This window comes from Kitasatospora sp. NPDC051914, assembly GCF_040680995.1.
Taxonomy (GTDB): Bacteria; Actinomycetota; Actinomycetes; order Streptomycetales; family Streptomycetaceae; genus Kitasatospora.
Genome location: NZ_JBFAXX010000040.1, coordinates 1 through 57671, shown reverse-complemented (window position 1 = coordinate 57671; position 57671 = coordinate 1). Strand labels below are relative to the sequence as shown.

At 73.2% G+C, this 57671-nt stretch carries 41 protein-coding genes and 1 tRNA gene (1 of these 42 running past the window's edge); 15 read left to right on the top strand and 27 right to left on the bottom strand.

The features are described 5' to 3' along the window. The 3 genes from AB0M03_RS25190 to AB0M03_RS25180 form a co-directional block, all read right to left on the bottom strand. Nucleotides 1-185, bottom strand: the 5' end (the start) of a protein-coding gene (locus AB0M03_RS25190) for an enoyl-CoA hydratase/isomerase family protein (protein ID WP_363494542.1). The gene continues 598 nt to the left of window position 1, outside the view; 185 of the gene's 783 nt are visible here — the first part of the coding sequence; its start codon is at nt 183-185; its stop codon lies beyond the left edge, outside the window. Nucleotides 186-216: 31 nt separating this feature from the next. Next, on the bottom strand, nt 217-636 hold the full coding sequence (locus AB0M03_RS25185) for a RidA family protein (RefSeq protein ID WP_363494540.1): 420 nt from the start codon (nt 634-636) through the stop codon (nt 217-219). A 97-nt stretch (nt 637-733) separates the two neighbouring features. Then, a complete protein-coding gene (locus AB0M03_RS25180; RefSeq protein WP_363494584.1) occupies nt 734-1342 on the bottom strand; it encodes a GNAT family protein in 609 nt (202 codons plus the stop codon). A gap of 114 nt (nt 1343-1456) precedes the next feature. Here AB0M03_RS25180 and AB0M03_RS25175 point away from each other — a divergent pair, with 114 nt between their 5' ends. Beyond that, a complete protein-coding gene (locus AB0M03_RS25175) occupies nt 1457-2062 on the top strand; it encodes a TetR/AcrR family transcriptional regulator (protein WP_363494538.1) in 606 nt (201 codons plus the stop codon). A gap of 93 nt (nt 2063-2155) precedes the next feature. Here AB0M03_RS25175 and AB0M03_RS25170 read toward each other — a convergent pair. After that, nucleotides 2156-2231, bottom strand: a tRNA-Arg gene (locus tag AB0M03_RS25170). A gap of 641 nt (nt 2232-2872) precedes the next feature. Here AB0M03_RS25170 and ssb point away from each other — a divergent pair. The 5 genes from ssb to AB0M03_RS25145 all read left to right on the top strand — a co-directional run bounded on the left by ssb (nt 2873) and on the right by AB0M03_RS25145 (nt 8378). Further along, nucleotides 2873-3475 carry a single-stranded DNA-binding protein gene (ssb, locus tag AB0M03_RS25165; RefSeq protein ID WP_363494536.1) on the top strand — a complete coding sequence of 201 codons (603 nt, stop codon included), beginning with the start codon at nt 2873-2875 and terminating at the stop codon, nt 3473-3475. A gap of 320 nt (nt 3476-3795) precedes the next feature. After that, a complete protein-coding gene (locus tag AB0M03_RS25160) occupies nt 3796-5190 on the top strand; it encodes a Cys-Gln thioester bond-forming surface protein (RefSeq protein WP_363494534.1) in 1395 nt (464 codons plus the stop codon). A 214-nt stretch (nt 5191-5404) separates the two neighbouring features. Continuing rightward, a complete protein-coding gene (gene ettA / locus AB0M03_RS25155) occupies nt 5405-7069 on the top strand; it encodes an energy-dependent translational throttle protein EttA (RefSeq protein ID WP_363494532.1) in 1665 nt (554 codons plus the stop codon). A 131-nt stretch (nt 7070-7200) separates the two neighbouring features. Continuing rightward, the gene (locus AB0M03_RS25150) at nt 7201-7647 is read left to right on the top strand and encodes a thioesterase family protein (protein WP_363494530.1); all 447 of its coding nucleotides are present in this window, start codon (nt 7201-7203) and stop codon (nt 7645-7647) included. Nucleotides 7648-7667: 20 nt separating this feature from the next. Continuing rightward, nucleotides 7668-8378, top strand: a complete 711-nt coding sequence (locus AB0M03_RS25145) for a hypothetical protein (protein WP_363494528.1) — start codon at nt 7668-7670, stop codon at nt 8376-8378. A 206-nt stretch (nt 8379-8584) separates the two neighbouring features. Here AB0M03_RS25145 and AB0M03_RS25140 read toward each other — a convergent pair whose 3' ends face one another. The 10 genes from AB0M03_RS25140 to AB0M03_RS25095 all read right to left on the bottom strand — a co-directional run bounded on the left by AB0M03_RS25140 (nt 8585) and on the right by AB0M03_RS25095 (nt 21667). Further along, on the bottom strand, nt 8585-8989 hold the full coding sequence (locus tag AB0M03_RS25140) for a globin (protein WP_363494526.1): 405 nt from the start codon (nt 8987-8989) through the stop codon (nt 8585-8587). Between the two features lie 90 nt (nt 8990-9079). Continuing rightward, nucleotides 9080-10216, bottom strand: coding sequence for an ABC transporter permease (locus tag AB0M03_RS25135; RefSeq protein WP_363494524.1), 1137 nt, complete (start codon nt 10214-10216; stop codon nt 9080-9082). Beyond that, on the bottom strand, nt 10213-11130 hold the full coding sequence (locus AB0M03_RS25130; RefSeq protein ID WP_363494522.1) for an ABC transporter ATP-binding protein: 918 nt from the start codon (nt 11128-11130) through the stop codon (nt 10213-10215). The genes AB0M03_RS25135 and AB0M03_RS25130 overlap by 4 nt, the downstream gene beginning before the upstream one ends. A gap of 112 nt (nt 11131-11242) precedes the next feature. Beyond that, nucleotides 11243-12532 carry an FHA domain-containing protein gene (locus AB0M03_RS25125; protein WP_363494520.1) on the bottom strand — a complete coding sequence of 430 codons (1290 nt, stop codon included), beginning with the start codon at nt 12530-12532 and terminating at the stop codon, nt 11243-11245. A gap of 43 nt (nt 12533-12575) precedes the next feature. Further along, on the bottom strand, nt 12576-13907 hold the full coding sequence (locus tag AB0M03_RS25120; protein WP_363494518.1) for a VWA domain-containing protein: 1332 nt from the start codon (nt 13905-13907) through the stop codon (nt 12576-12578). A 125-nt stretch (nt 13908-14032) separates the two neighbouring features. Continuing rightward, nucleotides 14033-15301: a PP2C family serine/threonine-protein phosphatase gene (locus AB0M03_RS25115; RefSeq protein ID WP_363494516.1), complete on the bottom strand. Its 1269-nt coding sequence runs from the start codon at nt 15299-15301 to the stop codon at nt 14033-14035. A gap of 3 nt (nt 15302-15304) precedes the next feature. Continuing rightward, a complete protein-coding gene (locus AB0M03_RS25110; RefSeq protein WP_363494514.1) occupies nt 15305-17770 on the bottom strand; it encodes a tetratricopeptide repeat protein in 2466 nt (821 codons plus the stop codon). Beyond that, nucleotides 17763-19154 carry a hypothetical protein gene (locus AB0M03_RS25105; protein ID WP_363494582.1) on the bottom strand — a complete coding sequence of 464 codons (1392 nt, stop codon included), beginning with the start codon at nt 19152-19154 and terminating at the stop codon, nt 17763-17765. Before AB0M03_RS25105 ends, AB0M03_RS25110 begins: the two co-directional genes overlap by 8 nt. A 141-nt stretch (nt 19155-19295) precedes the next feature. After that, the gene (locus AB0M03_RS25100) at nt 19296-20234 is read right to left on the bottom strand and encodes a glutamate ABC transporter substrate-binding protein (RefSeq protein WP_363494512.1); all 939 of its coding nucleotides are present in this window, start codon (nt 20232-20234) and stop codon (nt 19296-19298) included. A 26-nt stretch (nt 20235-20260) separates the two neighbouring features. Further along, a complete protein-coding gene (locus tag AB0M03_RS25095; protein ID WP_363494510.1) occupies nt 20261-21667 on the bottom strand; it encodes a hypothetical protein in 1407 nt (468 codons plus the stop codon). Nucleotides 21668-21911: 244 nt separating this feature from the next. On the opposite strand from AB0M03_RS25095, the gene AB0M03_RS25090 reads away from it, so the two are divergent. Continuing rightward, nucleotides 21912-22496: a nucleosidase gene (locus AB0M03_RS25090; protein ID WP_363494508.1), complete on the top strand. Its 585-nt coding sequence runs from the start codon at nt 21912-21914 to the stop codon at nt 22494-22496. 77 nt (nt 22497-22573) lie between these two features. Here AB0M03_RS25090 and AB0M03_RS25085 read toward each other — a convergent pair whose 3' ends face one another. From AB0M03_RS25085 to AB0M03_RS25050, 8 genes are all read right to left on the bottom strand, one after another. After that, a complete protein-coding gene (locus AB0M03_RS25085; protein WP_363494506.1) occupies nt 22574-22996 on the bottom strand; it encodes a hypothetical protein in 423 nt (140 codons plus the stop codon). Between the two features lie 459 nt (nt 22997-23455). Beyond that, nucleotides 23456-24472: a BadF/BadG/BcrA/BcrD ATPase family protein gene (locus AB0M03_RS25080; RefSeq protein ID WP_363494504.1), complete on the bottom strand. Its 1017-nt coding sequence runs from the start codon at nt 24470-24472 to the stop codon at nt 23456-23458. Nucleotides 24473-24526: 54 nt separating this feature from the next. After that, nucleotides 24527-25807 (bottom strand): 6-phospho-beta-glucosidase, encoded by a 1281-nt coding sequence (locus AB0M03_RS25075; protein WP_363494580.1) that lies wholly within the window; start codon nt 25805-25807, stop codon nt 24527-24529. A gap of 8 nt (nt 25808-25815) precedes the next feature. Beyond that, nucleotides 25816-26706 (bottom strand): carbohydrate ABC transporter permease, encoded by an 891-nt coding sequence (locus AB0M03_RS25070; RefSeq protein WP_363494502.1) that lies wholly within the window; start codon nt 26704-26706, stop codon nt 25816-25818. A gap of 3 nt (nt 26707-26709) precedes the next feature. Next, nucleotides 26710-27663, bottom strand: coding sequence for a sugar ABC transporter permease (locus AB0M03_RS25065; protein ID WP_363494500.1), 954 nt, complete (start codon nt 27661-27663; stop codon nt 26710-26712). A 10-nt stretch (nt 27664-27673) separates the two neighbouring features. Next, on the bottom strand, nt 27674-28957 hold the full coding sequence (locus AB0M03_RS25060) for an extracellular solute-binding protein (RefSeq protein WP_363494578.1): 1284 nt from the start codon (nt 28955-28957) through the stop codon (nt 27674-27676). 178 nt (nt 28958-29135) lie between these two features. Continuing rightward, on the bottom strand, nt 29136-30323 hold the full coding sequence (locus tag AB0M03_RS25055; RefSeq protein ID WP_363494498.1) for an ROK family transcriptional regulator: 1188 nt from the start codon (nt 30321-30323) through the stop codon (nt 29136-29138). Nucleotides 30324-30572: 249 nt separating this feature from the next. Then, complete coding sequence (locus tag AB0M03_RS25050) at nt 30573-31616, bottom strand: mechanosensitive ion channel family protein (RefSeq protein WP_363494576.1); 1044 nt, start codon at nt 31614-31616, stop codon at nt 30573-30575. 407 nt (nt 31617-32023) lie between these two features. On the opposite strand from AB0M03_RS25050, the gene AB0M03_RS25045 reads away from it, so the two are divergent. Next, on the top strand, nt 32024-32641 hold the full coding sequence (locus AB0M03_RS25045; RefSeq protein ID WP_363494496.1) for an HNH endonuclease: 618 nt from the start codon (nt 32024-32026) through the stop codon (nt 32639-32641). A gap of 107 nt (nt 32642-32748) precedes the next feature. Beyond that, a complete protein-coding gene (locus tag AB0M03_RS25040) occupies nt 32749-33462 on the top strand; it encodes an HAD family hydrolase (protein ID WP_363494494.1) in 714 nt (237 codons plus the stop codon). Here the strand turns inward: AB0M03_RS25040 and AB0M03_RS25035 are convergent. Together AB0M03_RS25035 and AB0M03_RS25030 are read right to left on the bottom strand one after the other, a co-directional pair. Then, nucleotides 33452-37246 (bottom strand): beta-N-acetylglucosaminidase domain-containing protein, encoded by a 3795-nt coding sequence (locus AB0M03_RS25035; RefSeq protein WP_363494492.1) that lies wholly within the window; start codon nt 37244-37246, stop codon nt 33452-33454. The genes AB0M03_RS25040 and AB0M03_RS25035 overlap by 11 nt on opposite strands. A 200-nt stretch (nt 37247-37446) precedes the next feature. Beyond that, nucleotides 37447-41670, bottom strand: coding sequence for a ricin-type beta-trefoil lectin domain protein (locus AB0M03_RS25030; RefSeq protein WP_363494490.1), 4224 nt, complete (start codon nt 41668-41670; stop codon nt 37447-37449). Nucleotides 41671-42136: 466 nt separating this feature from the next. Here AB0M03_RS25030 and AB0M03_RS25025 point away from each other — a divergent pair, with 466 nt between their 5' ends. The 4 genes from AB0M03_RS25025 (at nt 42137) to AB0M03_RS25010 (ending at nt 52381) form a co-directional block, all read left to right on the top strand. After that, entirely contained in the window at nt 42137-49258 is a 7122-nt protein-coding gene (locus AB0M03_RS25025) for a polymorphic toxin-type HINT domain-containing protein (RefSeq protein WP_363494488.1), read from the top strand. Between the two features lies 1 nt (nt 49259). Then, nucleotides 49260-49718, top strand: a complete 459-nt coding sequence (locus tag AB0M03_RS25020) for an SUKH-3 domain-containing protein (RefSeq protein WP_363494486.1) — start codon at nt 49260-49262, stop codon at nt 49716-49718. Nucleotides 49719-50074: 356 nt separating this feature from the next. Then, entirely contained in the window at nt 50075-52126 is a 2052-nt protein-coding gene (gene malQ, locus AB0M03_RS25015) for a 4-alpha-glucanotransferase (RefSeq protein ID WP_363494574.1), read from the top strand. A 12-nt stretch (nt 52127-52138) separates the two neighbouring features. Continuing rightward, a complete protein-coding gene (locus tag AB0M03_RS25010; protein WP_363494484.1) occupies nt 52139-52381 on the top strand; it encodes a hypothetical protein in 243 nt (80 codons plus the stop codon). Between the two features lie 91 nt (nt 52382-52472). On the opposite strand, the gene AB0M03_RS25005 is transcribed toward AB0M03_RS25010, so the two are convergent. The 3 genes from AB0M03_RS25005 to AB0M03_RS24995 are packed head-to-tail and all read right to left on the bottom strand — an operon-like array spanning nt 52473 to nt 55121. Beyond that, nucleotides 52473-53258, bottom strand: coding sequence for an FAD:protein FMN transferase (locus tag AB0M03_RS25005; RefSeq protein WP_363494482.1), 786 nt, complete (start codon nt 53256-53258; stop codon nt 52473-52475). Nucleotides 53259-53265: 7 nt separating this feature from the next. Beyond that, entirely contained in the window at nt 53266-53739 is a 474-nt protein-coding gene (locus tag AB0M03_RS25000; RefSeq protein WP_363494480.1) for an FMN-binding protein, read from the bottom strand. 26 nt (nt 53740-53765) lie between these two features. Next, a complete protein-coding gene (locus tag AB0M03_RS24995) occupies nt 53766-55121 on the bottom strand; it encodes a ferredoxin reductase family protein (protein ID WP_363494478.1) in 1356 nt (451 codons plus the stop codon). A gap of 225 nt (nt 55122-55346) precedes the next feature. Here AB0M03_RS24995 and AB0M03_RS24990 point away from each other — a divergent pair, with 225 nt between their 5' ends. Both AB0M03_RS24990 and AB0M03_RS24985 read left to right on the top strand, forming a co-directional pair. After that, nucleotides 55347-56063 (top strand): response regulator transcription factor, encoded by a 717-nt coding sequence (locus tag AB0M03_RS24990; protein ID WP_363494476.1) that lies wholly within the window; start codon nt 55347-55349, stop codon nt 56061-56063. Beyond that, on the top strand, nt 56060-57556 hold the full coding sequence (locus tag AB0M03_RS24985) for a HAMP domain-containing sensor histidine kinase (protein WP_363494474.1): 1497 nt from the start codon (nt 56060-56062) through the stop codon (nt 57554-57556). Before AB0M03_RS24990 ends, AB0M03_RS24985 begins: the two co-directional genes overlap by 4 nt. The last annotated feature ends 115 nt before the right edge of the window (nt 57557-57671 follow it).

The following is a 57671-nucleotide window of genomic DNA, read 5'->3' as shown; positions in this document are numbered from 1 at the left end:
CCCGTCACCAGCAGCGCCCGGACACCCGGCTGCGCGGCGATCCGGTCCAGTACGCCCGGCAGGCCGCGCCACATCGCCAGCGTCATGGCGTTGCGCCGCTCCGGCCGGTCCAGGACGAGCGTGGCCACCGGACCGTCGAGCTCCGCGCGCAGCCCGGCCACGCCGGTCTCGAACACTTCGGCCATCACTGCCTCCGGGATGGGTGAGGGGTGCACCTCACCCTTCCACAGCGGCGTCCTCCCGGACCACGGCGGTGACTGTGATCTCCACCAACTGCCCGGTGTAGCCGAGGCAGGCCACCCCCAGCAGCGTCGAGGTGTGCGGCCCCTCCGCCAGGCCGGAGGCGTTGACGACGTCCCACACCTCGGAGAGCGGGCCGGGCTCGCCGGAGACCACGTACACCGTGCTGGCCACCACGTCCGCCAGGGTGCTGCCGACGTGCCGCAGCGCCTCCTCCAGATTGGCCAGGACCCGGCGGGTCTGCGCGACCCGGTCGCCCGGGCCCACCAGGGTGCCGTCCTTGTCCAGCGGCACGCCGCCGGCGAGGAACACCAGCCGGGTGCCCGGCTCCACCACCGCGGTGTGCGCGTAGCCGGGCGGCGGGAACAGGCTCGGGACGGTGCTGCGCTGGACCATGCGGAGGTCCTCCTCGGGAGGCTGCATCGGGGCGGCGTGGGGCGGCCCGCGGGCGTCCGGGGCCGACGTCCGATCATCCGTCGTGCGGCGGTGGGTGTCACCCGGATTTCGTACCGGCGGCCCCGCCCGTGCCCCCGTCCCCGCTGTCGGTGCTCCCGCCGGTCCGGGCCCGCCACTCGTGCGCGAGGACGGACCACACCTCGTAGTCCAGCCGGACGCCGTTGTACAGCTGGTGCTCGCGCATGGTGCCGTCCAGGTGCATGCCCATCCGCTGCGCCACCGCGCGGCTGCGGGCGTTGCCGGTGCTGTTCCACCACTCGACCCGGTGCAGGCCGCGCTCGAGGACCGCATAGTCGATCAGGTGCCGGACGGCGATGCTGACGAGGCCCCGTCCTTCACCGTTCTTTTCGGTCCACACACCGATTTCACACATCCCGGCCGCGGTGTCGAAGTGCACGAACATCACGCCGCCGACCAGTGTCCCGTCGAGCCAGATTCCGAAGATCCGCCCGCTGTCGGCGGCCTGCCGGTCGGCAAATCCCTGCAGCGTCGCACGGGCCGATTCGAGATCGGTGGATCGGGTGGCCCACGGTATCCACGGGTCGGTGTTGGCGCGGGCGCGCTCGATGTGCTCGAAGAATTCGGCGGCCTGCCAGGGCTCCAGCGGGCGGAGCTCGGCGTCCTCGGCGAGCGGTACGGCGTACACGGCGGGCGTCCCTCCGGTCGGTGCGGCGGCCGTCGGGCCGCCGCGGCGGTGCGTGCCGGGGTGCGGCACGCGGCCTGGGTACATAACAAACGTTTGGCAGGTACCCTAGCGCGCATGACCCCCGCCCGTGGAGACCACGACGCCCGCCGCCGAGACGTCTCCGAGGCGGTGTGGCGGGTCCTCGCGGCCCGCGGCTTCGGCGGCCTGACGCTGCGCGCCGTCGCCGCCGAGATGGGGGCCACCACCGGCCTGCTCACCCACTACTTCCCGAACAAGCGCGCCCTGGTGGCGCACGCGCTGGAGGTGCTGGACCGGCGGGCGGCCGAACGGCCCCGCCCGGCCGCCGAGCGCGCCGCCCCCGCCGGGGGGCTGGCCATGGTGCGGGCGCTGCTGCTGGACGTGCTGCCGCTGGACGCCGCGGGCGCCGCCGACAACCGGATCTGGGTTGGCTCCTGGGACGCCGCGCTCGCCGACGGGGAGCTCGCGGCCGATCACGCCGGGCGCTACCGGCGGTCGCGGGAGCGGCTCACGGAGTTCGTGGCGCAGGCGCAGCGGGCCGGCGAACTGCCCGCCGGGCGCGGGCCGGAGGAGGTCGCGGCGGCGCTGCAGGCGTTCGTCCTGGGGCTGGTGGTGCAGGCGCTGTTCGCGCCGGACGAGTTCCCGGCGGAGCGCCAGATCGCCCTGCTGGACGGTGCTCTCGCGGGGATCGCCGCGGACTGACGCCGGCGGGCGCGGGGCGGCGGCATCTGCGCCCGTGCGGTTCGTCGCCGGGGCCGGCGGCGGACCGGTCGGCCGACGGCGGCCGTGCCGTGGTGGCGCCCCCAGCAGGATTCGAACCTGCGACCTACCGCTTAGAAGGCGGGTGCTCTATCCGCTGAGCTATGGGGGCATGGCTGGGTCGGCCCGGAGGGCGCCGGCCTGGGTGGTGGCGGACCTGCGGGCGTTCGGACGGTGCCCGGGCCCGGGCTCCAGGGGTACGGCTGGTGGGCGGCACCCTGCCCCGTCCGGCACGGGATGCCCGGGACAGGATAAGGGTGTCCGCATCCTCCGTCGGACCTTCCGGCACCGCGTCGGGTGTGTCGGCCTTGGCGGAGCGGTCCGATAATCGCAGGTGGCGGCCGGACGTGCAGCGGTCTGACGGGATCTGGACCCGGACGTTGTGCAGTCGTTACGGGGCTGCCTCCCCACCTGTTATGGATTCGGCGTGTGAATCGGCCCGAAGTCCGCGCGGTGGGGGTCGGATTTGGGTTACTTCGGTTGGATGACCTGGACGGAAGCGGACTCCGGCCACCCGTTCGGGGCCCGACGGTGGGTGCGGACCGGCCGCAGCATTGTCATGACCTCGCGGTACGGCAGGTTCCCGGAGGCTCGAATTCCCATTGTGATTCACACTCCCGAGTGAGCGGAGTTCTCCACACCCCCCGGTTTTCCACAGGATTTGCATGTCCTCTTCCGGGCATTCCGGCGGTTCGGAACCATCGCGGTGCGAGCGATTCGGCTCGGCCATTTCCGCCCGGAGGGAGATTTTCCGTGAATGAGACCCTGGTGACGATCGTCGGCAATGTCGCCTCGACGGTCACCTATGCGCAGACGCCGGCCGGTGTCCCGGTCGCCAACTTCCGGATGGCCACGACCGAGCGGCGCTTCGACCGCGGCAGCGGCGACTGGGTCGACGGCGAGACGACCTGGGTGACGGTCGTCGCCTGGCGCTGGCTGGCGACGAACGTGGTGAGTTCGGTGAACAAGGGCGACCCGGTCGTGGTCAGCGGCCGGCTGCGGGTCAGGGAGTGGGGCGAGGAGGGTGCGCGCCGTACGGCGGTGGAGATCGACGCCCGCTCGGTGGGCCACGACCTGACCCGCGGCACCTCGGCGTTCCGATGGGCCGTCCGCGGACGGTCCGATCAGGAGAAGGGCGGTTCGGATGCGCCCGGTCCCGTCGGCCTCGGGCGGGCGGGCGATCCGGCCCCGGTCGGCGAGGCCGTACCGGACTGGATCGTCGCCGCGGTCGAGGCGCGGCGCGCTGCCGAGCGCGTGACTGCGGCCGGTGCGGGCGGAGTTGGCGCCGCGTCGGTGGGTGGCGACGGAGCGCCGGCCGCGGCCGCGGCCGGCCGACGGTCCGGGCCGGCCGGGTGACCCGACCGCCGCACGGCCGCCGGGCGCGGGCGCAGCACCGTTCCGGCGGTGGTGCGATGACGATCCGTGAGATCTGGTGAAACGTCAACCAAAACGATCCGTCTGCTCCTTGATAACGAAACGGCAACGGAACTGTCCTGGTTCCGTACAACTGCGGGAAGCGTCTCAACCCTCAATATGATGCGTCGGGTCCACACATGTGCAGCGGTGTCACAGGGGACACCGCTTTGCAGGGCGGGCTGCCATCGGCAGAGCCCGGCCCGGAGGGATCACTCATGTTCCACAGCCAGAAGCGGGCTGTCTCCCGCATAGGTACTGTCATGCTCGCGTCCGGCATTGCCGTGGCGAGCGGCCTGATCGCCGCCGGTGCGGCCTCCGCCGACAGCGGCGCGGGCATCATCGCGACGATTCAGCCGACCATGGTCAGCGGGTCCGTCGACACCGGCGGTGGCCACGTGATCCAGGGCGGTCTGTTCACGCTGAAGACGGATGACGGCAAGCTCATCCAGACGTACTGCATCGACATCGACCACGGTGTCAAGATCAAGGACGCGGTCAAGTACCAGGAGTCCAACTGGGCGTCCAGCTCGCTCGGCGCCCCGGGCAAGGCCGAGGCCGCCGGCAAGATCCGCTGGATCCTCGAGCACTCCTACCCGAAGCTCTCCCTCGACGCGGTGAAGGCCGCGGTCGGCATCAAGGGCGAGTTCACCAAGGAGGACGCGGCCGCCGGCACCCAGGCCGCGATCTGGCGCTACTCGGACAACAAGACCGCCGCCACGCCGCTCGACGCCGAGGCCAAGCAGCTCACCGAGTACCTCGCGGGCAGCAAGAACACCGGCCTCCCCGCCGAGCCGGCGCCCTCGCTGGACCTCGACCCGTCCGCCGTGAGCGGCAAGTCGGGCAGCAAGCTCGGCCCGTTCACCCTCAACAGCAGCGCCGAGTCGGTCAAGCTCGCGCTCACCGGCGACTCCTCCGGCGGCAAGGTCAAGCTGGTCGACAAGGACGGCAAGGCCGTCTCCGACCTGAAGGGCCCGATCGCCAAGGACACCAAGCTGTTCCTGGACGTCCCCGCGGGCACCGCGGCCGGCTCGGCCACCGTGAAGGCCTCGGCCACCACCACCGTGCCCACCGGCCGTGTCTTCCTGAGCGTCGGCTACACCCCCGAGAAGCACAGCCAGACGATGATCCTGGCCGGCTCCGAGGAGCTCAGCGTCAACAAGACCGCCAAGGCCACCTGGACGCAGGCCAAGGGCCCGCTGCTGGAGGCCACGGCCAAGGTCGACTGCACCAAGAACGGTGTCCAGGTCACCGTCACCAACAGCGGTGACGAGCAGGCCACCGTGACCGTCACCCCGGGCAAGAGCATCACCGTCGGGGCCGGCAAGACCGAGACCGTGCTCGTCCCGGTCGCCGAGGACGCCACCTACGACATCAAGGTGACCGGCCCGAACCTCAAGGAAGAGTTCAAGGGCATCCTCGACTGCAAGACCACCAGCACCACCGGTGGCACGACCGGCGGTACCACGGGCGGCACCACCACCGGCGGGACGACCGGTGGCAGCACCGGCTCGACCACCGGCGGCAGCCTGGCCAGCACCGGTGGCGGCAGCCACACCGGCATGATCGCGGGCATCGCGGGCCTGCTCGTCGCCGCCGGCGGCGCCGCCGTCTTCGCCCTGCGCCGCCGCGGCCGCCACGGCCGCAGCGCCGCCTGAGCGACCGCACCGCGGGTGTGAGCCGTTCCCACGGCTGAGGCACCCGGGCCCGGCCCCGTCCTCCCACCCCGGAGGGCGGGGCCGGCGCGTTCCCCGGGGCGCTCGTCGGCCCGGCCGACCGGTGTGACCGGCGGGAGTTCGGGAGGGCCTGCCCGGTGCGGCACAATGGAAGGCTGCAAGCCGAATACACCCGACGACGCCGGAGCGATCTCACGTGGCGGAATACATCTACACCATGCGCAAGGTGCGCAAGGCACACGGCGACAAGGTCATCCTTGACGACGTGACGCTGTCCTTCCTCCCCGGGGCGAAGATCGGCGTCGTCGGCCCCAACGGTGCCGGTAAGTCCACGGTGCTGAAGATGATGGCCGGTCTGGAGCAGCCCTCCAACGGCGACGCCTTCCTCTCGCCGGGCTTCACCGTCGGCATGCTCCTCCAGGAGCCCCCGCTCGACGAGTCCAAGACCGTCCTGGAGAACGTCGAGGACGGCGTCAAGGAGATCAAGGGCAAGCTCGACCGGTTCAACGAGATCGCCGAGCTGATGGCGACCGACTACTCGGACGAGCTGCTCGAGGAGATGGGCCGCCTCCAGGAGGACCTGGACCACGCCAACGCCTGGGACCTCGACGCCCAGCTGGAGCAGGCCATGGACGCCCTGGGCTGCCCGCCCGGCGACTGGCCGGTCACCAAGCTCTCCGGTGGTGAGAAGCGTCGCGTCGCCCTCTGCAAGCTGCTGCTGGAGGCGCCCGACCTGCTGCTCCTCGACGAGCCCACCAACCACCTCGACGCCGAGTCGGTGAACTGGCTGGAGCAGCACCTCGCCAAGTACCCCGGCACCGTCGTCGCGGTCACCCACGACCGCTACTTCCTCGACAACGTCGCCCAGTGGATTCTGGAGCTCGACCGCGGCCGGGCGTTCCCCTACGAGGGCAACTACTCCACCTACCTGGAGACCAAGCAGACCCGTCTCAAGGTCGAGGGCCAGAAGGACGCCAAGCGCGCCAAGCGGCTCAAGGAAGAGCTGGAGTGGGTCCGCTCCAACGCCAAGGGCCGCCAGGCCAAGTCCAAGGCGCGCCTCGCCCGCTACGAGGAGATGGCGGCCGAGGCCGACAAGATGCGGAAGCTGGACTTCGAGGAGATCCAGATCCCGCCGGGCCCGCGCCTGGGCAGCGTCGTCGTCGAGGTGGACAACCTGTCCAAGGGCTTCGGCGAGAAGCTGCTGATCGACGACCTGAGCTTCACCCTGCCGCGCAACGGCATCGTCGGCGTGATCGGCCCGAACGGCGCCGGCAAGACCACGCTCTTCAAGATGCTCCAGGGCCTGGAGACCCCGGACGACGGCAAGGTCAAGGTCGGCGAGACCGTCAAGATCAGCTACGTCGACCAGAACCGCGCCAACATCGACCCGAAGAAGACCCTGTGGGAGGTCGTCTCCGACGGCCTCGACTGGATCAACGTCGGCCAGGTCGAGATGCCGTCCCGCGCCTACGTCTCCGCGTTCGGCTTCAAGGGCCCGGACCAGCAGAAGCCGGCCGGCGTGCTCTCCGGCGGTGAGCGCAACCGCCTCAACCTGGCGCTCACCCTCAAGCAGGGCGGCAACCTGCTGCTCCTCGACGAGCCCACCAACGACCTGGACGTCGAGACGCTCTCCTCCCTGGAGAACGCCCTGCTCGACTTCCCGGGCTGCGCCGTGGTCATCTCCCATGACCGCTGGTTCCTGGACCGCGTCGCCACCCACATCCTCGCCTACGAGGGCGACAGCAAGTGGTTCTGGTTCGAGGGCAACTTCGAGTCCTACGAGAAGAACAAGATCGAGCGGCTCGGCCCGGACGCCGCCCGCCCGCACCGCGCCACCTACAAGAAGCTGACCCGCGGCTGACCGTCCCCGCGACGACAGCCGCCGGCAACGCCGGCGCAACAACGGCCGGGCAGGCTGCCCCCTGGGGGTGCCCTGCCCGGCCACCCGCCCGTGTTCCGTCCACGGGCGACCGAAGTCTGAGGAGATCCTTCGTGGCACGCCACATCTACGCCTGCCCCCTGCGGTGGTCCGACATGGACGCCTTCGGCCATGTCAACAACGTGGTCTTCCTGCGCTACCTGGAGGAGGCCCGGATCGACTTCATGTTCACCCAGGCCGCCGAGGCCGGTGCCGGGGAGTTCGCGGGCGGCTCGGTGGTGGCGCGCCACGAGATCGAGTACAAGCGGCCGCTGGTCCACCGCCCGGCCCCGGTGACGATCGAGACCTGGGTCACCAAGATCGGCGGCGCCTCGCTCACCGTCTCCTACGAGATCAAGGACACCGCGGAGGACGGCAAGGTGACGGTCTACGTCAAGGCCTCCACCGTGGTCGTCCCCTACGACCTGGTCGAGGGCCGGCCGCGCCGGATCAGCCCCGTCGAGCGAGAGTTCCTCTCCCGCTTCATGGACGAGGCCCCGGCCGCCGCGGCCGTCGCCTGAGCCGGACGGTACGCACGATCGTGAGCAGCATCCCCGTCACCGGCCGACCCGCCGGCCTCGTCCTCGCCGAACACGGCGGGGCGGCCGACCTCGCCGCCTTCCTGGCCCGCCTGCTGCGCTTCGACCGCGCCGCCGCGGTCCGCCTCCAGGCGGTGCCCGGCCCGGAGGACAGCGGGGTGCTCGCGGTCTTCGGACGGCTCCCGCTCGGCACCTCCGGGGCGATCGCCGTCCGCACCGCCCGGCTGACCGGCGCGCCCGCCGGGACGGACGCCACCGTCTCCGCCGGGCAGCTGCTGGACGCCGTGGACACGGAGAACGGCACCGTCACCGTCCCCGCCCCGGTCACCGGCCCCGCCTGGGCCGGCCTGCTGCCGCCCCGCACCGGCTGGGAGCTGATCGCCGAGCCGTCGGCCTTCGAAGTCCTCCCCGAGGTCACGGCCGCCGTCGGCGAGTTCCGCCGGCGCAGCGAGGCCGTGCCCGAGCACCACCGTTCGCGGCAGGTCCTCGACGCGCTCGCCGACGAGATCTGGTCCCGCCCGCTGGGTGCCGTCCCCGGTCTTCCGCTGCGGGCCGCGCACGCCGCCCATGTGATCGGCTTCCTGCGGCCCGCCGTCCCGCTCACCGTGCACCGCGCGGGCGGCTGGCTGCGGCTGAGCGCCCCGGCCGGCTCGATCGCCGTCCGCAGCACCGCCGCCCCCGGCGCCGGACTGGGGCTCAGCCCGCTGCGGTAGGCCGTGTCCGGCCGGAAGCCCCCTGCCGGGTCCGGCGCGGCTGTCGGTGACGGTCGATAGGGTCCCCCACACCGCCGTCGAGGGGCACCTCGGCCCCTCGGGCCCGTCCGAGAGTTGATCCCGGGCCGGGCCGAGGTGGGCCGGCGGATACGGCACGGGCGCGGACGGAGCCCTGGATCCCTGCCGGGGCGGGTCCCGGTGCGGCCTCAGCCGGCCGTGTTGATCATGGAGGCGGCGGCGTACGTCAGGTAGTCCCAGAGCTGACGCTCGGCGTCCTCCGGCAGCTCCAGCTCGTCGAGGGCGGTGCGCATGTGCCGCAGCCACGCGTCGTGCGCGGCGCGGTCCACCTTGAACGGCGAGTGGCGCATCCGCAGCCGCGGGTGGCCGCGCTCCTCGCTGTAGGTCCGGGGCCCGCCCCAGTACTGCATGAGGAAGAGCGCGAAGCGCTCCTCGGCGGGGCCGAGGTCCTCCTCCGGGTACATCGGCCGCAGCAGCTCGTCCTCGGCGACGCCCTGGTAGAAGCGGTGCACCAGTCGGCGGAAGGTGGCCTCGCCGCCGATCGCGTCGAAAAAGGTCTCCTCGGGAAGCGTGCTCTGCGGGATCTCGTTCACCCGACCATGGTCGCAGACGGCCACAGGGGCCGTACACCGGTCTTCCGGCCTACGCCCCCTGCGGTTCCGTCCTCGCGACCGTGCCGCCGGCTACACGTCGTCCCAGTTGAAGAAGCGCCAGGCGATCAGGCAGAGCACGGCCGAGAAGGCCAGCAGTCCGCCCATCGCGGGCAGTGCGTCCATCACGCCGCCGCCGCGGCTGAGCACCGACTGCGAGGCGGTGACCAGGTAGCGCAGCGGGAAGACCTTGGAGACGGTCTGCAGCCAGCCCGGGCTGCCGTCGAGCGGGATGAACGCGCCGCCGAGGAAGGACATCGGCAGGATGATCAGCTGGTTGATGCCGTTCGCCGCCTCCTCGGTCTTCGCGAGTCCGCCGGTGAGCAGGCCGATCGACATGAAGGCGATGGTGGCGCAGAGCACCAGCGGCACGATCAGCCACCAGTTGCCGGTGAGCTTCAGCCCGAAGAACGGCGTGGTGGCGATCAGCAGGAAGATCGCCGTCTGGGCGAGGGCGATCACGCAGTTCACCGCGACCCGGGCGCCGATCACCGCGGGGATGGAGACCGGGGCGAGCCGCAGCCTGCGCAGCACCCGCTTGGTGCGCCAGTTGATCAGGGTGAAGGAGGCGCCGTAGACCGCGCCGGAGGCGATGGCCCAGCCGAGCAGGCCCGGGGTGAGGTACTGGATCGGCTTCAGCGACTCGTCCTCGACCTGGCTCGCGGCGAGTGTGAACGCCGGCGGCTTGCCGGTCGCGGCCTGGTTGGCGGCCTTGACCAGGTTGTCGACGATCGCCCGGACGCTGCCGGCCTTGACGGTGTCGGAGGCGCTGAAGCGCAGCACCACCTGGCCGCCCCGGCCCTGCTCGACGAGCGCGTCCAGCTCGCCCTTGCGGACCTTCTCCAGGGCGGCGGCCTCGTCCTCGAACTTCGTGACGGTGAGGATCTTCTCCAGCTCGGTGCGGTCCTCGCCCTGCACGGAGTCCAGCAGCTGCACCGAGCCGACCTGGGCGATCTCCACGTGCGGGGCGCCCGCGCTCTTGAAGAGCGTGCCGAACATCAGCAGGAAGATCAGCGGCATCAGCAGGGTGAAGAACAGCGCGCCGCGGTCGCGCACGAAGCCCAGCAGCATGACCCTGGCGAGACCGGCGAAGGCGCTGGCGCGCTCCGGCGCCTCGGGGGCCGGGGCGGCGGGCTCGCGGTCGGTCGCGGTGGGGGCGGTGGCGGTCATGCCCGGTACTCCCGTCCGGTCAGGCGGAGGAAGACGTCCTCCAGGGTGGCTCCGCGGACCTCCAGGCCGCGCAGGGCGTTCTGCTCGGCGAGCACCGAGAGCACCGGGGCGGGGATGCGGGTGGAGACGGACAGCGAGACGCCGTCGTCCTCCAGCCCGACGAGCTCGGCGCCGGCCGCGGTGAACAGCTCCCGGGCGGTGTCGACGGCGAGCAGACCGGACTCGACGCTGATCCGGACGGTGTCGTCGATCTCGCGCACCAGCGCGGCCGGGGCGCCGGTCTTCAGCACCTTGCCGTGGTCCATCACGGAGACCCGGTCGCAGAGCACCTCGGCCTCGTCCAGGTAGTGCGTGGTGAGGACGACGGTGCGGCCCTCGGCGTTGATGTCGCGCAGCAGGTCCCACAGGTTGCGGCGGGCCTGCGGGTCGAGGCCGGTGGTGGGCTCGTCCAGGAAGACGAGCTCCGGGTCGTGGACGAGCGCGCAGGCGATGGAGAGCCGCTGCGCCTGGCCGCCGGACATCTTCTCGGTCTGCACCGCGGCGGACTCCGACAGGCCGACCTTCTCGAGCATCGCGTCGGCGCGCTTCGGCCCGACGCCGTAGAAGGAGGCGAAGGTGCGGATCGTCTCGCGGGCGGTCAGCCGGTTGAAGAAGGACGACGCCTGGAACTGCACGCCGATGCGCGGCAGCAGGGCGGTGTTGCGCGGCCAGGGCTTCAGCCCGAGCAGTTCGACGCGGCCCTCGTCGGGCTCGCGGATGCCTTCCAGGATCTCCAACGTGGTGGTCTTGCCCGCCCCGTTGGGCCCGAGTATTCCGTAGAACTCGCCGGTCTCGACGGTGAGCGACACCCCGTCGACGGCCTGGACGTCCCCGTACCGCTTCCGGATCCCGTCGGCGGATATAGCTGCAGTCATGATCCATGACAATAGGGGCCCGCCGGTTGCGGCGCTGCCCCGTTTCCGGGCAAGAGCCGGTAAAAACCGCACGGGCGGGGCCGGTTGGCGACCGGTCCCGCCCGACGGTGCGTCAGGCGCGGTGCAGCGTGATCGTCGTCCAGGCGCCGATGTGGATGCGGTCCCCGTCGTTCAGCGGGATCGCGGTGTGCGGCGGCACCGGGTCGGCGCCGCCGTTCATGGTGGTGCCGTTGGTGGAGTCCTGGTCGACCAGCACCCAGCTGCCGTCGGGCTGCTCGGCGAGCAGGGCGTGCTGGTGCGAGGCGCCCGGGTCCTCCGGCGGGACCGACAGGTCGATCTCCGGCACGGTGCCGCGCTGCTGGCTGCGCCGGCCGATCCGCAGCTGGCCGCGGCCGGTCAGCGGGATGCGCCGCTCCGGGCAGTACGGCGGGAAGAACAGCCCCGCTGCGTCCGGGCCGCTGCGCTCCATCATGTCGGCGAAGTAGTCCCGGTCGGCGCTGACCACCGCGATCCACTGGGTGCGGGTCGGCGGCGGGGGCGGCGGCGCGGCGGGGCCGGCGCCGGGGTGGCCGGGCACGTGCCCGCCGGGCTGCCCGGGAGCGTGGCCGGGGGCCTGCCGGCCGGGCCCGGGCGGGGCCAGCCGGAAGGACGTGCCGAAGCCGTCGCCCGTGCTGTGGCCGGGCTCGGCGTAGACCGGGCCCGTCCGCTCGTAGCCGTCGGGCTCGGCGAACGGCGCCGGGGCCGGCCGGTCGAAGCCCTGCTTCTCCAGGTTCGGCGGCCGGTGGCCGGGCGGTGCGGCGGGCGGTGCCGGGGGTGCCGAGGCACCGGCCGGCGGCGGGTATCCGTAGCCGCCGCCGGGGACGCCCGGCGGGGGCGGAGGAGGTGCCGTGGGCGGGGCTGCCGGGGGAGGCGTGGGCGCCTGCGGCCGCTGCGGCGCGGACAGGTCGTAGTCGTAGCCGCACTCCTCGCAGTACCGGCCGGTCTGCGGGGTGCGGCAGATCGGGCAGGTGACGAGGCCGGCGGTGATGTCCGGCGAGCCCCCGTACGGGGCGCCGCCGCCGATGGACAGGCCGCCGAGGCCGCCGCGCCGCTCGTACGGGGGCTCCTCGTAGGGCGGCTGCCCGTACCCGGAGTCGCGGCCGGACCGCTCGTAGGACGGCCGCTCGTAGCCGCCTCCGCCGCCGTAGGACGGGCCGCCCGCGGGGGGCCCGGCGGGCGGTGCCGGCGGGGCCGTGGCGGGCGGGGGCGGCGGGTAGCCCGGACCGCCGGACCCGCCGAACGGCGAGTCGGAGGCCGGCGGTGCGCCCGGGACGGCCAGACCGGGCGGCGGAGTCATCGGGAAGCCGCAGAAGTCGCACCAGTCCTCGGCCTGCGACTCATGGCCCCTAGGGCAGATCGGCATCAAATCCCCCAACATTCCTGCAGGTCCGGCTCAGGGCGGCCGGTCATCTCTTCACACGCACGGTCTTGGTCGACCGGGTCTCGAGTGTCATCGAGTCGGCCTCGCTCACGTTCTTACGGAATCGAACCGTACCCTCCTTCGCATCCACGACGTCGACCACCTTCTCCAGCAGACGGAACGTGCCGTCGTTGCCGGTCGCGTGGGCGAGCCGGACGGCCGCTCCCAGCTTGGCCGTGGCCCGGTCGACGTCCCCGGCGCGGTGGGCGGCGATGCCCTCCTGGATCGAGGCGGCCAGCTCGGCCTGGCCGGTGTAGTGGGCCACCTGCTGGTTGATCCGGGTGGAGGAGGCCAGGTCGTCGGTCCAGACCGCCCTGACGAGCCCCTGGGAGAGCACCTCGGTGGTGCCGTCGGGCTGGGGCAGCACCAGGCTGATCCGGGCCGCCAGCATCTCGTCGCCGACGGAGGCGGCCGGCACCTCGATGCACACGTGGTAGTCGCGGCTCTCGTCGCCCCAGGAGCCGGTCGGGTAGTCGCCGGCCCGGGGGCCGGTGTCGGTGCGGCGGCCGGTGAGGTCCTCCACCGCGGGCGCGACCTGCTTGACGTAGGTGACCCGCGCGTTGGCCGGGGTCCATATCCGCAGCGAGACGTCGGCGACCTGCTTGCCCATGGCGGTGGACATCATCGCCCGGAAGTCGTCGGCGAGGCCGGAGGGCTCGGCGACGATGTCGACGGTGCCCAGCAGCGCGGAGGAGATCCGGCGCAGCTCGTCGACCTCCCAGTCGGTGCCGACGCCGCGGCAGTCCGCGGTGAAGTACCCGGAGGCCCGGTCGAGGACGGCCTGCAGCTCGGCGGGCTTCTCGTGCTCGTTGCGGCCGTCGGTGAGCAGGATGCCGTGCCGGATGGAGCGGTCGGGGCGGCTCTCGAAGAGCCGGTGGGCGAGCGCCAGCCAGGTGCCGATCGCGGTGCCGCCCATCGGGGTCAGCTTGCGCAGGGCGGTCTTGGCGGCGGCCCGGGTGGACGGGTCGGAGACGGCCAGCTCGCCGCCGCCCGGGTAGACCTCCTTGGCCTCGTGGGTGCCGGCCACCACGGCGAAGGCGACGCCGTCGCGCAGGGTGTCGATGGCGGCGGCGGTCGCCTCGCGCGCGTTGCGCATCTTCGCGGCGGGGTAGTCCATCGAGCCGGAGCAGTCGATCATGATCACCACGGCGGCGTCGGCGCCGTCCCCGGCGGACAGCGGCCGTCCGCCGGAGGTGCCCCCGCCGGTGGCGGTGACGGTGACGATCGCGTTCACCTCGCGGGCGCCCTCCGCGAGGTACTCGTTCTGGAAGATGTCGACGTCGAATCGTGGCGCGTTCGGCCTGGACAGACTTGCCATGGCTTGAGGGCTCCTGTCGAGCGGTCAGGCGGGTGGTCGTCGGTCGTGCGGTCGTGCTCGCCGGCCGGCGGCAGGCCGGTACGGTCCGGGGGCTCGGTGCCCGGCCCGGGCCGCACCGGCGCCGGTCAGTCGGTGCGGCCGGGGGCCGGGGGCGGGAAGCCCGGCATCGGCGGCGCGGGCGCTGCCGGGGGTGCCGGCGGCATCGGCGGGAGGTCCGGCAGTGTGGCGTCGTGCCCCTGTGCGGGGACGCCGGCCGCCGCGGCGGGCTCCGCGGGACGCTGCACGGGCAGGTCGAGCAGGGTGGGTTCGTGGTCGTCGGCGGCGGGGTCGATCGGCAGCACAGCGACGGTGATGTTGTCGTGCCCGCCCGCGGTGACCGCGAAGTTCACCAGGGCCCGGGCCGCGGCGAGCGGCTCGGTGCGGGCGTCCGCGCGGACGAAGAAGGCGAGGTCGGTGGCGGCCTCCGCGTAGTTCCACAGCCCGTCGGTGCAGATCAGCACCACGCCGGGCACGTGCGGGGTGAACGCCACGGTGTGCGGCAGGAGTTCCTCGGCGTCGGCGCCGAGCCAGCCGGTGATGGCGTGCGCCCGCGGGTCGGCGTAGGCCTCGGCCTCGCTCATCAGCCCGGCGGCCACCATCCGGGCGGCCCAGGAGTCGTCCTCGGTGAGCCGGTACGGCTCGGCGGACTCGCGGTCGTCCGGGATCCAGTACGCCCGGGTGTCGCCGACCCAGCCGATGGTGACCAGGCCGTCGGCGGAGATCGCGCTGACGTAGGTGCAGGCGGGCGCGTTGAGGCCGCCGCCCGGCTGGGACGGGGTCCGGCCGTCGTAGGCGAGCTCGGTGACGGCCCGTGCGGCGTCGGTGATGGCCCGCCGCATGGCGACGGTCGGGTCGTCGCCGCGCTCCAGCGAGCTGAGCAGCGACTCGGAGGCGGCGTCCACCGCGGTCGCGGAGGCCTCGTCGGGCCGGGCGGAGGAGGAGACGCCGTCGCAGACCACGGCGATGACGGCGGGTCGGCCGCCGGGCAGCGCGGTGCCGGCGACGGTGAAGGCGTCCTCGTTGCGGTGGTGGCGCAGGCCGCGGTCGCTGACCCCGGCGACGCCGGCCATCGCCCGCTCCTGGTGGTCGCGCGGCTTGGGCTGGGCCTTGCCGCAGGCCTCGCAGTACCCGTCGGCGGTGACCTCACCGGCCCCGCAGTGCACGCAGGCGCCGGCCGGGTGCGCACCCGACGGGGAGTCGGGCACGGCGGCGCCCGGCCCCCGGCGGTCGGTCACTGTTCGCATCCCGGCGGACGGCTCGGGTTCGGACGTGCTGCGCCCGCAGGCGCCGCAGAAGGCGTCCTCCGGGTCCAGGGTCTCGGCACAGCTGGGGCACACGGTCTGCTGCTGCGGCATTGCTCACACCCACGTCCGTGGGCGGGCCCGGTTGGCCCGCTCCACCATCTCGATCCTCTTCTCGGCACGGTCGGACAACCGTGCCAACACCCGGTAGGAGTGCTCCAGGGCGAAGCGCAGTTCCCGTTCTTCCGCAGGATGTCCGAGCACTTCGCGGGCCGGGTCCGCGGCGGCCTCCGCGGTGTTCGCGGCGGCGCCCGGTCGGCCCGCGACGACCCAGCCGAGGGCGGCGTCCAGCACCTCGACGGCGAGCTCCTCGCGCCGCCGGGCGTCGAGGCCGAGCGCGGCGAGCTGTTCGGAGCAGCGGGTGAGGTCCGGGCCGAGCGGGTCGGTCGCCGGGCGGCCGCGCAGCCGGGCACGGACGGCGGCGATCCGGGCCGCGGTGTGGTGCGCGGAGGACTCCGGGACCGCCTCCAGGGCGTCGACCGCGCCCGTCCGGTCGTCGGCGGCGAGCCTGACGCGGGCCAGGCCGAAGGAGGCGCCGACGTAGGTGCGGTCGGTGGTGGCGACCAGGCGGTGGAACTCGGTGGCGTCCTCGAGGTTGCCGAGCAGTTCGGCGCAGACCGCGAGGGCAAGCTTGGGGGCGGGCTCGCCCGGGAAGGCGTCGTAGAGCGCGTCGAAGGCCTCGGCGGCGGCCTGGGCCCTGCCCTCGGCAAGGGCGGTGAGGCCGCGGTACCAGACGACCCGCCAGTCCCCGGGGTGGTCCTTCTCGATGTCGTCGAGTTCGCCGGCGGCGGTGGCCGGGTCGCCGAGCTCCAGGTGGGCGCGCAGGGCCCGCAGCCGCAGTTCGAGCGAGGGGGCGGGTGCGGTGGCGAGGGCCGCGAGGGCCTCGCCGGGGGCGGTGCCGGCGAGTGCGGCGAGGAAGCCGGCGTTGGGGTCGGCGGTGTCGACGCGCGGGACGGGCAGCGCGAGTGCGGCGGCGGCAGCGTCCAGCGGTCCGCCGGCGAGTTCGGTGTCCACGACCCGCACCTCGGGTCCGAAGAGGGTGGAGAGGGCGGGCCGGGGCCGGCCGTCCTGGAGGGCGAGGACCTCGCGCAGCACGCCGGTGAGCTGGTCGGCCATCTCCTCGGCGGAGCCGAAGCGGCGGGCCGGGTCGGGGTCGGTCGCCCGGACGAGCAGCCGGTAGTACGACTCGTACTGCGCGAACAGCGGCACCTCGTCGGGGCCGGGGAGCTCGTGCCGGTGGGTGGTGGCGTAGCCGCGGAAGTCGATGCTGAGCACGGCCAGGGTGCGGGCGACGGTGTAGAGGTCGGAGGAGGGCGTCGGTCCGTCGGTGGCGATCTCGGGCGCCTGGTAGCCGACGGTGCCGTAGATCGGGCCGTCGTCGTCGAAGCGGCGGACGGCGCCCATGTCGATGATCTTGAGCGAGTCCTCGCTCTGGATCACGTTGTCGATCTTGAAGTCGCAGTACACCAGGCCGCGGGCGTGCAGGTGGCCGAGCGCGGGCAGCGCCTCCAGCGCGTACGCGATCGCCTGCTCCACCGGCAGCGGGTCGCGCCGGCCGTCCGGGGTGCGGCGCTCGTTGGCGATGTCCTTGAGCGACTTGCCGCCGACGTACTCCATCACGATGTAGCCGTCGGTGGAGCCGGTCCGCAGGTCCGGGTGCTCGGCGAAGTTGATGATGCGGACGATGTTCGGGTGGTCGACCTCGGCCAGGAAGCGGCGCTCGGCGAGGGCGACCGCCAGCGCGTCCTCGTCGCCGGTGTCCAGCAGGCCCTTGAGGACCACCCACTTGTCGTTGACCCGGCGGTCGATCGCGAGGTAGATCCAGCCGAGCCCGCCGTGCGCCAGGCAGCCCACCACCTCGTACTGGCCCCCGACCAGGTCGCCGCGGCGCAGCTTGGGGGTGAACGAGTACGGCGTGCCGCACTTGGTGCAGAAGCCCTCCGGGCGGCCCGGGACGTCGTCCTTCGACCGGCCGACCGGCGCGTCGCACTTGGAGCAGAACCGCTTGCGCTCCGGCACCTCCGGGTTGTCCAGCACGGCCGCGGCCGGGTCGGGCCGCGGCACGGCCGGCACCGTCACCAGGCCGGCGCCGAGGTTGCCGCGCCGCCCGGTGCCGCCCGTGCCGCGGCTGCTGCGCACCGAGACCGAGCGTCCGCTGCCCGTCCGGGTGGAGCGGTGCGAGCGGGAGCGGCCGGACATCGTCCGCGCCGACACCGACGAGCCGGTGCGCACCTGCGCGGAGCGCGCCGAGTCGGGGGAGACCCGGGCCGAGGGCACGTGCGGCGCCGTCCGGGCGCCCGCCTCGGCGGCCAGCCCGCACTCGTCGCAGTAGCCGTCCGCGTCGATGGTGCCCGGGCAGTCCCGGGTGCACCGGGCCGGACCGGCCGGCGCCGCCCCCGCGGCCCCCGCCGCGGTACCGCCCTCGGCCGCCGGTGCCGCGGCCAGCCCGCACTCGTCGCAGTAGCCGTCGGCGTCGATCACTCCGCTGCCGGAGCACTCCGGCCGCGTGCACGTCTCACCCATCGGATTCGCCGCCCCCCTGAGCGTCCCGTACCGGCCGGCCGTCCTGCACCGCCGGGGCCTGTTCGTCCTGCCCGTTCCCGTCGTCCGCAACCCTCGGCGCGGGCGGAAGCGCAGGCGCCGGGCGCACCGCCTGCTGGAAGCGCGCGACCGCTTCCGCGGCGGCGCGCAGGTCGCAGGGCGCGCTCCACAGCAGCCAGCGCGCCTTCTCGAACCGCTCGACGACCTCCGGGTCCTCGGTGATCCCGAGCCGGGCGGCCATCGCCTTGTACGCCTCCAGCCGCCCCCGCAGCTCGGCCCGGACGGCCAGCGGCTGGGCCACCTCGGTCAGCGAGTGCCGCGCCCGGCCCAGCTCCTTGGCGGCCGCGTCCTCCAGGGCGTCCAGCAGCGGGCCCAGCCGGTGCCACTGGCCGCCGTGCTGCAGTTCCACCGCCAGCCCGATCCGCTCGCGCAGCGCGGACGCAGGACCGGGCACGGCCGGCACCTCGGTGGCCGCGATCTTCGCCAGCACCTCGCCGCGCGCCCGGCGGGCCTCGGCCAGCGTGGCGTCCGCGCGCTGCAGCAGGTCGGCGACCTGCTGCAGCCGCTCGTGCGACTCGTCGCGCAGCCGCAGCAGCGCCTCCAGCTCCACCCGGACGTCGTCCAGCGCCCGGCCCGCCCGGTCGAAGCGCGAGGTGTCGACCACCCCCGTCGTCCCGGCCGCCGTCGGTCCCGGCGGGGCACCCTCCGCACGCTGGGCCGGCACCCGGGCCGGCCGCCACAGCGCCAGCGGGTCGGCGACCACCTCGGCGCGCTGCGCCGCCAGGTCCTCGGCCAGGCCGGCCAGGTCGTCGGCCAGCGGGTGGCCGCCCGGCCGCACCCCGACCGACAGCGCCAGCATCTGCACCCGGTGCAGCTCGGCCAGCAGCAGGTCGATCCGCGCGGGCAGCGCCGACCAGACCGCGTCCGCGGCCGCCGCCACCTCGAGCACGGTCGCGTACCAGGCGTTCATCCGCTCCAGCAGCTCGGCCAGGCTGACCTGCTCGACCAGCCGGGCGGGCGCGCCGAGCCGGGCGCCGCCGTCCGGCAGCTGCCCGCCGGAGACGGTGACCGAGGCGCCGCCGAGCAGCTCGCTGAGCTCGGCCAGCTCCGCGGAGCCGGGGCGGTTGCGGCGCGAGCGGACGGCGCGCGCCGAGGCCAGCGCCTCCGAGTAGCGGTCGAACAGCGCCCACAGCACCGACAGGCCCTGCCCGGCGACGGACCAGCGCTCCAGGGTGCGCCCGGTGAGGGCTGCCCCCTCCAGCAGCCGACGGCCCGGATGGTCCTGCAGGTCCAGCAGCGCCGCCTCCACGGCGTCGCGCTCGGCTCCCAGCCGCGCGAGTGCGCGGTCCACCTCCTCCCGGCTCATCGCCGGGCCGGCAGTTCCTGCCAACGGTCCTTCCTCTCCGGTGGGGTCGCCCGGCCCCGGTGCGGGCACCGCTGCGCTGCGGCGGCGGCCCGCGGTGACGGTGCCTCGGGTGACGGGACGACGGGTGACGGGGTGACGAGACTACGGCAGGTACTGGGCGGGCGAGGCACCCATGGTGGGCGCCAGCCAGCGCGTGTAGCTCTGCTGCCACCCCCCACCGGAGCGGTACTCCACCAGCACCTGGTTCACCCAGGCCACCAGATCGGGTGCGGACTTGTTGACGGCGACGCCCATGTAGGCGTCCGAGATGGCCTCGTCGAGCACCTGCACGGTCGGGTCCTGGGCGGCCTGGGCCGCGGCCAGCGAGCCGTCGGTGAGCGTGGTGTCCACCTGGCCGAGCTGCATCAGCACCAGGCAGTCCAGCTGGTTCTCCACCACCCGGACCCCGCTGGTGCCGCGGGCGTCGCGCTTCAGCTCCGCCTCGGACGAGGACTGCGCGGCCACGCAGGCCAGCCGTCCCTTGAACGCCTGGGCGAGCGAGGTCACCTTCGCCGCCCGCGGCACCACCACCTGCTGGCCGGTGCGGAAGTACGGCGCGGAGAACGCGACCTCCTTCAGCCGCTCGCAGGTGATGGTCATGGTGCGGGTGATCAGGTCGACCTCGCCGTTCTTGACCGCCTCGATCCGGCGCGCGGTCGGCACCGTCCGGAAGGTGATCTTCTCCGGGTCGCCGAGCACCGAGGCGGCGACGGCCCGGGCGAGGTCGATGTCGAAGCCCTCGATCCGGCCCGTCCGCGGGTTGCGGAAGCCCCAGTTGAAGCTGTTCTGGTCGACGCCGACGACCAGTGAGCCGCGCTGCCGGATGCGCCGGATCGTCGGCCCGTTCGGGTCCTCGGCCGGTGCGGCGCTCTTCTTCACGTCGCAGTCCGCGGCCGGCGCCAGCGCCGGGGCGGCCGCTGCCGCCGGGGCCGCCTGCACCGCCGCCGCCCCGCCGCCGGTGCCGAGCACCCCGGCGGCCACCGCGAGTGCCGCCGCGGCCGCACCGGCCGCCGTCCTCCGCCGCACCGTACGGCCCGTCATCGTGCGCACCGTCATCCCCCGCCCCCTCACCGGTACTCGGCCAGCCGGCGGCCGATGCCCCTGACGATCCCCGCCGCCGCCAGCACGGCCAGCACCGCCGCGCCCACGGCGAGCACCTCGTACCCGCCCGCCACCCCGGAGGTCTCCGAGGTGAAGCGGGCCTGCTCCGCCTTGCCGGCCGCGGCCAGCTCGCGGTCCATCGCCGCCCACGCGGCCTCGGTCGTGGCGTCCGAGCCGACCGCCACGGTCGCCCGCAGCGCGGCCTCGTAGTCGCCGGCCCGGTCGCTCGCGGCCGCCGCGTCGTGCCTGCCGTCCCAGGCGGAGAACTGCTTGCGGGCCTCGGCGAGCCGGCGCTCGGCCTCGCCCGTGGGCGCGAGGTCCGCCGCCCGCACCAGCGTGCCCGTCCCGCTACGGCCGCCGCCCTCGGCGTGCTTGCCGCCGAGCGCCTCGCTGACCGCCTGCCAGCGCTTGGTGTAGCTGTCGCTCGCCCCGCGGGCCACCAGGTTGAGGTTCTCCGCGGCGCGGGCCTGTAGCGCCTCCGTCCGCGCCTGGCCCAGCACCCGTAGCGGCTCCGCGCCGTGGCTGCGCCCGGCCTCCAGCGACCCGGACGCCACCAGGCCGCCGACCGCCAGCCACAGGGTGGCCGCCGCCACTGCAGCCGAGGCCGCCACCAGCCCCGGGTTGAACACCCGGTTGGTGCGGCGGAACAGCTGCACCTGGTACCCGCCGAGTGCCGCCAGCGCGGCCAGGCCCAGCAGCACCGCCACCCACGGCACCGACTCGGCGGCGTCGAAGTCCTCGTCCAGCCGGTCCGACTCCGCCGTGACCAGCTGCTGCGCGGCCGGGAGCATGGTGTTCTGCATCAGCCCCGAGGCGTACCGCAGATAGGCGCCGCCGAGCGGCAGGCCCAGCCGGTTGTCGGCCCGGGCGGTCTCCACCAGGCCCGCGTACTGCGGCAGTTGGCGGTTCAGCTGGGCGATGAAGCGCTGCGCCTCGGAGCTGGCGGTCGTCCGGGCCGCGGCCCGGGTCAGCAGTTCGCCTGCGGTGGCGAGGTCCTCCTCGTACCGCTTGCGCAGCTCGGCGGGCTCGTCGCCGGCGAGCAGGAAGCCGCTCGCGGCGGTGGTGTCGGCGTCGGCGAGCGAACGGTAGATCTCGGCGGCGTCCCGGCTGAGCGGCTGGCTGTGCTCGACCACCTGGTCGGTGGCGGTGGCCCGGGTGTCGGCCTGCCGGGCCGCTGTCCCCCCGAACAGCAGCACCAGGGCGACCAGTGCGGCGCCGGCCAGCCGGAGCCGGCCCGGCGGTGTGCCCGCCGCGCGCCGCAGTTCGGCCAGCCGCTCGCCGGCGTCCTGCAGCCCGGGCAGCCGTGCCGCCGAGCCGCGAGCGCCCGGCGACGGCAGCGGCGCCGTCCCTTCGATGACCGCCGGTCTCGTCACCCGCCCCACCCCTCCCCCTGTGTCCCCCGCGGCCCGTCCGGGCCGGGGGACCCCCGATGCCAGCAGTATGGCCGCCTGATGTGACGGTCACACGCGAGTTGTGCCGATCTTGAGGTTGCGCCAAAGGACCCGATCCGGGCCGAACACGGACGTTCTGTGTGCGTGCCGTGAACGCCCCGGGCCACCGGCACCCTACGCGGCCCGGCCGCACCGCCCGCAGGGAGGGTCCGGAGGCGCCCGTAGCATGGGAGCCATGCGTCTGCTCGGCACCATCACCCCGGACCGTCCGCTGATCGTCGTCGCCGTCCGGGAGGAGGCGGCCCACCTCGGCGAGCGCCTTCCGGTGCTGCTCACCGGCATCGGGAAGATCAACGCCACCGCCGCGCTGGCCACCGTGCTGGCCCAGGGCCCGCGCCCCGCCGAGGTGGTCAACCTGGGCACCGCGGGCGCCCTGCGCCCCGGCCTCGCCGGCACCACCCACGAGATCTCCCGGGTGCTGCAGCACGACATCGACACCCCGGTGCTGCGCGAACTCACCGGCCGCACCTACGGCGACGCCATCACCCTCACCGACGGCGTCGGCCCCACCCTCGCCACCGGCGACCTCTTCGTCTCCGACCCGCAGGCCCGCGAGCGGCTGGCGCTCCAGGCCGACCTGGTCGACATGGAGGGCTACGCGCTGGCCACCGTCGCCCGCCGGGCCGGGGTGCCGGTGCGGCTGGTGAAGCACGTCAGCGACGAGGCCGACGACGGCGCGGCCCGCACCTGGCGGGATTCGGTGGACGCCTGCGCAAAGATCCTCGCCGTCTGGGCGGACGAGCGGCTCTGAACCGCTCCCCGGGGTGCGACACGGCCGGAGGCCGGGACCGCAGCGGTCCCGGCCTCCGGCCGTGTGCGGGCGGCTGCTCAGCCGGAGATCTGCACGCCGGTCAGCGCGGGCACGAACTGGTCCAGCTCGGTGCGCCAGTAGCGGGCGACGTTCAGGCGGGTCGGCTTCTCCTCACCGGGGAAGTGGAAGCGCATCGAGCTCCACAGGGTGGCCCGCTTCACCTCGGTGATCAGGGTGCGGGCCTGCTCCAGCGGCACCACGTGCACCAGCTCCTGCGGGCGGTTGCTCATCCGCGAGGCCTTGTGCACCACGACGACCCGCTCGGTGAGGGTGACGAAGTAGTACTTCACGAACAGCTGGCCGATCAGGCCGAGCTGGCTCATCAGCCACGGGCTGGGGCCGGTGACGGTGTGGAAGGTCACGACGGGCCGGTCGTTCGGCTCGATCGCGGCGATCGCCTCGGCGACCTGCTCCTGCATGGTGGACTTACGGATCGCCATCTGGCGTTGCCCCCTGGGGATCGGGTGTGCGCCCCGTGGACGGGCGCAGGTACGAAGCCGGGAGCGTAGCGGTCGTCGGACCGCCGTATCAACGCACGAACCTGTCGGGCCGAATTCTTGACCAGGACTTAACCCGCCGTCCGCCTGACCGGTGGCAGCGGCCCGCCGCCGTCCCCGTGGTGTGCGGACCACGGGAACGGCGGCGGGGGTCCAGAAGGGCTGCGCCCCGCCACCCCGAGCCGGAGGGGTAGCGCCCCGCCCGGAGCCCGGAGGCGGAGCGCCCCGCCCCGAGCCGAAGGGCCCGCCGGTGCCGAAAGCGAGGAGCACGGGAGCGCAGCGACGGAGCATGGGGGCACCTCCCAGCCGTCAGGCTGGGGGAGAGTGTCGGCGCCGGGTCAGGAGGGCCCGGAGGCGAGCGGGCGACAACACAGGCCCGGAGGCGAGCGGGCGACAGAACAGTCAGGCGGCCGCCGAGTGCTCCGGTTCGTACGCTGCGCGCAGCCGCAGCTGGGCCTGCGCGCCGGCGCCGATCCGGTCGAGGCCGAGCAGGGCGGCGCCGAGTACCGGCGGTGCGGCGACGATGCGTGGTTCGGCGAGCGGGGCGGCGGCGGCCAGGCGGGCCGTCACGTTGTCGACGAGCAGCGGCAGCCGGGCGGCCAGCACCCCGCCGCCGAGCACCACCGGGGCGGGCTCGTCCAGCAGGCCGAGCCGCCGCAGCGCGACCACCGCGAAGCGGACGATCTCGTCGGCCTGCCGGTCGACCAGGCCGAGCGCGACCGGGTCGCCGGCCCCGGCGGCGGCGAACAGCAGCGGGACGATCTCGTGCAGCCGCTCGGGGGCGAGCCCGCCGAGGTGCACCGCCTCGGCGACGGCCGTGGCGGAGGCCAGCCCGAAGTGGCCGCCGATCGCGGCGGCCAGCTCGGTGGCTTCGCCGCGGCCGTCCTCGGCCCGGGTGGCGTGCCACATCGCCTCGGCGGCCAGCCCGCTGCCACCGCCCCAGTCGCCGGTGAGCCGGCCGAGGGCGGGGAAGCGTGCGGTGCGGCCGTCCGGCAGCAGGCCGACGCAGTTGATGCCGGCGCCGCAGACCACGGCGACGCCGCGCGGGCCGTCGGTGCCGGCCCGCAGCAGGCCGAAGGTGTCGTTGGCGACGGCTGCGGTGGTGCCCCAGCCACGGGCCTCGACGGCGGCCAGCAGCCGCTCCTCCTCGACCGGCAGGTCGGCGTTGGCGAGGCAGGCCGAGACATGGACGGCCACGGGGGTGCCCGGTCTCGACCCGGCCTGTGCGGCGACCGATTCGACGAGCGGGGCGAGTGCGCCGACCGCCTCGTCGGCGCCGTCGAGCTGCGGCTGGAAGCCGCCGCCGCGGGCGGTGCCGAGCACCGTGCCGTCGGTGGCGACCAGTGCCACGTCGGTCTTGCTGTTCCCGGCGTCGACGGCGAGGACGCCGGGGAGCCGGGCGTCGTGCTGGCGGTTCATCGGTTCCCCTCGGTGCGGTTCGGGGCGGGGTGGTGCGAGGCGGTCATCGTCGGGTCACGCCCAGCCGAGGTGGGCGCGGTTGTGGGCGATCAGCCGGTCGGCGAGCCGGTCCGCGAGGTCGATCTGGCCGACCAGCGGGTGGGCCAGCAGGGCGTCGAAGACCCGGTCGCGGCCGCCCTTGAGGGCCGCCTCCAGTGCCAGGTGCTCGTACGCGGTGACGGCGGCGATCAGGCCCGCGTACAGCGGCTCGACCGGGCGCTGCGGCAGCGGGCGCACGCCCTGCGGGTCGACCTCGGCGGGCACTTCGATCACCGCGTCGTCGGGCAGGAAGGGCAGGACGCCGTCGTTGCGGGTGTTGACCACCTGGACGCCGGTGGCGCCGCCGGTGCCGAGCAGGGCGGCGATCAGCTGGACGGCGGCCTCGGAGTAGAAGGCGCCGCCGCGCTTGCCGAGCAGTTCGGGCTTGGTGTCCAGGGCCTGGTCGGCGTACATCTCCAGCAGCTGCCGCTCGATCGCGGCGACCTCGGCGGCCCGCGAGCCCTTCTCCTTCAACTCTCCCACCACCAGGTCGTGCTGGTAGAAGTAGCGCAGGTAGTAGGAGGGGACGACGCCGAGCCGGCGGATCACGTCGAGCGGCAGGTGGAGGTCGGCGGCGATCGCCTCGCCGTGGCCGGAGAGCAGTTCGGGCAGCACCTCGCGGCCGGTGGCCGCGCCGGGGGCGTCGAGCAGGGTGACGCCGCGCTCCCAGGTGAGGTGGTTGAGGCCGACGTGGTCGAGCCGGATGCGCTCGGGCTCGACGGCGAGGTGGGCGGCGAACTTCCGCTGGAAGCCGATCGCGACGTTGCACAGGCCGACGGCCTTGTGGCCGGAGGTCTGCAGGGCGCGGGTGACGATGCCGACGGGGTTGGTGAAGTCGACGATCCAGGCGTCCGGGTTGGTCCGACGGACGGTCTCGGCGATGTCCAGCACCACCGGGACGGTGCGCAGTGCCTTGGCCAACCCGCCTGCGCCGGTGGTCTCCTGGCCGACGCAGCCGCACTCCAGCGGCCAGGTCTCGTCCTCGTTGCGGGCGGCCTGGCCGCCGACCCGCAGCTGCAGCAGGACGGCGTCGGCGCCCTGCACCCCGGCGGCGACCTCGGACGCGGTGCTGACGACGGCGCCGTGGCCCTGCCGGGCGAAGATCCGCCGGGCGAGGCCGGCGATCAGCTCCAGCCGGTCGGCGGCCGGGTCGACCAGGACGAGTTCGCCGATCGGCAGGGTGTCCCGCAGCCGGGCGAAGCCGTCGATCAGCTCGGGTGTGTAGGTGGAACCGCCGCCGACGATTGCCAACTTCAGTGCGGACATCAGCCCTTGACCCCTGTCAGTGTCACGCCTTCGATGAAGGCCTTCTGTGCGAAGAAGAAGAGGATGATCACCGGAGCCATCACCAGCAGGGTCGCCGCCATGGTGAGGTTCCAGTCGGTGTGGTGGGCGCCCTTGAAGGACTCCAGGCCGTAACTGAGCGTCCAGGCGCCCGGGTTCTCGCTCGCGTAGATCTGCGGGCCGAAGTAGTCGTTCCAGCAGTAGAAGAACTGGAAGAGTGCGACCGCGGCGATCGCGGGCCGGGCCATCGGCACTACCACCCGCAGCAGGGTGCGGACGTCGCCGCAGCCGTCGATCCGGGCGGCCTCCAGGTACTCGTTCGGCACGGTGAGCAGGAACTGCCGCAGCAGGAAGATCGAGAAGGCGTCGCCGAGGGCCATCGGCACGATCAGCGGCCAGAGCGAGCCGGTGAGGTGGAGCTGCTTGGCCCAGAACAGGTACATCGGGATCACGGTGACCTGCGGCGGCAGCATCATCATCGAGACCACCGCCATCAGGGCGAGCCGCCGGCCGCGGAAGCGGAACTTGGCGAGCGCGTACGCCACGGGGAGGCTGGAGAGGACGGTGAGCAGGGTGCCGGCGCCCGCGTACAGCAGGCTGTTGCGCCACCAGGTGAGGAAGCCGGGGGTGCGCCAGACCTGGGCGTAGTTCTCCCAGTGCCAACTCGTCGGCCACAGCTCGGAGGTGAGCGCCTGGCGGTCGCTCATCACCGAGGTGAGCAGCACGAAGACGAAGGGCAGCAGGAAGAACAGGGCGGCGGCGACCGCCAGTGAGTGCACGGCGACCCACTCGAGGGCGGCGCGGCGGCGGGCGGTGCGCGCGGCGGCCGTACGGGCGCCGGCGGGCAGCGGCAGGGCGGGGACGAGTGTCATGGCTCAGTCCTCCACCAGGCCGGAGCCGCGGCGCAGCAGCAGCGCGGTGAAGGCCGTCGAGATCGCGAACAGGACGAGGGCGGCGGCGCAGGCGGTGCCGGTGTCGAAGCGCTGGAAGCCCAGGTTGTAGACCATCTGCGGCAGCGTCCAGGTGGAGCCGTGCGGATAGCCGGGCTCGAACTGCTGGCCGGAGCCGCCGATCACGCCGCTGGCGACCTTCCCGGCGACGATCGCCTGGGTGTAGTACTGCATGGTCTGGATGACCCCGGTGACCACGGCGAACAGCACGATCGGGGTGATGTTCGGCAGGGTGACGAAGCGGAACCGCTGCCAGGGGCCGGCGCCGTCGAGCTCGGCCGCCTCGTACTGCTCCTTCGGCACGTCGAGCAGCGCCGCCATGAAGATCACCATGAGGTCGCCGATGCCCCACAGGGCGAGCAGGGTCAGTGCGGGCTTGGACCAGTCGGGGTCGGTGAACCAGCCGGGCTGCGGCAGGCCGAGGTCGCCGAGCAGGTGGTTGACCGGGCCGGTGCCGGGGTTGAGCAGGAAGGCGAAGGCCATGGTGGCGGCCACCGGCGGGGCCAGGTACGGCAGGTAGAAGGCGGTGCGGAAGAACCCGCCGCCGGTCTTCACCTTGGTGATCAGCAGGCCGATGCCGAGGCCGAAGGCGACCCGCAGGGTGACCATGACGGCCACCAGCCAGAGGGTGTTGCGCAGGCCCTGCCAGAAGAACGGGTAGTGCTGGAAGAGGTAGGCCCAGTTCTTCAGGCCGGTGAAGGTCGGGGCGGTGAAGCCGTCGTACCTCATGAAGGAGAAGTAGACGGTCGAGACCAGCGGGTAGGCGAAGAACAGCCCGAAGCCGATCAGCCAGGGGGAGAGGAAGGCGAGGGTGCGGCCCGCCTCCCGGCGGCGCTTGCGGCGCAGCGCCGCCGGCCGGGGTGCGTGGAGGAGTGCCATGGCGTGCACGTCACTTCGCCTGGTCGATGGCCGCGTCGATCTCCTTGGCGGTGGCGGCGAGGCCGGCCTTCAGGTCGGCGAGCCGGCCGGACTCGTACTCGTAGCCGAGGTTCTGCATGGAGACCTGGTAGGCGCCGCCGTTGACCGAGGCGGGCGTGGTGGAGGAGTGCGGGTTCTTCGCGATGTCCAGGAAGGTGCGGAAGTTGGCGTCGGCGTCGAGCTTCGGGGAGTCGAGCGCGGCGAAGGTGCTCGGCACGTTGTGGATGGCGTTGGCGAAGCCGACCACCGCATCGGTGTCGGTGGTGAGGTACTTGACGAGCTGCCAGGCCGCGGCCTGCTTGCGGCTGCCGCTGGCGATGCCGATGACGGTGCCGGTCTGGTAGCCGCGGCCGTAGCTCGCCGCCTGGTCGTCCGGTACGGGGAAGGGCGCGGTCGCCCACTCGAAGGCGGGCTTGTCCTCGGCGAGCGAGGCGGTGCGCCACTCGCCGTCGATGGCCATCGCGACCTGGCCGGTGGTGAACGGGTTCTTGGCGCTGAACTCGTCGCCGAAGCCGGTGCGGTACTTCTCCAGCTTCTCGAAGCCGCCGAGCTTGTCGACCAGGCCCTTCTGCCAGGAGTACATCGCGGCCACCTTCGGGTCGCCGGCTATGTCGGACTTCCCGTCCTTGCCGAAGTACCCGGCGCCGTACTGGCCGAGGAAGTGCGAGGGGGTGGACTCGTAGCCGTGGTAGTTCGGCATGAAGCCGAGCTGCTTGAAGCCGTCTCCCTGGGGGATCGTCAGTTTGACCGCGGCGGCCTCGAATTCGCTGAAGGTCTTCGGCGGCGCGGCGATGCCGGCGGCGGCGAAGGCGGTCTTGTTGTAGTAGAGGCCGTAGGCGTCGCCGAGCAGCGGCAGCGCGCACTGGTTCCCCCGGTACGCGCTGTAGGACAGCATCGCGGCCGGGAAGGTCTTCGCCGGGTCGACGCCGTCCTTCTTGAGGAAGGGGTTGAGGTCGGCCCAGACCTTGGCCGAGCAGAACTTGCCGACGTTGTCGGTGGTGAAGGAGGACACCACGTCGGGCGCGTCCGCGCCGCCGGCCCGCAGGGCCTGCTCGCTCTTGTCGTCGGCGATGTTGCCGACCACCTTGACGTGGATGTTCGGGTGGAGCTTCTCGAAGGCGGCGATGTTGTCGTTGATCGCCTTGGTCTCGTTCTCCTGGCTCCAGCCGTGCCAGAAGGTGATGGTGACGTCCTTGCCCTCGGCGGAGCCGTCGTCCGAGCCGCCCTGGGGGGTGCCGGTGCAGGCGGGGAGCAGGGTGAGGCAGGCGGCGCCGGCTGCGGCGGCGAGCGTGCGGCGGGTGCTGCGCGGGATGTGCACTTCGGAGTCCTCCTGGGGGTACGCGGGCAGGGGGCATCGCCCTTCGGCCCGTGTGCGGGGGATGGGTGCGGGGCGGTGGCGGGGTTCGGCGTGGAGGGGATCGGGTGGCGGGGGGTCAGTGGGTCGTGAAGGCCGCTTCCCGGGCGGTGGCCAGGGCGCGCTGGAGCGCGCCGTGCAGGACGGGCGAGCCCGGGACGGCGCTGCAGCGCACCTCGGGGCGGGGGATGGAGATCAGGGCGAGGGCGTCCTGGACGTAGCCGCGCAGCCGCTCGCCGCCGGCGGTGGGGATGCCGCCGGAGAGCACGAGGAGTTCCGGGTCGACGACCGAGACGATGACGGCCAGGCCGACCGCGATCCGCTCGGCGAGCACCTCCAGGAAGCGGTCGCCGTCGCCGGGGGTGGCCAGGGCGAGGGCGACGGCCTCCTCGGCGGTGGCGGCGGCGAGCCCGTGCGCGGCGGCCAGCTCCATCACGGCGTCGGCGCCGGCCAGCTCCTGGAAGCCGCCGGAGTTGCGCCGCCGGACGTCGCGGACGACCGGGGCACCGGGCACCGGCATGTACCCGACCTCGCCGGCGCCGCCGGTGAAGCCGCGGTGCAGCCGCCCGGCGATCACTATCGCGGCGCCGATGCCCTCCTCGGCCCAGAGCAGGACGAAGTCCTCGCAGCCGGCCGCCGCGCCGAAGGCCTGCTCGGCGATGGCGGCCAGGTTGACGTCGTTCTCCACGGAGACGGGGGTGCCGAGCGCGGCCTCCAGCTCGGCGACGAGTCTCGGCGAGTGCCAGCCGGGCAGGTGCGAGGCGTAGCGGAGCTTGCCGGTGGCCGGGTCGAGGGCGCCGGGGACGCCGATGACGGTCTCCCGGAGGCTGCCGGGGGCGAGCCCGGCCTGCCGGACGGCCTCGGCGACGGCCTCGCCGACCTTCTCCACGGTGCCGGCGGCGGACCAGCCCTTGGTGGCGACCTGGTGCTCGGCGAGCGTGGTGCCGGTGATGTCGGCGACGCCGATCCGCACGTGGGTGGTGGTGACGTCCAGCCCGGCGACGTACCCGGCGGCCGGGTTGACCTGGTAGAGCTGGGCGTTCGGCCCGGGCCCGCCCGCGGTGGTGCCGACCGGGACGACCAGGCCGGCCGCCTCCAGCCGGGTCAGCAGCTGGGAGGCGGTCGGCTTGGACAGGCCGGTGAGTGTCCCGATCTGGGTGCGGGACAGCGGGCCGTTGGCGAGCAGCAGTTCCAGGGCGGCGCGGTCGTTGATCGCGCGGAGCAGGCTCGGGGTGCCCGCGAGCGGGGGTCGGGTGGTGTCGGTCACGTCTCGATCCTCCTCTGCGGGTGCCGCCGGATCGCTCCCGGGGCCCAGGGACGGGCCCGGAGAACTGTTAGGAAAGTTTCCAGTCGCTATGGGAGGACCGTAGGGCCAGGCCGGAGCGGGTGTCAATGGGCTACCGACGGGTCGCCCGCCCCCCGGGCACGGCCCACCTGGGGGAGCGGGGCCGCGGACATGCGAAGGGCCCCGCTCCCACCCGGGAACGGGGCCCTTCGTACGGCTGTCGCGCCGCGGCTACTCCGCCGACTGCGCCGGGATCGGCTTGACCGCCGCGGACTGCGGGGACAGCGGGTCCGACAGCGCCGAGGGCGCCGCGATGTCCCCCGCCGGGACGGCCGCGACCGGCGTCGCCGACACCGTCACCGCCTCCTCCTTGAGCTTCACCCCGGCCTCGTCGAAGGCCTGCTTGAGCCGCTGCCGCAGCGCCCGCGCCACCTGCGCCGACTTGCCCGGCGTCGTCCGCGCCTCGACCTTCAGCACCAGGGAGTCGGTGGCAACCGAGTCCACGCCCAGCACCTTGACCCGGCCCCAGATCAGCTCGTCGAACGGGCTCTCCTTGGAGAGCTGCTCGGCGGCCTCGGCGATCAGCAGCTCGACCCGGACGAGGTCCTCCTTGTAGCCGACCTGGACGTCGACCGTGGCGGTGCCCCAGCCCTGGCTCATGTTGGCGATCCGCTTCACCTCGCCGTTGCGGATGTACCAGATCTCGCCGCCCGCACCGCGCAGCTTGGTCACCCGCAGGCCGACCTCCAGCACGGTGCCGGTGGCCACCCCGGTGTCGATCTCGTCGCCGACGCCGTACTGGTCCTCCATGATCATGAAGACGCCGGACAGGAAGTCCGTCACCAGGTTCCGGGCGCCGAAACCGATTGCCACACCGGCCACACCGGCACTGGCCAGCAGCGGCGCCAGGTTCACTCCGAGCGCCGACAGCACCATCAGCGCCGCCGTCCCGAGGATGGTGAACGAGGCCACGCTGCGCAGCACCGAGCCGATCGCCTCGGACCGCTGCTGCCGGCGCTCGGTGTTGACCACCCCGCTGTTGGCCAGCAGGCCGCCGAGGCGGCCCATCTCGTCCTCGTCCTCGGAGGGCCGGCCCATCCGCGCCACCAGCTGCGATATCAGCTTGCGCACGACTGCCCGCAGGACCAGTGCCAGCACCACGATGAAGACGATGCGGACGCCGCCCTCGACCCAGCTCTGCCAGTTCTGGTCCAGCCAGCTCGCGGCCTGCTTGGTGGAGGCGGACACCTCGTCCGCGCTGGTCGGCAGCTTCAGGTCGAGCGTGGGCTGGGCGGGCGAGGGGGTGGCTTCGGCCAGTAGGCCTGTGACACCGGACCGGAACACGTGCAGGGCCCTCCGTGGAGCGGGTACGGCCGGCGCGGGCGCCGGCACGGCCCGGCTGGCGGACCGTCCCGTCCAACCCTAGCGGCCCCGCGGCCCTGCCCCGGACGGCTCGTCAGCCGCTGCGACCCGCCCGAACGGGCCCTCACCGGCGACGACGCGTGCACCGCGCCCGACGCGTGGGCATACCGGCTATGACGGATTCCACATCCGGTCCGTTACACAGGAGTGGTGGCGCCGTACGAAGGCGTAAGGCGACACTGGGGGAGATCGCGCCGCAAATGCGATCACCCGCTCGTCCCGGCGCGAGCCACGCGCCGCAGGCGTCCAAGGAGGCATCCGTGCCGCATGTCCTGGTCCTCAACGCGTCGTACGAGCCACTCGGAGTGGTCTCCACCCGCCGCGCCCTCATCCTGGTCCTCAACCACAAGGCGGTCAGCCTGGAGGACTCGGCAACCACACTGCACAGCGCCACCACCACCGTGACGGCACCGTCCGTCGTCCGTCTGACCCGCTTCGTGCGGGTCCCGTTCCGCGGGCCCGTCCCGCTCACCCGCCGTGCCCTGTTCGCCCGCGACCACGGGCGCTGCGTCTACTGCGGGGCCGCCGCGACCAGCGTCGACCACGTCATCCCGCGCAGCCGGGGCGGCCAGCACCGGTGGGACAACGTGGTGGCGGCCTGCCGCCGCTGCAACCACATGAAGGCCGACCGGCACCTCTCCGACCTCGGCTGGCGCATGAAGCGCCCTCCGGCCCCGCCCAGCGGCCTGGCCTGGCGCGTCATCGGTACCGGGATCAAGGACCCGCGCTGGCGCCCCTACCTGGAGCCGTACGGCGGGCTCGACCAGTTCCGCGAGTACGAGCACCACGACCATACCGACCACGCGGGTGCCCTGCCGGCCCCGGCCGTCCGGACCCACCCGACCCGCCGCGGCGAGCCCGAACCGCTCTCCGCCTGACAGACAAGGGCCTGCCCGTCACACTTCGGTACGCCTCATGGGCCGCCGGCGCACCCCTCAGCGGGAGCGTCGGCGGCCCGCCGTCTGCATCCCCACCAGGAGACCGCATGGTGCCGGCCGAGAACCCCCCGACCGCAGCCGCCCCGTCCCCCGACGCGCCGCTCCCGGACGGGCCGTCCTTCGACGCCGTGTCCTTCGACGGCGACGACACCCTCTGGGACTTCACCGCCTCCTACGGCCCGGCCATCGCGCACGCCGCCGAGGCGCTCGGCAGCGCGCTCGGCGAACCGCCGGTGCCGGTCGACTGGCTGCAGCGGATCCGCACCGAGGTGGCCGCCGACCACCCGGGGGCCACCCTGCCCGAACTGCGCCGGGCCGCCTTCGCCGAGGCCGTCCGCCGCCGCGCCCCCGACCGCCCCGACCTCGCCGACCTGGTGTTCCGGGCGTTCATGGCCGCCCGCGCCCGCTCGACCAGGCTCTTCCCCGAGGTCCGCGCCGCCGTCGCCGCACTCGCGGGGCGGATGCCGCTCGCGCTGACCACCAACGGCAACGCCGAACTCTCCTGGACGGGCCTCGACCCGTACTTCAGCGCGGTCGTCCGGGCCGTCGACTGCGGCCACTCCAAGCCCGACCCGGCGATCTACCTGCTCACCGTCGAACGCCTCGGCGTCGAGCCCGCCCGCATCCTGCACATCGGCGACCACCCCGTCGAGGACGTCGAAGGGGCCCTCGCCGCCGGCCTGCAGGCGCGGCTGCTCGACCGCACCGGCCGTACGCCGGGCGCGCTCACCTCGCTGGACGGCCTGCTGGTCAGCCGGTGACCGCGTACAGCTCGACACCCCACAGCGAGTAGCCGTACTTCGTCGCCCGGGTCACCCCCTGCACCCGCAGGAAGCGGGTGCCCGGGGCGTCGAAGCGGACCGTCTCCGCACCGCCCGCGCCGTCCTCCACGGAGGCCACGGTCGTCCAGGTGACCCCGTCCGCGGAGGCCTGCACCTTGTACGCGGCCGCGTACGCGTCCTGCCAGTGCAGCACCGCCGAGCCCAGCCGGACGGCCTTCGGCAGCTCCAGTTGCACCCAGGAGCCGTCCGAGGCCGGCGAGGACCAGCGGGTCCGCGGGTCGCCGTCGTTGATGTTCGAGGCCGGGAAGGACGGCGTCTCGTTCGCCGAGGAGGTCGCGGTCGCCGCCCGTGCCAGGTCCGGGCCGCCGGTCGGCGGCACCACGTGCACCAGCAGGTCCTGCCGGACGGTCAGCGTGCCCGCGGTGAACGTCACCGGCACCCGGTAGGTGCCCGACGGCGTCCCGGCCGCCGCCACCACCTGCAGCGGCACCCCGACCCGGCCGCCGCGCGGCACCGCCACCGCGGCGCCCTGGGTGACGGTCAGGCCCTTGGCGACCGCCGGCACCTCCACCTTCAGCTCACCGCTGGTGCCCTCGGGGCGGCCGGTCTCCAGCACCGCCTTGGTCACCTGCGGCACCGCCTGCCCGGTCACCACGTCCAGGGTCGCGTCCGACAGGCTGAGCCGCGCCGCCGGGGTGTCCGCGTACCAGGGCACGATCTGGTTGACCACCGGCGCCTGCCAGCCCGGCGCCCACGCCAAGCGGATCGCCTCGGCCGCCCGGCCGCCGGCCGGCAGCTCGTTGTAACCCGGCTTCAGCGTACCGATCGTCGTCCACGAGCCGTCCGCACCGCGCACCGCGACCGTCGCGGACGCCTGCACGTTGGGGTCCGTCAGCACCGTCACGCGGTCCAGCGGCCGGGCCGAGCCCAGCTCGACGGTCAGCGGCGCGGAGGCCGCCGTCGGCGCCTCGGCCGCGCGGAACGCGGTGTCCGGGTCGCCGTCCAGCACCGCGTCCGGCGAGGAGCCCGGCGCTGCCGCCGGGCCGGTCACCACCGCGGGCGTGTCGTCCGGCGCCGTCACCGAGAACTCCCGGACGGCCACCGCGGTCTTCTGCCCCGTCCGGGCCCGCAGCCGGACGGCCTTCGCCACGGTGCCCGCAGGCACGCTCACCGAGACGCTCTTCTGCCCGTGCACCACCGCCAGCTGCCGCCAGCCGCCGCTGCCCGTCGAGTACTCCAGCACGCCGTCGCGCAGGTAGTCGTCGGCGGCCGTCGCCGCGTCCGGCCCGTCGCCCCACGAGCCCATCAGCACCGTCACCCGGCCCAGCGGCCGGCCGTTGCCGAGGTCCAGGCCGACGGCGTCGCCCGCCTGCGGCGGCGAGGCGCTCCAGTAGAAGGTGTCCGGCGCGCCGTCCGTCATCAGCGCAGGGCCGTGGTCGTTCGCGGTGCCGATCGTGGTGGTCGGCGTGCCTCCGGCGGCGTCCACGCCCGCCCAGGTGTCGGCGTCCTTCAGCGCCCGCTCCAGGAACGGGTCCAGCACCCCGGCGCCGACCGTCACCGTGCCCTGCGCCAGCCGCTCCCGCAGCTGCCGCAGGTCGACCCGGGCCTGCCAGGCCGCACTGCCGTCCCCGCCGCGCTGCGCCAGCAGCATCGCCACCGCCGCCTGCCCGGCCCGGCCGTACGCGGCCAGCCGCTCCAGCCACGGTCCGGCGTCCTGCGCGACGGACTCCCCGGCCAGCGCCTGCTGAGCGCCCGCCATGGTGGCGAAGGCCTCCCGCAGCGGGGCGGCCGCCGCCTGCAGCGCCGCCTGGTCCGGCGACCCGCCCGAGGACGGCTCCAGCGCCGTCCAGAAACGCTCCAGCATCGGCGCCAGATAGCCGGACTCCGTCTTGTCCAGCGGGGACGACGAGCTGTTCGCGGCGAGCGCGGCCAGCGCCGCCTCCGCCGCCCGGCCGCCCGACAGTGCGTGCACCGCCGCCCGCACCGACTCCGACGGCCGGTAGTCCTCCGGCTTCCAGCCGAAGTCCGCGGCGGTCGCCAGCGGCAGCCGGGAGGCCACCGGCTGCGCCATCGCCGAGGTCAGCAGCACCGCCGAACGGGTCGCCACCCCCGGGTCGCGGCCCGCGTACCCGCCGAGGAACAGCCGGTCCGGCGTGGAGTCGTTCACCGGGTAGTTGTCCATGGTGACCAGCGGCCGGTCGAACAGCCCGGCCGTCTCCGCGAGCTGGTCGCCGGTCACCTCGGGCGCGATCACCGCACCGCCGCTCCAGCCGACCTGCACACCCGCCGGCAGCGCCGCGGCCAGCGCCTTCCGGTACGGCGTCGCACCCTGCTTCTGGTACTCCGTCGGCACCACCGTCAGCGGGGCGAGCTCCGGGTGGTCGGCGATCACCCGCCGCTGCACCTTCGCCACCAGCTCGGCCTGCGCCTTCGCGGCCGCCGCCGGACCGGTGCCGTAGGTGCGGCGGTCGCCCGGGCAGTGCCACTCGTCGTAGCTGACGTCCAGGAACTGCAGCTGGAAGGCGCGGAAGCCGAGCCGGCGCAGCCCGTCCAGCTTGGCGACCAGCGCGTCCACGTCCTTGCCCGAGCTGTAGCAGAACGACTGCCCGGGATCGATCGAGTAGCCGAGCACCACGTGGTTGGCCCGGGCCCGCTCGGCGAGCCGGCGCAGCGCGTCGGCCTGCGCCTTCGGGTACTCCTCGCGCCAGCGGGAGGTGCGGTACGGGTCGGCGCCGGGCGCGTACAGGAAGAAGTTCTGCTTGGTGCGGCCGAGGAAGTCCAGCTGCTCCATGCGCTCCGCGGTCGTCCACGGCGTGCCGTAGAACGACTCGGCGGTGCCGCGGACGGGCGCGCCGGTCGGCCAGTCGCGCAGCACCACACCGGGGAAGCCGCGGCCGGCGTTGGCCGGGGCCTGGCCCTGGCCGCCCTCGATCGGGGCGAGCAGCTGCCGCAGGCTCTGCGCGGCGTAGAAGGTGCCCGTGGCGTCGGCACCGGCCAGCACCACCGCACCGTAGCTGCCGCCGCCCGCCGCGGGCAGCTGACCGGCCGCCAGCACGTACCCGCCGGCCGGCAGCCCGGCCACCGACACCTCGGACGCCGCCCGGCCGGCGGCCGACGCCAGCCGGCGCAGCACCTGCTCGGTGTCGCCGCCCGCACCCTCCGCGGGGCCGCCCACGTACACCACCAGCGAACCGGCGGCGGGGGAGTCGGCGGGGTCGGCCTCGACGATGTCGGTCGCACCCGCGGTGCCCAGCACCTGCCGGACGGCCGCCAGCGCGGGGCCGTCCGCCCGGCCGGCCGCCACCAGGGCGACGGTGTCGGGGACGGCGACGGCGTCACCGGCCGCCTGCAGCTGCTGCGGGCGGGGGTACACCTGCGGCTCGCTGATCGAGCCGAGCGGGGTGACGGGCGCGGTGGCCACCGCGCGGTCGCCGACCGTCGGCGCCGCGAGGGCCGGCGGGCCGGCCAGCAGGCCGCCGACCACGGCGGCCGCCGACAGCGTCGCGGCCAGCTGCAGGGTGCTGCGGCGCCGGCCCGCAGGGGTGCGGCGCTCGGCGCGGACGGAGGCCAGCAGCGGCTCGGTGCCCTTGATGTCGGCGATGAAGCGGTCCGCGGCTCTGGGCGCCAGCTGGCGGGCGGTCCGGGCCGCCGTCCGGCGCGCCGTCAGCGCGGCCGGGTGGTTGAGGAGTTCGCGCAGCGCAGGGCTCTGGTCCAGTTGCTGCCTCAGCCGCCGCCCGGCGGCCACCGACACCCGTGCCTGCACCGGACCTCCTCCGCACCCACAACTACAGCTCACCGGGCCCGCCACCCGGATCGCCGCTCGTACCCGCCTCAGCGGGCCAGCCCACCAGTTGACCGCCCGGGTGTCAACGCCGATGGTGGGTATGCCCGATTTGCTCCCGGGAAAGGGGGCGGCCCCCGGGGCGGGTGTGCGCTCCGGGGGCCGCGGGGTGTGCTCTGCGATCAGCTGCCGGGCAGCGAGGCGGTGAGCACGGTGCGCAGCGAGCCGAACGACCAGCGCTGGGCCGGGCTGCTGTTGCAGGTGAAGACCTGCAGCTGGGTGCCGTTCGTGGTGCTGCCCCACGGATCGTCCAGGCAGCGGGCGGTGGCCGGGTTGTAGAACCCGCCGTTGCCGGTGGGCAGCCACTGCTGGTTGGCGCCGCCGTTGCAGGTGAACAGCTGCACCTTGGTGCCGTCCGCCGCGACGTTGTTGTAGGCGTCCAGGCACCAGCCCTGGTTGGTGACGGTGCCGTTGGCGTTCAGGCTCCACTGCTGGGCCGGGGTGGAGTTGCAGTCCGTGATCTGGACACGGTTGCCGTTGGCCAGCGTGTTGTAGTCGTTGTCCAGGCACTTGCCGGCGCTGGTGCCGGACAGCACGGCGGTGGCGGCGGCGGTCGCCACCGGTGCCGCGTACTGCTGGACGGCGAGTTCCGCGACCGAGCCGTTGAAGAAGCCGGCGGCGGCGCCGTTCGACCTGAACCGGCCGACGGCGAGCGCCTGCGAACTGGTGAAGGCGGGCGCGTGCAGGCCGGTGGAGGCGAGGGCGCCGTCGACGTAGAGCAGTAGCTCCTTGGTCTCGGCGTTGTAGCTCGCGGTCAGCTGCTGCCACTGGCCGATCTTCACCCGGGCACCGGCGTTGGCCGTGTCGGTCTGGTCGATGACCGCGTTGGCGGTGTCGGAGGCCGCCATGCCGAAGCGCCACTCGTAGACGCCCGCACCGCGGTCCGAGGGCCACAGCTGGAAGGCGCTGGCGTTGGTGCCGTCCTGCGAGGCCACCGCGCCGCCGGCGGCGTTGGCCTTGGCCCACACGGTGACGGTGAACGACTTCTTCGCGTCGAGGCCGAAGCCGGTGGAGGTCAGCGCGGCGGTGGTGCCGTTGAACGCGGCCACCTGGGCGGTGCGGCCGGCGACCGTGTCGCCCTGGAAGGCGGCGCCGCCCTGGACGGTCAGTGCGTGCAGCGCTGTCTCGTCCTTCGCGGCGCCCGCGCCGGTGGCGTCGGCGAGCTTCCAGTGGCCGAGCGGTGCCCGGAGGTCGCCGACGGCGACCGGGCTGCCGACACCGGTGACCGGGGTGCTCGACGTGCCGCTGGAGCTGGTGCCGGGGAAGACCACGAGGCGGCCGTCCTTGGCGGTGGCCCAGAGGTCCGCGACGCCGTCACCGGTGAGGTCGCCGTTGGAGCCGACGGTCGGGTACTCCTCCTTGGTGATGTTGCCGGTCGGGGCGGTGATGGCTCCGTAAGTGGGGTCGACCAGCTTGCTGAAGTCCGGTACGCCGCCGGTCATGGTGATGGGGTAGGCGTGCAGGACACCGTTGCTGCGGTCACGTGTCCACAGCGTGGGCTGGTTGTTGCCGTTGGCCGGGCCGGGACCGATGAGCTCGTAGTTCGACCAGTCTGCGGTGGAGACCTGGGAGTCCTTCGTGGGATCCAGGAGCTTCGCCCCGCCACCGGGCGGGAACATCCACAACTGCTTGTTGATCACGGCGAGCAGGGACGTCTTGGTGAGGATGGTGTTTCCTGCGGCGTCCTGCGTCGTCTCGCCCTCCGGGGTGCCGAGGGCCAGCACCTGGGTGGCGTTGGACCAGTCGGTGCCGAAGTCGGTCGGGCAGGCGTCCATCTTGGTGCCGTCGAGGTTGTAGCACTCGATCACCGGCGTGGAGGACGACGTCGACCCGTTCTTGAAGAAGGACGTGTGCAGGGTGAAGTTGCCGTGGCCGTCGTTCCAGTACATGTGCAGCCGCGGGTCGCCGGCGGGGTGGGCGAGCAGGTCGTCCACCGGCCGGTTGGCGCGGAGCGAGGAGCGGTGCGTGATCTGGACACCGGTCCAGGTCGCGCCTCCTGGCGCGCCGGCTGCCGAGCCTGCGATGTTGCCGGCCGAGGCGGCGTCGCCGAGCGCCGGCTGGATCACCCGCAGGTTGCCGTTGGCGTCGGGCAGCACCACGTCGGGCTTCCGGTCGCCGGTGACGTCGCCGAAGACCGGGTTGCTCGCCGGGTTCCACGGTGCGTAGTAGCTGTAGACGGCGGGCTGGCTGTAGTTGCCGGCGTTGTCCTGCGCCTGGACGTAGAGCGCGTTGGTGCCCCACGTACCCGGAACGGTGGTGTAGGCGGCCTTGCCGTTGGCGTCGGCCATCACCGTGTCCTGGTCACCGCACTTCCAGCCGGTGACCGGGGTGGGGGACTTCTTGACCTGGAAGCAGGCGAGGCCGGAGGCGTTCAGACCGCTGCCCGGGGCCGGGTCGCTGCCGGTCAGGGTGAAGGTGCCCGAGTCGGTGTTGAACTTGGTCGGGTTCGGGTTGGGCGTGCCGGACGGCGGGAAGTCGGCCGAGACGACGCCCACCGCGGGCGGGGTCTTGTCCACCCGGAAGTAGCACCACGGGGTCTCGTCGGACATCAGGGTGTCGTCGGTGGCGTTGACCGTCCAGCCGTACTGGTGGCCGTCGACCAGCGAACCGACCGGGACGACCTCGGCGTTGTAGGCGCCCGTCTTGGGGGTGCTGGGGGTCTGGCCCCCGCTCGGGTCGTTGTCGTCCCACATCCGGAACTTCGCGTAGAGCGGCAGCCCGGCGGGCGACCAGTCGTTCACGGCCAGCTGGATGTTCTGGTTGGCGCCGACCCAGCCCGGGTTGTACCAGGCGTAGCCGCCCGGGGTCTGGCAGTCGTTGTGCTGGTTGGTGGAGGCGAAGCCCGGCTGGGGAAGGGTCCGCGCCCACCAGACGCTCGGCGTGATGTCGTAGTTGGTGGTGATGTGCGGGTTGTTCGCCAGGTGCTTGCGGTGGTACTTGTTGTACTCGTCGTCCGGCGCGATGCCGACCGTCCAGTTCGGAGAGTGGTTCGCCGCGGCCTGCTGCATCTGCGAGGTCACGTTGAACGCGATCGGGCCGGTGCCGGTCAGGGGGGCGGAGCTGGCGACCTTGGTGCAGCCGCCGAACGTACCGCCACCGTTGCAGGGCTGGTTGTTCCAGGTCAGGTCGCTGGTGATGCCAGGCGTCCAGTAGAGGCCCAGCGACGTGCTGGTGCCTGGGCTGGACGCGCTGGTGACGCTGGCGTAGAACGTCGAGTCGAAGACGGTCGGCGCCTTGGGCGCACCGGTCGGGATGTTCCAGATCGCCGAGTTGATGCCGATGCGGTAGTAGATCCGCTCGCGGCCGTAGCCGGTGCAGTCACTGTAACCGCAGTAGCCGACACCGAGGTTGGAGACGGAGTCGGCGTACTTGGTGTTCGGGTTGTACTCCTGGACCTGGGCCGACATCACGGACCAGCTGTCGGCGCTGATCGTGGGGTCGAGGTACCAGGGGCCCTGGCCCTTGCCGAAGGTGGCGGTGTCCGGAACGAGGTCGAAGCCCTCGCTGTTCGCCGTGATCCCGATCTTGCCGATCGTGGCGTTGGCGCCCGGTCCCTGGGCGCTGGAGCCGGGTTCGGCGGGGTCGTTGCCCTCGGGGCCGGCCGTCCGGGCCGTCTTGCTGTTGCCGAGCACCGTGCCGCGGGCGGAGTCCCACTGGAAGGGCGTCGGCGCCTGCATGCGGACCTTGCCGGACTGGTCCTTGACGGTGACGTTGCCGGCAGAGTCGGTCGCGACGCTCAGCCCGGTGGTCCTGACCGGGAAGTGCAGGCGCTTGAGCCGGGGGTCCGCCGCGGCGGCCGCGGTGCGCACGACGACGACGTCGCGCCAGCCGCCGTCCGGCAGGGCGGTCAGCTGCAGGTCGACGTCGGGCAGCACGTTGCCGTACGTCGCGGTGTCGCCGTCCAGCGTCGGGGCGGGCAGTGTGAACGGGGCGGTGACGGAGAGCTTCTTGCCGTCCGCCGTGGTGATCGTGGCGAGCGGACCGGTGCCGCCGCCGGAGATCGTCAGGCCGCTGGAGGTGACGGCCGGGGCGACCGAGCCGTCGGCGTTGCGGTGCAGCCGGGTGTCGAGGTCCGCCCACGCCTTGCCGCGCTTGGCCCGCACCGGCTTGGCGTTGTCAGTGGTGGTGAACGTGCCGTTCGGGTTGGCGACGGTCGTCGAGGTCTCGTTGGTCATCGACTCGACGGGGGTCGCCTTGCCGGACGCCTTCGCCTTGCTCCGCGCGTCCAGCATGGCCTGCTGGAGCTCGGTGGGCTTCTGGGCGCCGGCCGGCTTCGCAGCAGCGGCACCGGACGGCGCGGCCGTCCCGTCGGCAGCCGAGGCCGCCGGTGCGGCCAGCAGCGCCATGCCGATCGCGCCGACGGTTGCTCCGGCCAGAAGCCTGGATGCGGCACGGCGATGGATCGGGGCCGACCGTGCGGTCGGTCTCGGATCGCTCTGTGTCATGACGGTTGGACCTCTTCCCCTCCGATCGCGCGGAGATCGCGCGAATGTTCGGAACGGAACGATGCGGACCTTCTGGCGGTTCGTCAAACGCGGCTTCGCCATATCGCCATATGTCCCGATCAAGGAGATCGATGAAGGTAAAACTTCAGCAAACAGATTGGGCCATCTGGGAGGTGGCGGCAGGTCAGGTCAGTCCCCACTCATAGGGTCTGCACGATCTACGGATCGTCATATCTTCATCTAGCCCTGACGGGCGACAACCTGGAGACGGTTCCCTTTGAGAGCGACACGAGCTCGATGGCCGGCCGGACGCTGGCTGCTCACGCGGTCACGATGGCTGGGCCTGATAAGTCTTCTGTCCGTATTGATGACGCTTCTGGCGGCGCCTTCCGCCGAGGCACTCGCCGCCCGGCGGCCCCACGGCAAGGTGTGGGCACCGCCGGGCACGCCGCTCGACAAGGGCATGAAGTCGGTCGGGGGCAAGAACCTCGTACCGTCGCAGCCCAAGGCGCCGGCATACCCGGTGCCGATGTCCTGGAAGCCCCCGGCGGCCGCCGCGTCCGCCCCGGGCGAGGCGACCGTCGCGCTGGAGGCCGGCAAGGCGGTCCAGGCCGGGCAGCTCCCGGTCAAGGTCGCGCCGGGCACCGGCGGCGACGTGAAGTCGGTGAAGGTCGAAGTCGCGGATTCCGAGGGGAAGTCCGCGGCCAACCGGCGCGTGACGCTGACCGACACGGCGGCGTCCGGCACCGGCAAGCAGGCCAAGAGCCTGAAGATCGCCCTCGACCTGAAGACGCTTCAGGGCGGCGCGTGGAACGACCGCACCCGTCTGGTGGCACTGCCCGCCTGCGCGGCGACCACCCCGGACGCGGCGGAGTGCCGCACCAAGACCCCGGTGGCCTCCTCGGTCGATCCCAAGTCCGGTGTACTGACCGCCGAGGTCCCGCTGACGGCGCCCGCCGCGTCGAAGACGGTGAAGAGCTCCACCACCGGTGAGGGCTCCTCCGTCGTCCGGGCCGACTTCGTGCAGGCAGCTCCCATGACCGCATCCGCGGTCGTGGCGACCGAGACGTCGGCCGGCGGCGCAGGCGGCACCTACGCGGCGACCCCGCTGTCGCCCTCGGCGGCCTGGGGCTCGGGCACCAACGTGGGCAACTTCACGTACTCGTACCCGATCCAGACCCCGCCGACCCTGGGCGGTTCGGCGCCGTCGGTCACGCTCTCCTACGACTCCTCGTCGGTGGACGGCAAGACCTCCGCGCAGAACTCGCAGTCCTCGTGGATCGGTGAGGGCTGGGACTACCAGCCGGGCTTCGTCGAGCGGTCCTACCGGGGCTGTGACAAGGACGGCATCACCAACTCCTCTGACCAGTGCTGGGCCGGCCAGAACGCCGTGCTCAACCTCGGCGGCCACTCGGGCACCCTGGTGCGCGACGACGCGACCGGCACCTGGCGCCTGCAGGGCGACGACGGCTCGAAGATCGAGCAGCTCACCGGAGCCACCAACGAGGCGCGCAACGGCGAGTACTGGCGTGTGACGACCACCGACGGCACCGAGTACTACTTCGGCCGCAACCACCTGCCGGGCGGCGACAACACCGACCCGGCGTCGAACTCGGTGGCCTACGAGCCGGTCTACTCGCCGAACAGCGGGGACGACTGCTACGACTCCGCCAAGGGCAAGGCCTCGTGGTGCCAGGAGGGCTGGCGCTGGAACCTCGACTACGTCGTGGACCCGCACCAGAACCTGATCACCTTCAACTACCAGCGTGACCTCAACTACTACAGCCGCGGCGGCGGCCAGAACAACGGCACGGGCACGCTCACCGCGTACGTCCGCGCCTCCGAGGTCACCCAGATCGCCTACGGCCAGCGCCTGCCCGACCAGGTCGCCGCCAAGGGTGCCGCCAAGCCGGCGGCGAAGGTTCTGTTCACCACCGCCGAGCGCTGTGTGCCCGGCGGCAGCATCACCTGCACCACCGCCCAACGCGTGGTGGCCAACCAGAACAACTGGCCGGACACCCCGCTCGACCTCAACTGCGCCTCCAGCGGCACCTGCACCAACTACGGGCCGTCCTTCTGGTCCCCGCTGAAGCTGTCGAAGATCGAGACCCAGGTCCTGGTCGGCACCGCGTACCGGTCCGTCGACCAGTGGGACCTGAAGCACTCCTTCCCCAACCCGGGCGACGGCACCAAGCCCTCGCTGTGGCTGGACTCGATCACCCGGACAGCCACCAACGGCCAGTCGGCACAGTCGCTCCCGGCGGTCACCTTCACCCCGCGCGAGCTGGGCAACCGCGTCGACGGCCTCGTCCCGGCCCAGCCGGCGTTCAACCGGCCGCGGATGCAGCAGATCACCACCGAGACCGGCGGGAAGATCAACGTCAACTACCGGGCCACGGAGTGCTCGCGCAACGCCGGCACCATGCCGGCCGCCGCGGACATCAACACCATGGCCTGCATGCCGGTCAACTGGTACCTGCCCGGCTCCTCCTCACCGGACCCGGTCAAGGACTGGTTCCACAAGTACCTGGTCTCCTCGGTCACCGAGCAGGACGCGGTCACCGGCGCGCTGGTGAAGTCCACGGACTACACCTATGGCGGCGGCGCCGCCTGGCACCGCAACGACGGCGAGTTCACCGACCCCAAGACCCGCACCTGGGACGACTTCCGGGGTTACCAGAGCGTCACCACCACCAGCGGCTCCGCCTACACCGGCGAGGCCCCGAAGACCCAGCAGGTCACCACGTACCTGCGAGGCATGGACGGCGACTACAAGGCCGACGGCTCCAAGCGGGCGGTCACCGTCTCCTTCACCCCGTACCCGGGTGCGGCGGCGGTGTCGGTCACCGACGACAAGTGGCGCGCCGGCGGGGTGATCGGCAGCCAGACCTACGACAAGGCCGGCGGCTCGATCGTCAGCGCCTCGGCCGCCGTCACCTCGGACGACCGGGTGACGGCGACGCACAAGCAGCAGAACGGTATGCCGGACCTGGTGGCCCGGTACGGCAGCAGCAAGTCCACCTCGTCCTCCTGGGCGAAGAAGGCGGACGGCTCCTGGCGGGCCCTGACCACCGTCATGACCACCGACCCGGACCACGGCAACCGGCCGCTGCAGATCGACGACAAGGGCGACGGCACCGCCGCCGCGCCGGAGATCTGCTCGACCAACAGCTACGCGACGAGCAGCAACCCGATGCTGCTGGTGCTCGTCTCCCGCGAGCTGACCGTGACCGGCCCCTGCGGCACCACGCCCACCGCGTCGAACACCCAGAAGGACACCCGCACGTTCTACGACGGGAAGCCCTACGGCCAGGCCGGCGCCACCGGTGACCCGACGTCGACCGACACGATCGACAGCTACGACGGCTCCGGCAACGCGGTCTACTCGACGCTGACCACGGCGACCTTCGACGCCTACGGCCGCGCCAAGACCTCGGCCGGCCCGGACGGCAGGGCGACCACCACGGACCTCTCGCCGGCCACCGGCGCGATCCCCACCAAGGTCACCCTGACCACTCCGATGGGCGCGACCTGGGCGACCTCGCAGACCTTCGACCCCGGCCGCAACCTGCCGCTGGAGTCGACGGACGCCAACAACCGCCACACCACCCGGCAGTACGACGCCCTCGGCCGGCTCACCGGTGTGTGGACGGCCGACCGGGCGACCAATCTGTCCGCCACCTACACGTTCTCCTACGCGATCAATGGCACCACGGCCCCGTCCGTGGTCACCTCCAGGTCGCTGACCGAGGACGAGACCTACTTGGTCAAGAACGAGCTGTACGACGGCCTCGGTCGGCTGCGCCAGACGCAGTCCAGCCTGCCGACCGGCGGCACGGGCCGACTGATCACCGACACCGTCTACGACTCGCACGGCTGGGCGATCAAGTCCTCGTCGCCGTACTACGAGAGCACCACCCAGCCCAACGGCACGGTCTACGTGCCGCAGGACTCGCAGGTTCCGGCGCAGACCTGGGTCACCTACGACGGCCAGGGCCGCACCACCACGTCGGCGTTCGTCTCCTACGGGCAGCAGCAGTGGACGTCCTCCACCGCCTACCCGGGTGTCGACCGCACCGACGCGACCCCGCCGCAGGGTGCCTCGCCGACCACGACGGTCACCGACGCACGCGGCCGCACCACCCAGCTGTGGCAGTACCGCACCGCCACCGCCACCGGCAATGCGTTCGATGCCGACGTGACGACCTACAGCTTCACCGCTGCGGGCCAGCCCGAGAAGCGCACCGACGCCGCGGGCAACGTCTGGACCTACGAGTACGACCTGCGCGGCCGTCAGACCGCCGTCACGGACCCGGACAGCGGGACCACCCGGACGGCCTACGACGCCGACTCCCGTGTCGCGTCCACCACCGATGCGCGCGGCAACAAGCTCGCCTACACCTACGACCTGCTCGGTCGCAAGACCGGCCTGTTCAAGGACAGCGTGGCGCCGGCGAACCAGCTCGCGGGCTGGACGTACGACACCGTCGCGGGCGCGAAGGGCCAGCTGGCCTCCGCGACCCGTTACGTCGGCGGCGCCACCGGCAAGGCGTACACCCAGGAGGTGACCGCGTACGACACCATGTACCGGCCCACCGACGCCAAGGTGACGATCCCCGACAACGAGGGCGCCCTCAAGGGCACCTACGCCACCCACAACGACTACTCGCCGATCCTCGGATCGCTGATCCACACCGACCTTCCAGCGATGGGCGGCCTGCCCGCGGAGGGTGTCGACTACCTCTACAGCAACACCGGCCTGCTGATCGCCTCCGGCGGCAACAGCACCCTGGTCACCGATGTGCAGTACGACGCCGCGGGCCGCGCGGTGCGCACCACGATCGGCGACTGGGGCAAGGAGGTCGTCTCCACCCAGCAGTACGACTGGGCCACCGGCCGCCTGATCCAGAACACCCTGGACCGACAGACCGGCACCACCTCGCTCGACCAGACCACCTACACCTACAACCCCGCCGGCCGGCTCACCTCGGTCAGCGATGTCCAGAGCGCCACCGCGACCGACCGTCAGTGCTTCACCTACGACTACCTCGGCCGCCTCACCAACGCCTGGACGGACACCGGCACGGTCACCACCGCGCCCGCGCCCTCCGTGCCCGGGGTGGGCTCGTGCACCAACGCCAACGGCCCCGCCATGACCGGCAGCCCGGCCAAGCCGAGCGTCGGCGGTCCGGCCCCGTACTGGCAGACGTACAGCTACGACAAGACCGGCAACCGCACCGGCCTCGTCCAGCACGACGTCACCGGTGACACCACCAAGGACGTCACCACCACCCAGACCTTCGGCACCGGCGCCAACACCGCCACCTCCGCCCCGAACACCGGCGGCGGAACCGGCGGCCCGCACTCGCTGCAGAAGGCCTCGGTCAAGTCCCCGTCCGGGACGAAGGACACCACCTACCAGTACGACGTCCAGGGCAACACCACGGCCGTCACCGACCCCTCCGGCACCACCAACCTCACCTGGAACGGCGAGGACAAGCTCGACACCATCGGCAAGTCCGGCCAGAACAAGGACACGTCCTACCTGTACGACGCGGACGGCAACCAGCTGATCCGCCGCAACCCCGGCAAGACCACGCTCAACCTCGGCTCCGACGAACTCACGCTCGACACCGCCAGCGGGTCCATGTCCGACGTGCGCTACTACGCTGCGCCCGGCGGCATCACCATCACCCGGGTCACCGCGGCCTCCGGCGGCGGCAAGCTCGTCTATCAGGTCTCCGACCCGCACGGCACCAACGGCGTCCAGATCGACACCGACGCCGCGCAGACCGTCAGCCGACGTCCCACCGACCCGTTCGGCAACCCCCGCGGCACCCAGCCCGGCGCCGGCACCTGGGCCGGAGACAAGGGCTTCGTCGGCGGCACCCTCGACGGCGAAACTGGTCTCACCAACCTCGGCGCCCGCGAGTACGACCCACTGCACGGCCGCTTCCTCAACCCCGACCCGCTCTTGGCGGTCTCCAGCCCCCAACAGTGGAACGGGTACGCGTACAGCGAGAACGACCCGGTCAACGGCAGCGACCCGTCGGGTCTCATGAACATGGCGCTCAGTGACGGGGGCGGCATCGACGACGGCGCTCCCGCCCCGCAACCCACGACCGAGACCAGCGGTAATGGAAGCGGCGGCAACGGTAACGACGGTCATGACAAGGGCAAGAAGTGTGGCGGCTTTGGCGGCTGGCTCAAGTGCAAGGCCAAGGCCGCTGCCAACGCCGTCGTCAAGGTGGTCGAGGAGCACCCGGTCATCGCCGCGATGGTCGTCACCGCGGTGGTGGTGGGCGCTGCAGCCTGCATCATCATGAGCGCCGGGGCATGTGCTGCGGTCATCGTTCCGGCTGCGGCCAACGGTGCCCTCGCGGCCGCCGAGTTCGGTGCCGCCGCCATGGTGGCGGGTGCTGCGACAGCAGTCACCGTCGAAGCCGGCATAGCCGTCGGTGCCACAGCCCTGGCCGCATTGGGTGTCGGTGCGGCGGTCGCCGCCAAGACCGCCCAGCGGGCGGAGCAGTCCGCCGCGGGCGTCAGCAGCCGTACCACGCAGACGGCGGGCAAGGCCGCCAGCAAGGACGCGGCCGAAACCAGTAAGGCCGCTCGCCCCAGCACTGGTGGCGGCGGTGGCGGCTGCAACAGCTTCCCCGCTGGCACCCAGGTGCAGCTTGCAGATGGCGGTACCAAGGCCATCGACAAGATCCAGGTCGGTGACCAGGTCACTGCCACCGATCCGTCCACCGGCATCACCGCAGCACGTCCTGTTGTGGCGCTCATTGTGGGTCATCACGACACGGACTACACCGAGCTGACCGTTACCGCAGCGGGGCCGCGTGCTCCCCCGGCAGAGAAGGAGTCCATCACTTCCACGGCGAACCACCCGTACTGGGACGTCACCACCCAGCGCTGGACCAACGCCAAGGACATCAAGCCCGGCGATCAGCTGCAGAACCTGGATGGCACCACACTCACCGTGCTCGCCGTCCACTCCTACGCGACTGCGCCGCAGACGGCCTACAACTTCACCGTTGCTGATCTGCATACCTACTACGTTCTAGCGGGCGTGGCTCCGACGCTCGTGCACAACGCGGCTGCGGACCTCTGCGATCTCACCAAGAAGGCCGCACAGCAAAGCCCTACGAATAACCAGGCGGTGTCGGTTGCTCGTGACACCTATACTGGCACAGAGCGATCGGGTGAAAGCGGTGCAGTTCCGGGAAATGTTCACCCCGAGTTGGCTCCGCGCCTAAAGGCAGCGCAGGACCTCCAGGCCAGTGGCACTCACAAGGAGGCGTGGGACCCTGGGACCTGTGCAGAGTTTCACTCGTGCAACAACGTCCTGAATACCGTCCCGGGCATTAGGCTCGATGATATCGAGTACTTCACGATAAATAAGCGAGATCTAACTCCGAAGTTTTCATGTGGCTGGTGTCAAATGATTCTTGGGGGCCCTGGAGGGGCAATCGAAAGGACTCAATGAAATGCCTAGAGCCGTAAGTGACTCCTGGCTAGGCTCGGTTCTCTCTCCCGGGTGGTCGCCGATCCGTCGAGTTGACGTCTCGGAAGCGCTGGCGGCGTGGAAGGCGGATGGCCATTACCCATTGGAACCGGCGATCGAGGTTGCTTCAAGGCTTGACGGGCTTAGCTTCAGGTACCCCCGCCCAGCGGTCGGGGAATCTCCCGACGAGTGCTCTTTTGATGCTGCAGCCGCGTCTCGTTCGATTTATCCGCAAGTCGTCCGGGGTTACGAAAACGCCATTGGGTCCCAGTTGTGCCCAGTGGGGGTAACCGCCTCGAGGCATGTTGTGCTCATGGTCTCCGGGGATGGCGCAATATATGGGGGATATGACCGGTTCCTTGCTCGCTATGGGGGTGACTGGAGGGAGGCGATCTGGGTAATATACAACCGAATTTCGCCGTCCAGAATCACCCTTGATTAACTGGATGGGATGCTGCCGCGTTTCGATGGATTGACCCTGCGGGGGAAGATCTTTTGGGCTGTGAAAAGTGGCAGGATTTTATTCCCTGTGGGGCTCGGTCGATCGACCGAGCCCCACGGCATTTTGAGGCCGGCGATTGCGTGTCGTAGCAACCTGGAACGCCCGAGAGCCCGGACTGCCAGTTGCTCTCGTGTCGGTCGGGGTCACCAGGCCCCATGACGGGTAGGACTGTGCCTGTTCGCGTTCGGTGATGGCCCGACTGCAGGGAGCCGCGAGTGGCTGCATACCTTGACCGTGACCAGGCAGCCGGGGAGCAGGTCCCCGCCGAGGACGCGCCGCCCCCGCCGCCGGAACTGGTGGCACTGGCGCACGCGTACGGGGTGGACAGCAGCTACAACCCGGGCGGCGGGACGGTCCCGGTCGGCTCGGACACCCTGGTCGCCGTGCTGGCCGCGCTCGGGGTGGACGCCTCGACGCCGGACGCCGTGCAGGCCGAGCTGCACAGGCACCGGGTGGAGACCGCCGCCCGGCTGCTGCCGCCGACGGTGGTGGTCCGTCAGGGCCGCCGCACCGCCCTGGACGTCCCCGCCGAGGCGGAACTCGCCGTCGAGCTGGAGGACGGCGGCCACTGGGACCTCCCGAAAGGCCACTCGCACTGGCTGCCCGCCGACCTCCCCCTCGGCCGGCACCGGCTGACCGCGAAGGCGGGACCGCGGGAGTCCTCCGCCGCCCTGATCGTCGCCCCCGAGCGGCTGCCGGAGCCGCAGGGCCGCAGCTGGGGCTTCCTCGCCCAGCTGTACTCGGTGCTCTCCGACCGCTCCTGGGGCATGGGCGACCTCGGCGACCTGGCCGACCTCGCCCGGTGGGCCGGCCACGAGCTGGGCGCCGGCTTCCTGCAGATCAATCCGCTGCACTCCGGCATGCCCGGGGCGCCCTCCGACCCGTCGCCGTACCGCCCCTCCTCCCGGCGCTTCGCCGACCCCGTCCACCTGCGGATCGAGGACGTGCCCGAGTACGCGTACGCCGACGCCGCCGTGCGCGGGTACGCCGAGCGGGCCGGCCGGCTGCGCGCCGAGGTGCTGGAGCACGACGGACTGATCGACCGGGACGCCGTCTGGGCGCTCAAGCGGGAGGCGCTGGAGGCGCTGTACGCGGTGCCCCGCACGGTCGGCCGGGACGCCGCCTTCCGGGCGTTCGCCGCCCGCGAGGGCGAGTGGCTGGAGCGGTACGCCACCTGGTGCGCCCTCGCCGAGGAGCACGGCCCGAACCGGCACACCTGGCCGAAGGGCCTGCGCCGCCCGGACAGCCCGCACGTGGCCGCCGCGAAGGCGGTGCTCGCCGACCGGATCGGCTTCCACCGCTGGCTCGCCTGGCTGGTGGACGAGCAGCTCGGCCGGGCCCAGCGGGCCGCCGAGGACGCCGGCATGGCGGTCGGTCTGATCCACGACCTCGCGGTCGGCGTGCACCCGGACGGCGCCGACGCCTGGGCGCTGCAGGACGTCCTGGCGGAGGGCATCTCGGTCGGCGCCCCACCGGACGCCTTCAACGCCCACGGCCAGGACTGGGGCCTGCCGCCGTGGCGCCCGGACGCGCTCGCCGCCGCCGGCTACGAGCCGTTCGGCGAGCTGCTGCGGGCCGCGGCCCGGCACGCCGGGGCGCTGCGGATCGACCACGTGATGGGCCTGTTCCGACTGTGGTGGGTGCCGGCCGGGCACCCGCCGACCCGCGGCGCGTACGTCCGCTACGACGCGGAGGCGATGCTCGGCGTGCTGGCGCTGGAGGCGCACCGGGCCGGCGCGTACGTGATCGGCGAGGACCTGGGCACCGTCGAGCCCGGTGTGCGCGAGGAGTTGACGGGGCGCGGCATCCTCGGCACCTCGGTGCTGTGGTTCGAGCGGGACTGGCACAGCAAGGGCGAGATCCTCCCGCCGGAGCGCTGGCGGGCCGGCTGCCTGGCCACCCTGACCACCCACGACCTGCCGCCGACCGCCGCCCGGCTCAGCGGCGAGCACGTCGAACTGCGGCACCGCCTGGGCCTGCTGGCCCGGCCGCTGGACGACGAGCAGGACGCCGCGCGGGCCGAGCTCGCCGAGTGGCGCGAGGAGCTGGCCGCCCGCGGCTTCGTCCCGGAGGGCGCCGAGCCGACGCCGGAGGCGCTCTACGACTTCCTGCGGGCGACCCCGGCGGCGCTGGTCGGCGTCTGGCTGCCGGACGCGGTCGGCGACCCGCGCCCGCAGAACCTCCCCGGCACCTGGGACCAGTACCCGAACTGGCGGCTGCCGGTGGCCGACCGGGAAGGCCACCCGGTCACCCTGGACGCGCTCGCCCAGGCGCCGTCCACGGCCCGGCTGGTCGCGGGGCTCGCGGCGGGGCTCGGAAGGCCCACCCCGCCGCGCGGCGCCGTGTGAGCGGCCGGTACCGTGGGAAACGTGGACAAGAGGAATGCTGTGCGCGCCGGTGCGGTCACCGCGGCGGCCACGCTGATGATGCTGATGACGTCGCCCGCCATGGCCCTGACCCGCGACGACGGTGACGAACCGGGCAGCGGGATCAGCACCGGTGAGGTCATCGGTATCTACGTGCTCCTGCCGATCGCGCTCTTCCTGCTGATCGCCGGCCTGGTCATGCTGCCCTCGCTGCGCAGCAAGGGCAAGAACAAGTAAGACGTCCGTCCGAGCGCCGTCGGGGCACCCGCCCCGGCGGCGCTCCGGCATGTCCGGCGGCGCCCGCGCCCGGGCACCCGGCCCCCGGCGGTCAGGAGCGGGCGAGGGCGGCCGGGTGCCAGTCGGCCGGACCGACGGCCGGAAGGTGCCGGGCCAGCCCGTCCGTCCAGCGCCTGGTGCCGTCGGGGAGGACGGCCAGCGCCTCCACACCGGGCCGCTCCCGCACCCAGTCGAGGGCGCGCACCGGGCCCATGGCGAACGCGGCAGTCGTCCAGGCGTCGGTGCGGGCGATGCCGGTGCCGGGGGCGCCGACCAGGGTGAGCGAGGCCGTGCCGACCGCGGGGCGGCCGGTGTGCGGGTCGACGATGTGCGCGCCGCGCTCGGCGGTGCCGGAGGTGGCGACCGCGAGGTCGTGGCCGCCGAGCACGGCGGCCAGCCGCCCGGGCAGCAGCGGGTTCGCGACGCCGATCCGCCAGGGACCGCCCGCGGTCTGCACGTCGCCGCCGCCGCTGACGCAGTGCTGCCGGGAGCCCGCTTCGCGCAGCATCCGTGACGCCTCCTCGACCGCCCAGCCCTTCACCCAGCCGCTGGGGTCGAGCCGGCCGGCCGGGCGCTCGGTGAACCATCCGCCGGTCTCCGCGGCGACGGTCCGGCAGGCCTCCAGCACGGCGGGGACGTCCGGGTCGCACTGTTCCGGGGCGAGCTCGCCGCGGTCCAGCCGGCTGATGTCGCTGTCGGCGCGGTAGGGGGAGAAGACCGCGTCGATCCGGTGCAGCCGGGCGGTGATCCGACGCAGCACCTCGGAGGTGCCGGGGCCCGGGTCGCGGACGGCGATCGAGAAGACGGTGCCCATCACGGGCTCGGCGTGGCGGAGCACCGCGGCCTCACCGCCCGGCCTTGTCGAGGGCGCTCTGCAGGGACTTCGTGTAGCCGTCACTGGTGAAGGTGGCGCCGCTGATCACGTCGATGTCGGCGCTCTGGGCGGCCATCGCCTCCTGGTTGAGCAGCGGCAGCGCGTAGCTGTTGATCTCCTGGTCGCGGCGGTCGTTCGCGGGGTACTGGATCACGTCGACGGCGGTGATGCGGCTGCCGTCGAGCGTGACCTTGACCTGGACGGGGCCGTAGCGGGTGTTGGCGGCGTCCCCGGTGACCGTCCGGGTCCCCGAGGCGCTCGTGGACCCCGACGACCCCGAGGACGCCCCGGAGCTGCCGGCCGACCCCGAGGAGGCACCGGTGGTGCCGCCGGTCCCGCCCGAGCTGACGACCGGGGCGGCCCCGGCCCCGTCGTGCGGCTTCATGGAGAGCAGCAGCACGATCCCGGCCGCGGTGGCGGCGCTGCTGACGACGGCTCGGCGCATGGGAGGGTCCTCCTCGGGACGACGGATCAGAAGGCGAAGGACTCGCGGTGGATGCGGTTCGGCCGCACGCCGGCGGCCCGCAGGGAGCGGACGGCCTCCTCGGCCATCGCCTCCGGCCCGCAGAGGTAGACCTCGTGGTCGGCGAGGTCGGGGACGAGGTCGCGCAGCGCCGTGCCGAGATCGCCGACCTGGGTACGGGAGCCGACCAGCTCGTGCACCCGGCCGCCCCGCCGCCGGGCGACCCCCGCCAGCTCCTCCCGGAAGAGCAGGTCCTCCGGCCTGCGGGCGCGCTGCACCAGGGTCACCTGACCCGGCAGGGTCTCGAACAGCGCCCGCAACGGGGTGATGCCGACGCCGACCCCGAGCAGCAGGACCCGCCGCTCGCGGTGCAGCCGGGCGGTGAAGGCACCGTACGGGCCCTCGGCCCTCACCCGGGTGCCGGGACGAAGGGCGGCCACGGCGGCGCTGTGCCCGCCGAGGTCCTTGACGGTGAACCGCAGGAAGTGCGGGTGCGGCGGTGCCGACAGCGAGTACGGGTTGGCGGCCCAGCGCAGCCCGGGCTCCTGGAACTGCAGCCGGAAGAACTGCCCCGGCTCGGCCCGCAGTTCGTCCAGCCGGTGGCCGGTCAGGAAGAGCGACACCACGCCGGAGGCCTCCGGCCGGACCTCGGCGACCTGCAGCCGGTGCCGGCGGTCGAACAGCCACGGCCGCACCAGCCGGTACCAGCCGACGAGGACGGCGGTGCCCAGGTACAGCGCGTACCAGAGCGCCTTGGCCTTGGGGTCGCCGAAGTCGGCTCCGGTCGCGAGCTGGTGGCCGAAGCCGAGCGCGACGGCCAGGTAGGTCGCCAGGTGCAGGTAGTACCAGGTCTCGTAGGAGAGCCGGCGGCGCGCCGCCCGGGCCGAGACCGCGCCGGTACCCAGCAGCAGGATCGTGCCCAGCGTCGCCTTGATCATCTCGGGATAGTGAAAGACGATGTCGACGCCCTCGGCGACCACCCCCCGGTCGTTGGTGAGCGCGTACCCCCAGACGATCGTCAGCACGTGGGCGGTCACCACGGCGACCATCCAGCGCCCGCCGAAGGCGTGCCAGCGGGCCAGCCGGTCCGCCCCGACCTCGCGCTCCAGCAGCGGCAGCCGGGCCATCAGCAGGATGAGCACGGGGGCGGCGTAGCCGGCGAGCAGGCCGGTGAGCCGGCCCGCGTTGGTGAGCCAGCCGGCCGCGCCGACGACCGAGGCGGTGTCCTTCCACCAGAGCGCGGTGACGCCGAGCGCTCCCGCCGCGATCAGCGCGAGCACGGCGGCCGGCACGGCGGCGACCGGACGGCGGGGCACTGCCCGGTGCGTCCGGGCGGCGGACCGCGGTGGGGCTGCGGTGGCCATCGGGAACCTCCTTCGAACCCGGCGGCGGGTGTCGCCGAGGTGGCCCACGATGGCACCGGAAGCTCTCAGTTGCCTCTGAGTGCGAGGCGCCACGACAGCTTCCAGGAGGCATGTATTCGCAGGTGGAAACCTGTTTGTCGGCTCCGGGCGACGCCGCGGGATCTCAGCGCTTTCTCATCGCGGCGGGCCAGAATGAGAGCCACCGAAGCACACCGAGGGAGCACCATGGACGACTCCGCCGACCGGCAGGGCTGGCGCGTCCTCGTCGTGGACGACGAGCCCGATCTGGTGGAGGTTGTCTGCGGGGCGCTCCGCTACGAGGGCTGGGAGGCCGTCGGCGAGACCACCGGCGAGGCTGCTGTCCGTACCGCGGCCGCCTGGCGACCGCACGCCGTGGTGCTCGACATGATGCTTCCCGACCTCGACGGCATGGAGGTGCTGCGCCGCATCCACGCCGCGCGGCCCGAGGTCCGGGTGCTCTTCCTGACCGCCCGCGACGCCGTCGAGGACCGGATCGCCGGGATCGCGGCGGGCGGCGACGACTACGTCACCAAGCCGTTCAGCCTGGCCGAGGTCGTCGTCCGGCTGCGCGGACTGCTGCGCCGCACGGCCCCGCCCCCACCCGCCGGGCAGCCGCCCGCGCACGCCCTGGTGCTCGGCGACCTCGTGCTCGACGAGCCGGCCCGCGAGGTCACCCGGGGCGGGGAGCCGATCGACCTCAGCCCCACCGAGTACGCGCTGCTGGCGTACCTGATGCACCATCCCCGGCAGGTGCTGAGCAAGGCGCAGATCCTGGACGCCGTCTGGTCGTACGACTTCGGCGGGCAGGCGCACGTCGTGGAGCTGTACATCAGCTACCTGCGCAAGAAGATCGATGTCGGCCGGACGCCGATGATCCACACCGTGCGCGGCGCCGGCTACCTGATCAAGGCGTCCCCGTGACGGCCGCCGGCGACCGGGCCGCCCGCCTGCGCGCGCAGGCGGGACGGCTCGTGCCGCGGACCCTGCGCGCCCGGCTGATCGCCGGACTGCTGGTGCTGCTGGTCGTCACCTGCGCCGCGGTCGGCTTCGCCACCACCGCGGCCCTGCGGCACTTCCTGGTCGACCGGCTGGACCAGCAGCTCGCCGACACCGGCGGCCGGTACGCCGCCAGCCTGGAGCACGCCGGCCGGGGCGGGGCCACCGACACCCGGGCGCAGACCCCCGGCACCTTCGGTGCACGGCTGCTGGACGGCCGGGCCACTGCGGCCGGTGTGGTGGACGGGGACGCCGACGACGCCGACCGCCCCAACGCCGACGACCGGGTCGACCTCTCCGCCGCCGATCAGCGCGCCCTGGCCGCGCTGCCCGTGGGCGGCCCGGCTCGCACCGTCCGGCTGCCGGCCCTCGAAGGCCCGTACCGGATGCAGGCGGTCGCCGGCCGGGACGGCGACGTGCTGGTCAGCGGCCTGCCGCTGGGTCAGGTCGAGGACACCGTGGAGCGTCTGACGACCCTGGAGCTGACGGTCTTCGCCATCGCGGTCACCGCGGCGGGGGTGGCCGGCGCGCTCTGGGTCCGCTGGTCGCTGCGGCCGCTGGACCGGGTGGTCGCGACCGCCGAGCGGGTCAGCACGCTGCCGCTCGCGAGCGGCGCCGTCGACCTCTCCGAGCGGGTGCCCGACGACGACCCGGCGACGGAGGTCGGCCGGGTGGGCGCGGCGCTCAACCGGATGCTCGGCCACGTCGGCGCGGCGCTCGCCCGGCGGCACGCGGTGGAGGAGCGGCTGAGGGCGTTCGCCGCCGACGCCAGCCACGAGCTGCGCACCCCGGTCGCCGCCGTCCGCGGGCACGCCGAGCTGGCGCTGCGCCACCCCGGCACGGTGCCCGAACCGGTGGTGCACTCGCTGGAGCGGATCGGCGCCGAGGCCCGACGGATGGGTGCGATCGTCGAGGACCTGCTGCTGCTCGCCCGCCTGGACGCGGGCCGGCCGCTGGCCGACCAGGAGGTCGACCTGACCCGGATCTCCCTGGACGGCGTGGCCGACGCCCGCGCCGCCGGGCCGGACCACCGCTGGCGGCTGGTGCTGCCCGAGGAACCGGTGCTCGTCCGCGGGGACGCCGACCGGCTGCGCCAGGTGGTGGCCAACCTGCTGGCCAACGCCCGGACCCACACGCCCGCCGGCACCGCGGTGGAGCTCGCCCTGGAGCGGGGAGGCGGGGAGGTGCGGCTGTCCGTCGCCGACACCGGCCCGGGCATTCCACCGGAGCTGGCGGACCGGGTGTTCGAGCGCTTCGTGCGCGGGGACCGGGGCAGGTCGCGGGCCACCGGGTCCACCGGGCTCGGCCTGTCGATCGTGCAGGCGGTCGCCCAGGCGCACGGAGGCACGGTGGACGCGGCGAGCCGGCCTGGCCGCACCGTCTTCACCGTCCGGCTGCCGGCCGTGCCCTCCGCGTGACCGGCGGTCCGGCAAGGTCCTGGAAACGCGTCGGCCGCCCCGGGGGGGGCGGGGGGGCCCACCGGGGGGGGGGGGTGTCGGCGCCCGCGCGGGGGCCGTGGGCGGCCCGGGCGCG

Bases quoted from the DNA above. Each gene is read 5' to 3' on its own strand.
- AB0M03_RS25115 (WP_363494516.1), bottom strand. From the start codon at position 15,301: ATGCCGCAGCAGCAGACCGTGTGCCCCAGCTGTGCCGAGACCCTGGAC.
- AB0M03_RS25020 (WP_363494486.1), top strand. From the start codon at position 49,260: ATGCCTAGAGCCGTAAGTGACTCCTGGCTAGGCTCGGTTCTCTCTCCC.
- AB0M03_RS25085 (WP_363494506.1), bottom strand. From the start codon at position 22,996: ATGGCGATCCGTAAGTCCACCATGCAGGAGCAGGTCGCCGAGGCGATC.
- AB0M03_RS25105 (WP_363494582.1), bottom strand. From the start codon at position 19,154: ATGAGCCGGGAGGAGGTGGACCGCGCACTCGCGCGGCTGGGAGCCGAG.
- AB0M03_RS25185 (WP_363494540.1), bottom strand. From the start codon at position 636: ATGGTCCAGCGCAGCACCGTCCCGAGCCTGTTCCCGCCGCCCGGCTAC.
- AB0M03_RS25000 (WP_363494480.1), bottom strand. From the start codon at position 53,739: ATGCGCCGAGCCGTCGTCAGCAGCGCCGCCACCGCGGCCGGGATCGTG.
- AB0M03_RS25135 (WP_363494524.1), bottom strand. From the start codon at position 10,216: ATGACCGCCACCGCCCCCACCGCGACCGACCGCGAGCCCGCCGCCCCG.
- AB0M03_RS25090 (WP_363494508.1), top strand. From the start codon at position 21,912: ATGGGAGCCATGCGTCTGCTCGGCACCATCACCCCGGACCGTCCGCTG.
- AB0M03_RS25125 (WP_363494520.1), bottom strand. From the start codon at position 12,532: ATGCCGATCTGCCCTAGGGGCCATGAGTCGCAGGCCGAGGACTGGTGC.
- AB0M03_RS25120 (WP_363494518.1), bottom strand. From the start codon at position 13,907: ATGGCAAGTCTGTCCAGGCCGAACGCGCCACGATTCGACGTCGACATC.
- AB0M03_RS25160 (WP_363494534.1), top strand. From the start codon at position 3,796: ATGCTCGCGTCCGGCATTGCCGTGGCGAGCGGCCTGATCGCCGCCGGT.
- AB0M03_RS25065 (WP_363494500.1), bottom strand. From the start codon at position 27,663: ATGGCACTCCTCCACGCACCCCGGCCGGCGGCGCTGCGCCGCAAGCGC.
- AB0M03_RS25110 (WP_363494514.1), bottom strand. From the start codon at position 17,770: ATGGGTGAGACGTGCACGCGGCCGGAGTGCTCCGGCAGCGGAGTGATC.
- AB0M03_RS25175 (WP_363494538.1), top strand. From the start codon at position 1,457: ATGACCCCCGCCCGTGGAGACCACGACGCCCGCCGCCGAGACGTCTCC.
- AB0M03_RS25080 (WP_363494504.1), bottom strand. From the start codon at position 24,472: ATGAACCGCCAGCACGACGCCCGGCTCCCCGGCGTCCTCGCCGTCGAC.
- AB0M03_RS25025 (WP_363494488.1), top strand. From the start codon at position 42,137: ATGACGCTTCTGGCGGCGCCTTCCGCCGAGGCACTCGCCGCCCGGCGG.
- AB0M03_RS25100 (WP_363494512.1), bottom strand. From the start codon at position 20,234: ATGACGGGCCGTACGGTGCGGCGGAGGACGGCGGCCGGTGCGGCCGCG.
- AB0M03_RS24990 (WP_363494476.1), top strand. From the start codon at position 55,347: ATGGACGACTCCGCCGACCGGCAGGGCTGGCGCGTCCTCGTCGTGGAC.
- AB0M03_RS24995 (WP_363494478.1), bottom strand. From the start codon at position 55,121: ATGGCCACCGCAGCCCCACCGCGGTCCGCCGCCCGGACGCACCGGGCA.
- AB0M03_RS25030 (WP_363494490.1), bottom strand. From the start codon at position 41,670: ATGGCGCTGCTGGCCGCACCGGCGGCCTCGGCTGCCGACGGGACGGCC.
- AB0M03_RS25130 (WP_363494522.1), bottom strand. From the start codon at position 11,130: ATGACTGCAGCTATATCCGCCGACGGGATCCGGAAGCGGTACGGGGAC.
- AB0M03_RS25070 (WP_363494502.1), bottom strand. From the start codon at position 26,706: ATGACACTCGTCCCCGCCCTGCCGCTGCCCGCCGGCGCCCGTACGGCC.
- AB0M03_RS25040 (WP_363494494.1), top strand. From the start codon at position 32,749: ATGGTGCCGGCCGAGAACCCCCCGACCGCAGCCGCCCCGTCCCCCGAC.